A 56,952-nucleotide genomic window follows, 5' to 3' on the forward strand; every position below is an offset into this window, starting at 1 on the left:
TTTCCGACCTCGCTGAACAGAATAAAATTGCCGCCTATAACTATCCTCAGGGCGTATTAACCCAGACCCTGCGTGCCTCGGCAGCCCACCAGCCGGGTATTCTGAGTGAGATCGGTATCGGAACATTTGTCGATCCCCGCCAACAGGGCGGAAAGCTGAATGAAGTAACCACTGAAGATCTGATCAAGCTGGTGGAAATTGATAACAAAGAGTACCTCTATTACAAAGCCATTGCGCCAAACATCGCCTTTATTCGCGCCACCACCTGCGACAGCGAAGGTTACGCCACGTTTGAAGATGAAGTTATGTATCTCGACGCGTTGGTGATTGCTCAGGCCGTTCACAACAACGGCGGCATCGTCATGATGCAGGTGCAAAAAATGGTGAAGAAAGCCACACTGCACCCAAAAGCCGTGCGTATTCCGGGCTATCTGGTCGATATTGTGGTCATCGATCCCGATCAAACTCAATTGTACGGCGGCGCGCCGGTTAACCGCTTTATCTCGGGCGATTTTGTCCTTGATGACAGCCAGCAGACTGCCCTGCCGCTCAATCAGCGTAAACTGGTGGCCCGACGCGCTCTGTTCGAAATGCGTAAAGGCGCGGTCGGCAACGTTGGCGTGGGTATCGCCGATGGTATTGGTCTCGTTGCTCGCGAAGAAGGCTGCGCTGACGACTTTATTCTGACGGTCGAGACCGGCCCGATTGGCGGAATTACCTCCCAGGGCATCGCTTTTGGTGCCAACGTCAACACCCGCGCGATTCTGGATATGACCTCCCAGTTTGACTTCTACCACGGCGGCGGGCTGGATGTATGCTATTTAAGCTTCGCCGAAGTGGATCGCCACGGCAATGTCGGCGTACATAAATTCAATGGCAAAATTATGGGGACCGGCGGTTTTATCGATATTAGCGCCACCTCGAAGAAAATAATATTTTGCGGCACGTTAACTGCCGGAAGCCTGAAAACGGAAGTTGCCAATGGCAAATTAAATATCGTGCAGGAAGGCCGGGTGAAAAAATTCGTCAACGAATTACCAGAAGTCACTTTCAGCGGAAAAATTGCACTCGAGCGCGGACTGGATGTCCGTTACATCACCGAGCGCGCTGTATTTACGTTAAAAGAAGATGGCCTTCATTTAGTCGAAATTGCGCCAGGAGTCTCTTTGCAGGAAGACATTCTGGACAAAATGGATTTCCCTCCGGTTATTTCTCCGGAACTGAAACTGATGGACGAAAGATTATTTATCGATGCTTCGATGGGTTTTATATTGCCCGATGCCGCCAATTAAAAGGAGTACCCTGATGGATTTTTCATTAACTGAAGAACAAGAGCTGCTGCTTGCCAGCATTCGCGAACTGATTACCAGCAATTTCCCGGAGGAATATTTCCGTACCTGCGATCAGACGGCGACCTATCCGAAAGAGTTTATGCGCGCCCTTGCGGACAACGGTATTTCAATGCTGGGCGTTCCGGAAGAGTTCGGCGGTATCCCGGCAGATTACGTCACGCAGATGCTGGCACTGATGGAAGTTTCCAAATGTGGCGCACCCGCTTTTTTAATCACGAACGGTCAGTGCATTCACAGTATGCGTCGTTTTGGCTCCGCCGAGCAGTTACGTAAAACGGCAGAAAGCACCATGGAAACGGGCGATCCGGCTTATGCGCTGGCATTAACCGAACCGGGAGCAGGTTCAGACAATAACAGCGCCACCACCAGCTACACCCGCAAAAACGGCAAGGTATATCTCAACGGACAAAAAACCTTTATCACCGGCGCTAAAGAGTATCCTTATATGCTGGTACTGGCTCGCGATCCGGAGCCGAAAGATCCGAAGAAAGCCTTTACGCTGTGGTGGGTGGATTCGAAGAAACCCGGCATTAAGGTTAATCCTCTGCATAAAATCGGCTGGCACATGCTCAGCACCTGCGAAGTTTATCTTGATGATGTTGAAGTAGACGAAAGCGATATGGTCGGCGAAGAAGGCATGGGCTTCCTCAACGTCATGTACAACTTTGAGATGGAACGGTTGATCAACGCCGCGCGTAGTACCGGTTTCGCCGAGTGCGCCTTCGAAGATGCCGCCCGTTACGCTAACCAGCGCATCGCATTTGGTAAACCGATTGGCCATAACCAGATGATCCAGGAAAAACTGGCGCTGATGGCGATTAAAATTGAAAACATGCGCAATATGGTGTTGAAAGTGGCCTGGCAGGCCGATCAGGAACAGTCGCTGCGGACCAGCGCGGCGTTGGCAAAACTGTACTGCGCCCGCACGGCAATGGAAGTGATTGATGACGCCATTCAGATCATGGGCGGGCTGGGTTACACCGATGAAGCGCGAGTTTCCCGATTCTGGCGCGATGTTCGCTGCGAGCGCATTGGCGGCGGCACCGACGAAATTATGATTTACGTCGCCGGACGCCAAATCCTGAAAAATTATCAGAATAAGTAAGCGGTAATCCGTGCCGGATAGCGCATAAGCGTTTTCCGGCACGAGCCAGGATAATCAGACCTCTGGCATCAAGCATTCCTGCTCAACCAGATTATTTTTAAACTGCTTGCGATAATCACTGGGGGTACAACCTACATGCCGCTGAAAGAGTTTGGCAAAGTGATCGACATTTTCATACCCTACTCGCCAGGAGATTTCCGCTAACGAAGCTTCCGTATTCGTCAGGGCAAATTTCGCCTCGGTCATTCGTCGCTGAATCACATAATTGATCGGCGAAATTCGATACTCCTTAGTAAATTCATGGCAGATATAACTCACGCTGGCCCGGAATTTTTTGGATAACTGATCGAGAGTAATTTTTTCACGGAAGTTATTATTTAAATAAACCAGCACATCTTTAATTAAGACATCTTTTTTAATATAACCTTGCTCAGAACGATAGGCATTTTTAAAGTTTTCGTAAAATAAAACGGTTAGAGCATAAGCAAAAGCGTCGTAGGCTGAAGATGTCAGGTTATTTTTGCTCTGGGGGAGCATAACCCCCAACTCATTAAAGATACTCTTAATAACCTCCTTCCCCTGAGTAACGCTAATCACCGGACACGAGTGCATCTGCAATAGCTGATTATCCTGCCAGCCGTTGAAACGAAAACCGTAGAGCGCGCAGGTGTAAGTCGTTGCAGGTGCGCTACTATCCGAAGCAACCGCATGGAGTCGCCCTTGCTCTATCACCACGATATCCCCGGCATGCGCGACATACAGCGACGAATCGATAATTAATCTTGCGACCCCTTTTTTGACATAAATAAGCTCTGTTTCATTATCGTGAACGTGATGACCCGACTCCCAGTTAGGGTCATCACTGATGACGAATCGCGAGAATCTCGGGGTTTTCCCCTGTTCAAAAAGGGTCTCCACGGCATTATCAAAGCAGCGTTGATACATGACAACCTCCACCTAAAGGCAGCAATTTTGGGATTATTAATATCGGAAAATAAAAACGATAATGACGTTATACAACGTTATTCCTTCCCGGCGAAACAAAATTATTTGCGCCGTCTGCAAGATGACACCTTTTGCTTTGGTACATTGCTGCCATTGATTATTTGCGTTTTATAATAATCAAAAAGAATAAATGTTATTAAGTCTGCATTAATAATTTACATATAAGAAACAAATTCAGCGCAGATGCGATTAAAAACATGATGCATTTCGCAATTATTTTCACTGTCTTTGTGTTCCCGTTTTTTCCTCTGGTACGCACCGTCTGATTATTGCTGATAAACCAGGCATTCCCGGGACGTTTTTTTTGCAAGATTGTTGGCAATGAAAACAGATTTCCCCGTCGAAAACAGCCCTCCCTCTGTCGCACACTATTTTCAGTCAATTTTCCCTACTGTCGATAATGACGCACCACGTCATCATCCACACGAGAATCACTGGAGATGCCATGAAAATAATAACCTGCTTTAAGTTGGTGCCTGAAGAACAGGACATTGTTGTTACCCCACAGCGCTCGCTTAACTTTGACCGGGCCGATGCCAAAATCAGCCAGTTTGACTTAAATGCGATAGAGGCCGCAGCGCAGCTTAGCGCGGAGGGTGATGAAATCATCGCCTTAACGGTGGGCGGGTCGCTACTACAAAACTCCAAAGTGCGTAAAGACGTGCTGTCCCGCGGGCCGGACAGTTTGTATATGGTGCAGGATCCACAACTGGAGCATTCATTACCCCGGGATACCGCTCAGGCGCTGGCCTGTGCGGCCAACAATATGGATTTCGACCTGATGCTGTTCGGTGAAGGATCGGGGGATATCTACGCGCAGCAGGTCGGCTTACTGGTTGGGGAACTATTACAGCTCCCGGTGATTAATGCCGTCAGCAGCATCCAACGTAACGGCGATCGCCTTGTGGTTGAGCGCACGCTTGAAGATGAAGTCGAAGTAATTGATCTGCCGCTCCCCGCCGTACTGTGCGTGACGTCGGATATCAACACACCGCGTATTCCCTCGATGAAGGCGATTCTGGGCGCGGGTAAAAAACCGGTCACCCCGTGGCAAGCCAGCGATATTGGTTGGATACCTGCGTCACCGTTAGCGGAGCTGGTGAGCCTTACCGTGCCGCCGCAAACCGAACGTCAGCACATCATTCTGGAAAATGACTCAGCAGAAGCCATTGCCGAACTGGCTGAACACCTGAAAAAAGCCCTGAACTAAGCCCAACGGAGAGAAATCATCATGAGTAAATTAGCCAACGTCTGGGTGTTCAGCGATAACGTAGAACGCTATGCAGAATTAATGGCCGGCGCTCGCCTGTGGGGTGAGCAGGTACACCTTATCGTACAAGGCAGCGACCAGGCCAATCAGTTGCAAGCCCTGGGCGCCGATAAGATAGTCGTGCTCGACGCAACCTCCGGTTTACAGCGTGTTGAAAATTACGCTGAGACCATCGCCGCCCTGATGCAGGAACACGCCGGGCTGCTGCTGATGTCCGCGACTAAACGAGCCAAATCTCTTGGCGCACGCTTAAGCATTCAGCTCAACGCAGCGATGGTGAACGACGCCACATCGGTAACGCTGGATGCAGGCATTTTGTTCGCCGAACACCGCATGTATGGTGGTCTGGCATTTGGCAAAGAAAAAATCAAAAGTACGCTGGCGATTATCACGCTTGCCCCAGGCCAGCTTGAACCGGTCGCGGAAAACGCCTCGCACAACTGCCCGGTTGTCTCAGCAACGTACATCGCGCCGCACCATGAAGTGATGTGCCTGGAGCGTCGCGCCAAATCCGTGAGCAGCGTGGATCTCAGCAAAGCTAAGCGCGTGGTGGGTGTGGGTCGCGGCCTGGTGGCGCAAAACGATCTGGAAATGGTGCGCCAACTGGCATCGGTGCTGGGTGCTGAAGTGGGTTGTTCACGACCGATTGCCGAAGGCGAAAACTGGATGGAACGCGAACGCTACATTGGCGTTTCTGGCGTGTTATTGAAATCAGACCTGTATCTCACGCTGGGCATCTCAGGACAAATTCAGCATATGGTCGGCGGTAACGGCGCGAAAGTCATTGTCGCCATCAACAAAGATAAAAAAGCCCCTATTTTCAATTACGCCGATTACGGTCTGGTGGGCGACATCTACAAAGTGGTTCCGGCCCTTATCGACCATCTCAGCCGCTAATCCCGTTAACGCACATCTCCCGCTGCCCTCGCGGCGGGAAAGGAGCATAAAGCATGTCAGATGAAAAATTTGATGCCATTGTGGTCGGTGCTGGTGTAGCGGGTACAATAGCAGGCTACGTTATGGCCCGGGCCGGACTGGACGTACTGGTCATTGAGCGCGGCAACAGTGCGGGCAGTAAAAATATGACCGGTGGGAGACTCTACGCGCATAGCCTTGAGCGCATCATGCCCGGATTCGCGCAGGAAGCGCCTCTCGAACGTAAAGTCACCCGCGAAAAAATATCCTTCCTGACCGAAGAGAGCGCCGTTACCCTCGACTTCCATCGTGAAAAAGACAACGCGCCAGCGCAGGACTCTTATACCGTTTTGCGCAACCGGCTTGACCCATGGCTAATGGAAAAAGCGGAACAGGCTGGCGCGCAGTTCATCCCCGGCGTGCGCGTCGACGCGCTAATTCGCGAAGGCAATAAGGTCACCGGAGTGCAAGCCGGGGACGATATCCTCGAAGCCAATATTGTCATCCTAGCCGATGGCGTTAATTCTATGCTGGGACGGTCGCTGGGAATGGTTCCCCCCTCTTCTGCACAGCACTATGCCGTTGGCGTAAAAGAGCTGATCGGCTTACCGTCGGCGGTGATTGCGGATCGGTTCAATTTGTCAGGCAACGAAGGTGCAGCCTGGCTGTTCGCAGGCTCACCGTCTAATGGACTGATGGGAGGCGGATTTCTGTATACCAACCAGGATTCCATCTCTCTGGGCCTGGTGTGTGGTCTGGGGGATATTGCCCATGCCACGAAAAGCATTCCGCAAATGCTGGAAGACTTTAAGCGACACCCGACTATTCGTCCGCTAATTGCCGGCGGTGAACTGCTGGAGTATTCCGCACATATGGTACCGGAAGGCGGTCTGGCAATGGTTCCGAAACTGGTTGATGACGGGGTAATGATCGTCGGCGATGCCGCTGGTTTCTGTCTGAATCTGGGTTATACCGTGCGCGGCATGGATTTGGCGATAGCTTCCGCAGAAGCCGCCGCCCAAACAGCCATTGCAGCAAAAGAGCGCCAGGATTACTCGGCCAGTAGCCTGATGGATTACAAACGCGCCCTCGAACAGGGCTGTGTGATGCGTGATTTGCAGCATTTTCGCAAGATCCCGGCGCTGATGGAAAACCCGCGTCTGTTCACCCAGTATCCCCGCATGGTGGCCGATATCATGAACGATATGTTTACCGTCGACGGAAGCCCAAATCAGCCCGTTCGCAAGATGATCATGTCCCATGCCAGGCAGATTGGGCTGATGAACTTACTGAAAGACGGCATCAAGGGGGCCACCGCACTATGAATCAGGACACTAACGTTAACGTCGACGTCAAACTGGGCTTCAATAAATTTAATGTTGATGAAGGCCACCCGCACATCATTCTGGCTGAACATCCCGACCTTAATGAATTTCGCAAGTTGCTGAAAGCCTGCCCCGCCGGACTGTATAAACAGGATGAGAGTGGAAATATTCATTTTGATTCCGCAGGCTGCCTGGAGTGCGGCACCTGCCGGGTGCTGTGCGGTGACACGATCCTCACACAATGGGAATACCCGCTCGGAACATTTGGCGTTGATTTCCGCTACGGCTAACGGATTTTGCATGTTGTACGCCGGATTGGCCCCGCCTGGCCATCCGGTCAGATGTATGCCGAAATAATCCTGGGAATAACTTCATGAGTATCACACTTACGTTTAACGCCGAACGTCGCCAGGCCTGGCGACAACTGGGTTTATGGGGAGATGCTTCGCTTGGCGATTACTGGCACCAAACCGCCAGAGCCATGCCGGATAAAATCGCCGTGGTTGATAATCATGGCGCTTCATATACCTACGCTGCACTCGACGATGCTGCCAGCAGTCTGGCAACCTGGTTTGTAGCCTGCGGGATCCAACCCGGCGATCGCATTGCCTTTCAGTTGCCTGGCTGGTGCGAGTTCACCATTATCTACCTGGCCAGCCTGAAAACCGGGGCCGTTTCCGTACCACTGCTGCCTGCCTGGCGCGAAGCGGAACTGGTGTGGGTACTGAACAAATGCAAAGCGAAGATTTTTTTCGCACCGACGTTGTTCAAACAGACCCGACCGGTTGATCTGATCCTCCCCTTGCAAAACCAGTTGCCGCATCTGCAACAGATTGTCGCCGTAGATAAACTGGCACCGGCCACCGCCTCGCTGGCGTTCAGCCAACTGCTTCTGGCTCCGCCATTAACCCAGGTTATTAACGTTCACGCCGATGAACTGGCTGCCGTGCTGTTTACCTCCGGGACCGAGGGAATGCCGAAAGGCGTAATGTTAACCCACAACAATATCCTTGCCAGCGAACGCGCCTACTGTGCCCGACTCAATCTCACCTGGCAGGATGTGTTTTTGATGCCCGCCCCACTGGGACACGCTACCGGTTTTTTGCATGGCGTTACCGCGCCATTTTTAATCGGCGCACGCAGCGTATTGTTGGATATATTCACCCCAACCGCCTGTCTTGAACTGCTCGAGCAACAACGCTGTACCTGCATGCTCGGTGCAACCCCCTTCGTCTACGACATGTTGTGTAGCCTGGAAAAACGGCCCTGTGATCTCACATCACTACGTTTTTTCTTATGCGGTGGCACCACCATTCCGCAAAAGATTGCCCGTGACTGCCAACAGCGTGGCATTAAATTGTTAAGCATCTATGGTTCGACGGAGAGCTCGCCGCATGCGCTGGTCAATCTCGACGATTCACTTTCACGCATAATGAATACCGATGGATATGCCGCCGCAGGCGTGGAAATTAAAGTCGTCGATGAAGCGCGCAATACGTTGCCTGCAGGGGTCGAAGGTGAAGAGGCCTCGCGTGGTCCCAATGTTTTTATGGGCTACCTCGATGAGCCTGAACTAACCGCCCGCGCGCTGGATAAAGATGGCTGGTATTACAGTGGCGACTTATGCCGCATGGACGAAGCGGGATACATCAAAATTACCGGGCGTAAAAAAGATATTATTGTGCGCGGAGGGGAAAACATCAGCAGCCGCGAAGTGGAGGATATATTATTGCAGCATCCGCGCATTCATGATGCCTGCGTTGTCGCGATGCCAGACGATCGGCTAGGTGAACGGTCGTGCGCTTATGTGGTACTGAAACCGCCGCATCATTCGCTGTCGCTGGAATCAGTGGTGGCCTTTTTTAGTCGCAAACGGGTGGCAAAGTATAAATATCCGGAACACATCGTCATTGTCGAAACGTTACCGCGCACGGCGTCCGGCAAGGTACAAAAATACCAGTTGCGTCAGGATATCATTCAGCGTTTAAGCGTGGAGAGTGTGGAAAGCGTTGAAGGGTAAAGTACCGGATAGCGATGCTAAACCTCTAATCCGGCCTACGTTGCATACTAACCGTAGGCCGGATAAGGCATTTACACCACCATCCGGCATGATGTTACTTCTTCAGTTCAGCCAGGCTCAGCCAGGTCTGCACGACGGTGTCCGGGTTCAGCGACAGACTGTCGATCCCCTCTTCCATCAGCCAGGCGGCGAAGTCTTCGTGATCGGATGGACCCTGACCGCAAATACCCACGTATTTGCCCTGCTTCTTGGCTGCACGAATCGCCATCGACAGCAGCGCTTTCACCGCGTCGTTACGCTCGTCAAACAGTTCAGAAACCACACCAGAGTCACGGTCCAGTCCCAACGCCAGCTGCGTCATGTCGTTTGAACCGATGGAGAAGCCGTCAAAGTACTCAAGGAACTGCTCGGCCAGCAAGGCGTTGGATGGGATCTCGCACATCATGATGATCTTCAGTCCGTTCTCACCGCGTTTCAGCCCCTGACGCGCCAGCTCTTCCACTACCGCTTTCGCCTGGGCAACGGTACGGACAAACGGGACCATCACTTCTACGTTAGTCAGGCCCATATCGTTACGGACACGTTTCACTGCGTCACATTCCAGCGCGAAACAGTCGCGGAAGCTATCAGCAATGTAACGGCCCGCCCCGCGGAAGCCCAGCATCGGGTTCTCTTCATGCGGCTCATAACGCTCACCGCCGACGAGGTTGGCATATTCGTTGGACTTAAAGTCTGACATACGCACGATAACGCGTTTTGGATAGAACGCTGCACCCAGCGTGGCGATCCCTTCCGTCAGACGACCAACGTAGAATTCACGCGGGGAATCAAAACCTTTCATCATGCCGCGGATTTCGTTTTGCAGCTCAGGCGTCTGGTCATCGAACTCCAGCAACGCACGCGGGTGTACGCCAATCATGCGGTTGATGATAAATTCCAGACGCGCCAGGCCGACACCTTCGTTTGGCAGACAGGCGAAGTCGAAAGCCCGGTCCGGGTTACCCACGTTCATCATCACCTTCAACGGCAGATCCGGCATGGTCTCCACGCTGGAACTCTTCACGCTGAAGTCGAGCATCTCAGCATAAACATAACCGGTATCACCCTCGGCGCAGGAGACTGTGACTTTCTCACCATCCTTCATACGCTCGGTGGCATCACCACAGCCAACCACGGCCGGGATCCCCAGTTCACGGGCAATGATCGCCGCGTGACAGGTACGACCGCCACGGTTGGTGACAATCGCTGCCGCTTTCTTCATGATCGGTTCCCAGTCCGGGTCGGTCATGTCGGTAACCAGGACGTCGCCAGGTTCGATACGGTTCATTTCGCTGATGTCCTGAATAACTTTGACCGGACCCGCGCCAATGCGGTGACCGATAGCACGACCTTCAGCAATAATTTTACCCTGAGCATGCAGCGTATAACGCTCCATCACCTGGCCGCGCGAGCGCACGGTTTCCGGACGCGCCTGCACAATGAACAGCTTGCCGGTATGACCGTCTTTCGCCCATTCGATGTCCATCGGACGACCGTAGTGCTTCTCGATCTGTACCGCCTGCTTCGCCAGTTCCTGCACTTCTGCGTTGGTCAGGGAGAAAATGTCGCGCTGCTCCTGCGGTACATCTTCAATCGTCACCTGCTTGCCGTGTTCCTGGGTTGGCGCGTAGACCATACGGATTTTTTTCGAACCCATTGTGCGACGGACGATCGCCGGACGGTTTGCCGCCAGAGTCGGTTTGTGCACGTAGAATTCATCCGGGTTAACGGCACCCTGCACAACCATCTCGCCGAGGCCCCATGCGGAAGTGATGAACACCACCTGATCGAAACCGGATTCGGTATCGATGGAGAACATTACGCCGGAAGACGCGAGGTCTGAGCGCACCATCCGCTGAACGCCAGCAGAGAGCGCCACGCCACGATGGTCATAACCCTGGTGAACGCGATAAGAGATTGCACGGTCGTTAAACAGCGAGGCAAAGACGTGTTTGATAGCAACCAGTACGGCATCAAATCCCTGGACGTTGAGGAAGGTTTCCTGCTGACCGGCAAATGACGCATCTGGCATATCTTCTGCGGTGGCGGAAGAGCGCACGGCAAAAGAGGCATGGGCATCGTCTGCTGACAGCTGCGCGTAAGCATCGCGGACGGCATTTTCCAGCTCCGGCTGGAAAGGAGTGTCGATAATCCACTGGCGGATCTGTGCGCCGGCTTTCGCAAGCTCGGTGACATCGTCAATATCCGTTTTATCCAGCAGCTCATAAATGCGCTGGTTTACACCGCTCTGGTCCAGAAACTGGTTAAACGCATCGGCGGTCGTTGCAAAACCATTCGGTACGGAAACACCCATACCGGAAAGGTTAGTAATCATTTCACCCAGGGAGGCATTTTTGCCCCCAACTCTGTCTACATCATTCATGCCGAGTTGGTTATACCAAAGCACCAGCGGTGACGAGCCATTGTTGGACATCGAACAATCCTTATATATGAACGAGGTTAGGAAACTCAATTTTGCGTAATTATCTTTGCATATTTACTTCAGCGAAAAAAACGGTGAATCGTTCAAGCAACTTTATTTTTTATTTTTTCAGATTGTTTCCGCATTTGCGCAAACCCGCGAGCCACAGGGGATCACCACAAAAACTACCGGTATAAACATTTGTTCCGAAAAATGAAATGTACTTTTCAGTAAATATAAAAATACCGTTTCATTTTACAAAATAGATGCAGCAATATTCGCTTCTGGCGAATTTTAATTTATGCTTTCAGAGAATTATGTCAGCCCCAGGATGAGCAAAATGGATAATGCTGTTGATCGTCACGTATTTTATATTTCTGATGGTACGGCCATCACCGCCGAGGTATTGGGCCACGCGGTAATGTCGCAATTTCCGGTTACGATCAGCAGCATTACGCTGCCGTTTGTGGAAAATGAGAGTCGTGCGCGAGCGGTTAAAGACCAGATTGACGCGATCTATCAACAAACTGGCGTGCGCCCTCTGGTGTTTTACTCAATCGTTTTGCCGGAAATTCGCTCGATCATTTTGCAAAGCGAAGGATTTTGTCAGGATATCGTGCAGGCGTTGGTTGCCCCACTGCAACAAGAGATGAAGCTCGACCCTACGCCGATCGCCCATCGTACCCACGGCCTGAACCCCGGCAACCTTAACAAGTACGACGCGCGCATTGCCGCCATTGATTATACCCTCGCTCATGACGACGGTATTTCGTTGCGCAACCTCGATCAGGCGCAGGTGATCCTGCTTGGCGTTTCCCGTTGTGGTAAAACCCCGACCAGTTTGTATCTGGCCATGCAGTTTGGCATTCGCGCGGCCAACTACCCCTTTATTGCCGATGATATGGATAATCTGGTGCTGCCAGCGTCCCTGAAGCCGTTACAGCATAAATTGTTCGGCCTGACCATTGACCCTGAGCGCCTGGCGGCCATCCGCGAAGAGCGCCGGGAAAACAGCCGTTACGCCTCGATGCGCCAGTGCCGGATGGAGGTTGCTGAGGTGGAAGCGCTATACCGGAAAAACCAGATCCCATGGCTGAACAGTACCAATTATTCGGTAGAAGAGATTGCTACCAAGATCCTCGACATCATGGGGCTGAATCGCCGTATGTACTAGAATGCTAGTGCATTGGTTCGATTTTTTGTTATTATGCTCGCCACCAGGCAGGATGAGTATGATATTGTGATATACATCACTTCCCGGTAGTCCTGCCGTTGAAGCAACAAATTTCTGAGACAAGTAATGAACAGAACCGATGAACTCCGTACTGCGCGTATTGACAACCTGGTCACTCCAGCAGAGCTTGCGCAACGGCATCCTGTTTCGTCCTCCGTCGCCCGTCATGTTACGGACTCCCGACGCCGGATAGAAAAAATATTAAATGGTGAAGACGCTCGTTTACTGGTGATCGTAGGTCCCTGCTCGATTCACGATCTTGATGCCGCCATGGAATACGCAACGCGTTTACAGGCGCTGCGCGAAAAACATCAGGCGCGTCTGGAAATCGTGATGCGCACTTATTTTGAAAAACCGCGCACCGTAGTGGGCTGGAAAGGCTTAATTTCCGACCCGGATTTAAACGGCAGCTACCGCGTGAACCACGGCATTGAACTGGCGCGTAAACTGCTGTTGCAGGTCAATGAACTGGGCGTACCCACGGCAACAGAATTCCTCGACATGGTGACCGGTCAGTTTATTGCCGATTTAATCAGCTGGGGAGCCATTGGCGCACGCACCACCGAAAGCCAGATCCACCGTGAAATGGCCTCTGCGCTTTCCTGCCCGGTCGGCTTTAAAAACGGTACGGATGGCAATACGCGTATTGCCGTCGATGCGATTCGCGCCTCCCGTGCCAGCCACATGTTCCTCTCTCCGGATAAAACCGGCCAGATGACCATTTATCAGACCAGCGGTAATCCTTACGGGCATATCATCATGCGCGGCGGTAAAAAGCCGAATTATTATGCTGAAGATATTGCCGCCGCCTGCGATACCCTGCACGAATTTTCCCTGCCTGAACATCTGGTGGTCGATTTTAGCCATGGCAATTGCCAGAAGCAGCATCGTCGTCAGTTGGACGTTTGTGATGATGTGTGCCAGCAAATTCGCAATGGTTCGACGGCGATTGCCGGGATTATGGCGGAGAGTTTCCTGCGTGAAGGTACGCAAAAAATCGTTAGCGGCCAGCCGCTGGTTTACGGCCAGTCCATTACCGACCCGTGCCTGAACTGGGAAGATACTGAACTACTGGTTGAAAAACTCGCCTCTGCGGTTGATAGCCGTTTTTAATGCTGTTCGCCGGGTAACATCACGTTACCCGGTGCTAATCCTTTGTTTTCCCCCTCCTTATTGTACAAAATTTATTCTCGTCACAATTATTTCACAAAAAGGCTTGCCGCAATTTTGCAGTTTGATGATAATGATTATCATTGTTAAATTGATTGTTATTTTTAAAAACTATTCACGTATGGATAACACAACAACGCCCGCAAAAGAAAAAACACCGCCTGCCGTCGCGCCAAACGAGCGCCGAATTGACAGTAAAAGTCTGCTGGGCAAAGAGGGGCGCGTGATCATAGAACACGATGGTCAGCTCTATCTGCTGCGCCAGACACAAGCCGGAAAACTCATTCTGACCAAATAAACACCACTTTTCGCCAGCCACCCAGGTAGTACCCAGGCAGCCAGCGCTTTTCGATTTCCTAATGGAGAGTTGCTATGCCACACCTGCACACTGCATCCCTGCGCCCTTCGCTCTTGGCGCTGGCGATTATCAGTAACCTGCCCACCGTCGCGTATGCGGCGGTAGAAGATATGACCGTCACCGCTACCGGCAATGCCCGTAGTGCTTTTGAAGCGCCGATGATGGTCAGCGTGATTGATGCCACCGCGCCGGAAAACCAGACCGCCAGCTCAGCAGCCGACCTGTTGCGTACGGTTCCGGGCCTGACCCTTGACGGCACCGGTCGCACTAACGGCCAGGAAGTGAATCTGCGCGGCTACGATCGACGTGGCGTTCTGGTGCTGGTTGATGGCGTTCGTCAGGGAACCGACACCGGACACCTGAACAGTACCTTCCTCGATCCGGCGCTGATCAAACGCATCGAGGTCGTCCGTGGCCCTTCTGCACTGCTGTACGGTAGCGGCGCGTTAGGTGGTGTGATCGCCTATGACACTGCGGATGCCAAAGATCTGCTGGAAGCCGGACAAAACAGTGGTTATCGCGTGTTCGGTACCGCGGCAACCGGCGATCACAGCCTCGGTATGGGCGCCAGCGCGTTTGGTCGCACCGATACGCTGGACGGACTGCTTGCCTGGTCCAGTCGCGATCGCGGTGATTTGCGCCAGAGCAACGGTACTACGGCACCAAACGACGAAGCGATTAACAATATGCTGGCGAAAGGCGGCTGGAAAATTGACAGCGCCCAGACGCTGGCCGGCTCGCTGCGTTACTACAACAATGACGCCCGTGAACCTAAAAACCCGCAAACCAGCGCGGCGGATGCCACCAGCAACCCGATGACCGATCGCTCAACCATCCAGCGCGACGCGCAACTGACCTACTCGATTGCTCCAGCCGACAATGACTGGTTGAACGCGGATGCCCGCGTCTACTGGTCCGAAGCACGCATTAATGCGCAAAACACGGATAACACCGGCGAGTTTCGCAAACAAACCACCAAAGGCGGCAAAATCGACAACCGCAGCCGCCTGTTTACCGACTCTTTTGCATCTCACCTGCTGACCTACGGCGGGGAATACTATCGTCAGGAACAACAGCCAGGCGGCGCAACCACCGGTTTCCCGGAGGCAAAAATCGATTTCAGCTCCGGTTGGCTACAAGATGAAATCACCCTGCGCGACCTGCCGGTTACGCTGCTGGGCGGTACCCGTTATGACTCTTATCGCGGCAGCAGCGACGGCTATGAAGATGTCGATGCCGATAAATGGTCGTCCCGCGCCGGGCTCACCGTTGCGCCAACTGACTGGCTGATGCTGTTCGGTTCATACGCTCAGGCCTTCCGTGCGCCGACCATGGGCGAGATGTATAACGATGCGAAACACTTCTCGATTGGCCGTTTTTACACCAACTACTGGGTGCCAAACCCTAACCTACGCCCGGAAACCAACGAAACCCAGGAATACGGATTTGGCCTGCGCTTTGACGATCTGTTGATGGCGAGCGATGCGCTCGAATTTAAAGCCAGCTATTTCGACACCAAAGCGAAAGATTACATCTCCACCAGCGTCGACTTTGCCGCCGCGACAACCATGTCCTATAACGTACCCAACGCCAAAATCTGGGGCTGGGACGTGATGGCGAAATATTCCGCCGATCTGTTCAGCCTCGACATGGCCTATAACCGTACGCGCGGCAAAGATACAGACACCGGCGAATACATTTCCAGCATTAACCCGGATACCGTCACCAGCAAACTGAACGTACCGGTTGCGCACAGCGGTTTCTCCGTTGGCTGGATAGGTACATTTGCTGACCGTTCAACGCATATCAGCAGCAGCTACACGAAACAGCCCGGTTATGCGGTAAACGATTTCTACGTGAGCTATCAGGGCCAACAAGCGCTGAAAGGCATGACCACCACGCTGGTACTGGGCAACGCCTTCGACAAAGAGTACTGGTCGCCGCAGGGCATTCCGCAGGATGGTCGTAATGGCAAAATTTTCGTGAGTTATCAGTGGTAATCACTTTTCCCCGGTTCGCCGGGGCAGCAATCTGGAAGGAAGAGACAATGAATCATTACACACGCTGGCTGGAACTGAAGAAAGAAAATCCTGGCAAATACGCACGTGATATTGCGGGATTGATGAATATTAGCGAAGCCGAACTGACCTTCGCGCGCGTCGGTCATGACGCCTGGCGCTTACGGGGCGAAGTGCGTGAAATCCTCGGCGCACTGGAAGCTGTCGGCGAAACCAAATGTATATGCCGCAACGAATATGCGGTGCATGAGCAGGTTGGTGCGTTTACCAATCAGCACCTGAACGGTCATGCCGGACTGGTACTCAATCCGCGCGCTCTCGACCTGCGCCTGTTCCTCAATCAGTGGGCAAGCGTGTTCCATATCAGCGAAACAACCGCCCACGGCGAGCGTCAGAGCATTCAGTTCTTTGACCATCAGGGGGATGCGCTGCTGAAGGTCTATGCCACACAGAATACCGTCATTGAGGAATGGGCTGCGTTGCTGACCCGTTTCATCTTCGCTGAAAACCCGCCTCTGGCGCTGCAACCCGCCCCCCCTTCTGCTCCAGCCACCGTCACGGTCGATGCGCAGACCGTTGATCAAGAGTGGCGAGCCATGACCGATGTACACCAGTTCTTCGGTCTGCTGAAACGCCACGACCTCACCCGCCAACAGGCGTTTAACCTGGTGGGCGACGATCTGGCCTGTAAAGTCGCAAATAGCGCTCTGGCGCAGTTACTCGACACCGCGCGCCAGGATGGCAATGAAATTATGGTCTTTGTAGGTAATCGTGGCTGCGTACAGATTTTCACCGGTGTGATAGAAAAACTGGTGCCGATGAAAGGGTGGCTGAACATATTCAACCCGACATTTACCTTACACCTGCTGGAAGAGAGCGTGGCAGAAACATGGGTAACGCGCAAACCGACCGCCGATGGCCACGTCACCAGCCTGGAACTGTTTGCTGCCGACGGCACGCAAATCGCCCAGCTGTATGGTCAACGAACGGAAGGCGAACCGGAGCAGACGCAATGGCGCGCGCAAATTGACGCACTGACGCCGAAAGGGCTGGCCGCATGAAAAAACTGCTGGTCCTGATTGCGCTACTGCCCATCGTAGCGCTGGCTGCGTCCAGGGAACGGGTTGTTGCTCTCGGTGGCGATGTCACCGAGATTGTATACGCACTGGGAGCACAGTCTTCCCTTGTGGCGCGAGACAGCACCAGCCAGTGGCCTGAAGCAGCAAACGCCCTACCTGATGTCGGTTATTTGCGCCAACTCAACGCCGAAGGGATCCTTGCCACCCGCCCTACGCTGGTCCTTGCCAGCGCGCAGGCGCAGCCCTCTCTGGTGCTAAAACAGCTCGAACAGAGCAACGTCAGGGTTGTGACGATCCCGGCAAGCAACGCGCTTAATGTGATTGATGAAAAAATTCGCGTCATCGCCGAAGCCACCCATAGGGAGGCCGATGGCGAAACGCTGCGCACCCGCTTACGTCAGGAACTGGCGGCGTTGCCGTCATCTGAACTTAACAAACGCGTGCTGTTTATTCTCAATCATGGCGGGATGACCGCGATGGCGGCGGGCCAGCAAACCGCAGCCGATGCGGCTATTCGTGCCGCCGGTTTGCGCAACGCAATGCAGGGTGTTAACCGCTATCAGCCGCTGTCGCAGGAAGGTGTCATTGCCAGCCAGCCCGATCTGGTGGTGATTTCACAGGACGGCGTTGAGGCGATGGGGGGCGAAGATAACCTGTGGGCGCTGCCGGGCCTGGCGCAGACGCCTGCCGGACGAAATAAACAGGTATTGCAGGTTGACGATATGGCGCTGCTCGGCTTTAGCGTACGCACCCCGCAGGCCATTTTGCAGCTTCGCGCTAAAGCTGAGCAATTGCCCTGATGTCGCGACGTATCCGTTGTTCTTTGTGGACACTCGCACTCATGTTGGTCGTGATGACAATCATGGCTACCGGTTTTGGCGCGTTGCGCCTGCCGGTAAGTCTGCTGTGGCGTGATGGCGATGAGGCACTGCGTCAAATCTGGCTCACCATTCGCTTGCCCCGCGTCCTGCTGGCGCTGGTGATTGGCGGTTCTCTGGCGCTCGCGGGCTGCGTGATGCAGGGCCTGTTTCGCAACCCGCTTGCCGATCCGGGATTACTGGGGATAAGCAGCGGAGCCGCCTGCGCCGTCGCCCTGTGGGTAGTGCTGCCGGTCTCTTTGCCCGCGCTGTTGATGCTGTACGCCCCCATGCTGGCCGCTTTTCTCGGTGCGCTGGCGGCAACAGTGGTTATTTTTATCCTTAGCCAACAGCGCGACGCTTCACTCTCACGTCTGCTGTTGGTCGGTATTGCCATCAACGCGCTGTGCGGGGCGGCGGTTGGCGTTGTGTCGTGGGTCAGTAATGACGCGCAACTGCGCCAGCTGTCGCTATGGGGGATGGGCAGTCTGGGGGCCGCGCAATGGTCCACGCTGCTGGCTGTCACTTCATTGACTGTCCCGACGGTGCTGATCATCTGGCGTCTGGCACCGGCGCTGAACCTGCTGCAGTTAGGTGAGGAAGAGGCGCATTACCTCGGCGTAGATGTGCGTACCGTTCAGCGTGTTTTGCTACTTTGTAGCGCATTGCTGGTTGCCGCAGCCGTGGCGGTAAGCGGCGTAATAGGCTTCATCGGGCTGGTTATCCCGCATCTGATGCGCATGTGGCTCGGCTCAGACCATCGGGCCGTTATCCCAGGTTCCGTGCTGGCGGGCGCATTTTTATTGCTGATAGCCGACACGCTGGCCCGTACGGCGGTTGCGCCTGCGGAAATGCCGGTCGGTTTGCTAACCAGTCTTCTGGGCGCACCGTGGTTTTTATGGCTTATTTTTCGTCAGCGAGGACCGCATGGCTGAACATTTCATCGCTGAAGGGCTTCACTATCGCGTCGCGGGCAGAGCGGTGATTGACGACGTCACTCTTGCTCTCGAAAAAGGTGAACTGGTGGCGCTCATCGGCCCAAACGGTGCGGGGAAATCCACCCTGCTGCGCCTGCTGACCGGTTTTCTGAAACCGGCTATAGGGCGCTGCGTGCTGGCGGGTAAACCGCTGGATGAATGGCATACCCAAACACTGTCGCGGCATCGGGCGGTGATGCGCCAGCAAACGCAACTGGGATTTGACTGGTCGGTAGAGGCCGTCATCGCGATGGGGCGTGCGCCCTGGACCTCGCGGTCGGAACCTCGACTTATCGCTCAGGTGATGGAAATGACCGGATGTACACCGCTGGCGGGCCGGCAATACGCTGCGCTTTCCGGCGGCGAACAACAGCGAGTACAGTTAGCCCGTGCACTGGCGCAACTTTGGTGCGACGGCGCGCCTCGCGGCTGGTTATTCCTTGATGAGCCGACCTCTGCGCTGGATCTTTACCACCAGCAGCATCTGTTGCGCTTGCTGAAAACGCTTACCGATTCACAAGAGCTGCATGTGTGCATTGTGCTTCACGATCTGAATCTCGCCGCACTGTGGGCAGACAGAATAGTGTTGCTGCACAACGGCAGGCTGGTGTCACAGGGAACGCCTGAGGCCGTGTTACAGGCCGATGACCTGAAACGCTGGTATGGCGCGCAGGTACACGTTGGCCAGCATCCGGCCAACGGATCCCCGCAGGTGTTTCTGGCCCCTTAGCTTGAACAGCTCACTTCCAGCCGTTTGCCCCAGTCAGGTGGACGGCTGACATAGTCATCATCACGTTCGACAAATGGGGTACGCAACGCTTCGTGTAACCGATGCAGCTCGGCGTAATCCCCCTGCTCTGCCTGATTAATCGCCCGTTGCGCCAACCAGTTACGCAATACCATCGCCGGATTAGCCGCCTTCATCTGCGTTTGTCTGACTGCGTCGGCAATGTTGTCTTGCTGCAGGCGTGAGCGATACCGCGTGAACCAGTCGTCAAACGCTGCGCGGTCGATAAACTCATCGCGCAGCGGGGATTGCGCGCTGTGTTGTTCCGTCTGACTGAGCATGCGAAACGTTCGGGTATAGTCGCTTCTTTCCCGCGCCATCAGGTTAAACAGTTCACTAAGCAGTTCGTTATCGTTTTTTTGCTCGCTAAAGAAGCCAAGCTTTTGTCGCATCCGCTGACCGTAGCGTGTTAACAGCGCCAGTTGATAACTGTCCAGCGCATCATTAAGCGCCTCGACCGGGATAAATGGCGACAGAGTTTGCGCCAGACGTTGCAGGTTCCAAAGCGCCGCGGCCGGTTGATTATCGAAACTGTATCGCCCCTGGTTGTCTGAGTGGTTGCAGATAAAATCGGGCACGTAGTCATCAAGGAAACCGAATGGGCCGTAATCCATCGTCAGTCCCAGAATCGACATGTTGTCCGTGTTCATGACACCATGCGCAAATCCCACCGCCTGCCAGTCTGCGATTAACGTCGCAGTACGCGTAACAACATCGTTAAACCACAGCTGATACTTATCGGCTTCTTCCTGCCATTGCGGCCAATAATAGCGAATCGCAAAGTCAGCCAACTGGCGCACTTTTTCCGGCTCGCGGCGATAGTAAAAATGCTCAAAATGGCCAAAGCGCAGATGGCTTTGCGCCACGCGAATGAGCATCGCCCCTGATTCTACCGTTTCGCGATACACCGGCGTGTCGCTGGTAACAATCGACAATGCCCGCGTGGTCGGTATTCCCAGGTAATGCATCGCTTCGCTGGCCAGGCTTTCGCGAATTGTCGAGCGCAGTACGGCGCGACCATCCCCCATACGGGAATAAGGCGTAAGTCCGGCGCCTTTCAGGTGCCAGTCACACGTTGAGCCGTCAGCGAGCTGTTGTTCGCCCAACTGGATCCCGCGTCCATCGCCAAGCTGGCCCGCCCAGACGCCAAACTGATGTCCGCTATAAACTTGCGCTAAAGGCGACATCCCGGGAAGCAACGATTCACCGCCCCAAACACCGGCTCCGGTCGGAATATCAAATAGCGTCTCTGGAATAGCTAATTGCTCCGCCAGCGCATCGTTATGCCAAATCAGGCGCGCGTTTTTCAGGGGAGTGGGTGAAAGTGCTGTATAAGTTGCTGGTAATTCATCACGCCAGCGGGTGGTAAAAGACAGGGTCATAGGGCCTCCTGTCTCTAGTGTAGACTGTTAAAAGCCTGTTAAACACCAGCAAATATGAGGGTTATATCTTCGCGAGCGAAATTATCTGCGCGGGAGGCACAGCAGGCCACAGCGCGCCCTGCATGGCGCTGAATCCCAGAGGCAGTACGCGCGCTAACATCTCGGGTGTATCAATACCGCTAATGATAATTGACTCACTGCTGGGAAATAGCTGTGCCAGGATAGCCCGCATAAATGGCTCAAACGAAATATGTGTAATCCTTTGTTGAACAAAGTTTTTATCGAGCACGACGCGTTTGAACAGCCCATCAAAAATTGCCCGGTTTGATATGCCGCCAGCACCATAGTTTGTCAGTACTAATGGAAATCGCGCCGCCAGTGCTGCCAGCGTTGGATTCGCTTTTCCATTATTTAACTCTGGATAGTTTTCATTAATAGCCAGTTCCAGAAATGACAATCGTTCAACTTGTGAAGCAAATTTAGCATCTGATAATAAAGTATTAGCAATTGCCGGCGTTAAATTAATCCAGGCAGAAACCTTTCGTTGAATAAAAAAATGTTGGCACGTTTCGATTAATTCAAGCTTTTCGGTAAATAAGCGATATTGCTCTTCGTCCGACATCCGAGGTAAGACCAGCTCGGTGGGTATACGCACATCCCCCTGCGCACTGGCAAAACTGGTAATGATATCTACGTATTCAAGATCGCCTTTTTCGTTTCTCGCAGGGAGAAAAGAGAACTCTGAATGGTAAAGAGTATCCATTGAAACAATCATCGTGCCAGCCCCTCTGCATAGGTGTTATCCGGCATCCTGTAGCAAAGGATGGAGAAATACGTTATTGCTGATGCAAGTAGAGGCCCTTTCATTTTTCCCTTTATAGCCAGTAAATCGAATCCCTTTTTTTTAGCTTATCCTGATTATAAGCGAATATCCAGCTTTGCACTTTTTAATATCTCGGAATAAATCATATTTTTAGCAAGATACGCTCTTAATGTTCAGGGGTATTGTCCGGCTGGCGGCAGAAATAAGAAGTTACTAACAAATGGAAATGTCGAGGCTGCTCAGCCGTAGGCAGCCTCGTGACTGATGAGGATTAAATACGTCGCGCCTGCCAAAAGTTTTTGCGCCAGTAAACGTTGTCCAGTGACGAGCGCATCACACCACGGCTGGTTGAGGCATGAATAAATTGATTATTGGTGTCGTAAATTCCGACATGCAGACCGCTTTCCCCAGACCCGGTTTTAAAGAACACCAGATCGCCGGGCAGCAAATCATCTTTATCAATTTCGGTACCAATCTTTGATTGCGTGCGGGTATCACGCGGGAGTTGCAGATCGAATTTATCGCGCATTGTCATCAATACAAATCCAGAACAATCCACTCCGCTACGGCTCATGCCGCCATAACGATAGGGTGTGCCATGCCAGGTTTGTAGCTGGTCATTAAGCCCGGCGATAACGGCGATAGAATCCGACAAGCGGGCATTTGGCGCAGGAGCACGATGGCTGCTGCAGCCCGCCAAAAACAATGCTGTGATGAAAAGAAGCCAAAAGCGCATTCAGGACGAATCCTCTGAATTATATTTTTATGTCAATTTAGCGTGGAAATTATATGATTTTCAAGAACCCATTTAACTTAAGTGGTTGATATGAGCATTCTGTGGCCTTCAATATCCAAACGACGGAAGTTCACACCATAAGCCGCAGACAGATTGGCCGGCGTTAGTACCGTATCGCGAGCACCACTGGCAAGCAGCTTCCCGCGTTTGAGGAGCCAGGCCTTGTGCGCATGACGTAAGGTATGATTAAGGTCATGGCTGCTCATTACAATCGCGATGCCCTGCAAACACAACTGACCCAGCATCCGGTCCAGCGCATTTTGTTGCGCCACGTCCAGGCTGTTCATCGGCTCATCCAGCAGCAAAAGCTGGCCGAATGGATTCGCTTGTGGGCAAATCTGCAGGATAACCGCAGCCAGGCGCACGCGCTGCCACTCACCGCCGGAGAGCTGATTCACGCTGCGTCCCAGCTTATCCGCAAGCCCAAGCGCATCGGCGACTTCCTGTAACAGATCGGTGCGTGCTTTATCGGGTTGATGCAGCGTCAGAAAATGCCAGACCGGCATCGCAAACGGCGGGTTTTGCTGTTGCGCAAGATAAGCGCGATATTGCGCCAGCTTTGCTGCAGGCCATTCATCCAATGACACATCACCAAAGGTGATGCTGCCCTTGCCGGTCGTCAGACCCGCCATTCGCGCCAACAGTGTGCTCTTTCCTGCGCCGTTAGGTCCCACTAAATGCAGGATCTCCCCTGCTTTTATCTCACCAGAAAGCGGGCCGAGTCGGGTCGATTCTGCTACGTCCTGTAGCTGCATCAATCGAGACATTAGTTTGCCAGCGCCGTCTTGATGGATTGCACCAGAACAGGATCCTCAGGCGTCATATCGGGTGAAAATCGTTGCAGTACCTGACCATCCCGACCCACTAAAAACTTCTCGAAATTCCACAGAATATCGTCCGGGTAGAGCGGCGCCCGACCTTTACTCGCCATACGCTCATAGAATCCACTATCCGCAGGCGCAACGGCGGTTGGCGCGGCATCAATCAGTTTCTGATACAGCGGATGGCGTCCCTCGCCGTTGACCTCAATTTTGCTGAACATCGGGAAGGTAACGCCCCAGGTGGTACTGCAGTACGTTTTTATTTCCTCTTCACTGCCCGGCTCCTGGCCCAGAAACTGGTTGCAGGGGAACCCAAGAACGGTAAAGCCCTGCTGATGCCAGGCTTTCTGCAGATTCTCCAGTTGCTCATATTGCGGCGTTAGCCCACATTTTGAAGCAACGTTGACGATTAACAGCACATTTCCGGCATACGGCTGCAGTGAGGTAACCTCGCCGTCGATGGTCGTCACGTCTGTATCGAGGATAGTGTTTTGCATAGCATCTCCAGAACAACAGGTGGATTTTAGTTTTTAATCATAGACCGAATCAACGCGTTCTAGCGCGCGGCTTTTAACAATAGCCAGATAAATACCGGTGCGCCCATGGTGGCCGTCACCACGCCAATTGGCAGCTCAGCCGAGGCCAGCACCAGACGCGCGACAACATCAGCCAACAGTAATACGATAGCGCCAGCCAACGCGCAGCCCGGCAGTAACACGCGATGATCGGTTAAGCCGCACAGCCGCAGAATATGTGGGATCACAAGCCCAATAAAGCCAATCGCTCCCGCCAGAGCCACGCTTACGCCAACCATCCAGCCCGTGGCGACCACCAGCAGGTTGCGCCAGAACCATAACGGCAATCCCAACTGACGTGCAGAAGTCTCCCCCAGCGCCAGCATATTCATCGGCTGCGACTGACAGCAGATCCACACCAGCACCGGAATCAACGCCACCATGAGCCAGGCCTGATGCCAGTCAACGCCGCCAAAGCCCCCCATCATCCAGTACATTAGCTGTCGCAAATCAAAAGAAGTGGAGAAGTAGATGGCCCATGTCATCAGCGCGCTACAGATAATGCCCAGCGCCACCCCCGCCAACAGCAGACGGCTGGTAGACAAATGACGGCGGGCAAAACGGAGCAGAATAAGCGTGATAATCAGCGCCCCAGCGATGGCGCATAAGCCCAACGCCCAGCCGGGGAGCTGCCCCTGCCCCAGCAGCACCGCCGCGATGAGCCCGACGCCCGCGCCATTAGACACGCCCAGTAATCCAGGCTCTGCGAGCGGGTTTTCAAAGAGAGCTTGCATCACTGCGCCAGATAAGGCCAACGCAGCGCCTACCAGCAAAACGGCGAGGGTACGGGGAAATCGGATTTGCCAGACGAACAGATCACCGCGGGCGCTGAACCAGTCGCCGGGGGCGATCCACTGTTCTCCTGCGCATAAACTAATCACGAGCATGGCCAATAGCAACAGCGTTAAAGTGCCTAACCAGTATCGGTCTCGCCGACGTTGTAATTGTGCAAAAGGTTGCATGTTTATACTTTTTTTATGGGTTATCTCATTAATTTTACGATGAAAGCAAAAAACATGGAAGGAAGCTCTACCGCAAATGAGGCAATGGCCCAAAACAGCATGAACCTTAGTCTTTTGCATAATGCAATGCTGGCAGCAATACCAGGTAGTAGCTGTCATTATTAATATCGTTCCTGAGATTAAATAAATAACCACAACCGGACAGGATGTCCGGTTGCAGAAGTTTTGTGTGATTGTCTTCTCATCAATACATAAATATATTGTGTAGTCTTCGTATCATCATAACACCCTCAGGAATTATCTTATGGATATAATTCTTTCGCTTATTGCCGGTGCAATTATTGGTTTCATATTTACATTAATAAAACTTCCCATTCCAGCCCCTACTGTCTGGCCTGGTGTATTTGGTATCATCGGTGTACTTAGTGGTAATCAGATCTTTAATTATTTATTCAACAAATAAATTCATTCACCAAAGAAATTAACGTATAGACAAAATAAACTTATTACATGGACCTCTCATCACATTCATGAAAAGTGAGGATTAGATGCCCTGTCGTTACAAAAAACAGCGTCTTCGCTATATTTTAACACTACTCAAAAAACAAGGAAGTGTAAAAATATCATCTCTTGTTAAGGTACTTGATGTTACGGAAAGAACACTCCGCCGCGACATCAATGACCTTGTAAAAACAGGACATGTCCGCTCATGCTATGGAGGTGCTGTATATAATCACGACAATGCTTTCCCATTATATGAGAACAACTCTCTTTATTTGCACCAAAACATCATCATTAACCAATCAAAGATCGAACGAGAAATATCAATGAACGAAAACAATGGGAAAGTTTACATTCTGGGTTCATTTAATACCGACTTAGTCTATCGGCTTCACCGTTTTCCTATTTCAGGGGAAACCACGCGCGCGCTTTTTTCCTGTTGTTTACCCGGAGGGAAAGGCAGCAACCAGGCGATAGCATCCGCACAAGCCAATGCTCGCACTTATTTTACAGTCAAATTAGGTGAAGATGAGTTTTCAACTAAAGCCCAGCATTTTTTAAATGGCGTAGGATTAGAAAAGCTAACCATCTTTACCAAAAATGATGCACCAACCGGCAGTGCCGTAGTGATGATATCCGAAGAGGCTGGCGATAATGTAATCGTTATTAATCCAGGGGCTAATCAGGAAATAACAAGTGAAGAAATTATATCCTGTTATGACGAGATAGGCACCGCCAATGTTTTTTTGACGCAGATGGAAAACAATCCTGACGCTACAGCTCAAGCTATTAAGTTCGCACATGCCGCCGGGGTGATGACAATCCTGAATCCAGCGCCATGGCGCAAGGAGGTGACAGACCTTCTCCGCTGGACACACATCCTGACCCCAAACCTCACAGAAGCAGAGGCGATAATTGGCAAGGCTATTCGTACGCCAGACGATATTCGTCAGGCCGCCGAAACCATGCACCAAATGGGACCACAATATATTCTAATTACGTTAGGCAAAGATGGGTGCTGGTTATTTGATGGTTCTACACACCAACAGTTCCCGGCATATCCCGCCGTTAATATTGATACATCCGGCGCCGGTGATGCATTTAATGGTGCACTCGCGGCACGGCTTGCCTGTGGAGAAAATATTGCCAGCGCAATTCATTACGCCTGTGTATTTGCAGCACTGGCTGTAGAGCGTGAAGGTGCAGCCAATATGCCATCCCATGAACTCGTATTAAAACGATTAGCTTGTACTAAATACTGATATTTACCCACCACCAAAATAGGGATATAAAATGAAAAAAATCGCCTTCGGGGCTTTATTATCGTGCGTAGCTTTTTCCTCATTAGCTGAACAACAATACGGTTGGGGGAATATACATTTTGACTATCAATCCTGGGATGCTGGTGTTAAAGACCTCGAATATGAACAAGCCTTAATTGGTATTGAGGGAGGTATTGGTTTTGATTGGGGTGAAATGTACGGTTTTTATGATTTTGAAAATATTCTAGATGACGAGGGAAATCAGGGGCAGACTGCGAATGGTGAAATCCATACCTACCTCAGGAAAACAGGTGCCAGCCTATTTACAAAAGTCTATAATTCGCAAAGCCCTAATTTTAAAGAGACGAATCAATTTATTGGGCTTGGCTATACCGACCTGAAAGGCGATGGATGGTGGTTTAAACCCTGGATTGCTCGTCAGTACATTACCGCACACAGTAATTTTGGCCCAGCTTATGATATTAATGGACTCAATGGTTTCTCAATCGGATGGAACGCTGGCTATGCTTTCAATCTTCTCAACCATGACTTCTTACTGTCCAATTGGAATGAAATAGAACTTGACCGTAATGATGACTATACCGCTAACAATCATGGTAGCAATGGTTTAAACGGCGGTCTGAATATTACCTGGAAAATCATGCCTCATATATCCACCACATTAATGTATCGATACTTCTATAACAAACTTGGTGCGGATGGATATGGCGATATTCTCATTTATCGACTGGCCTACGACTTCTAACTTAAGGAACATTAACGATGTTAAGTATCCACTGGCCTGAATTAACTTCAGCGCAGCGTATTGCCTTAATTACGCCACCTAAGTATGGCAAAGTGCCTATCGTTATTGACAGCGATACCTACAATGAAATTGACGATCAGATGGCCATTGCCTGGGCATTCTTACACCCGGAGCGCCTCGATCTGCAAGCTGTTTACGCCGCTCCGTTTACCAACCACTATTTTGGTAAAGAGGGCTCGCACACATATGTTGACGATCCCGCAGTAGGCATGCAACTGAGCGTCGATGAGATCTATCGCGTATTTAACAAACTCCCCCGCCGCGAAAACATACCGCAAATATTCCAGGGTTCAACACGCTATCTGAAAGATAGCAACCAGCCGGAGATGTCAGCAGCAGTACAGGATTTGATTAACCGGGCAAGAACGGCTGAGCAAACATTACATGTACTCGCAATCGCCGCGCCGACCAATATCGCTAACGCACTGCTCCTCGCGCCGGACATCGTAACAAAGATTCATGTCATCTGGCTTGGGGGTAACAGTTATGCCTGGAAAGATAATCATGAATTCAACCTGATGCAGGACATTGCGGCGAGTCGGGTACTTTTTGATAGCGGCGTAGCGCTCACCCAAATCCCCTGCTTTGGCGTGGCTAACACTATGGCCTCATCGGTCCCAGAGATGCAGCACTATTTTGCAGAGACCAGCCGCATTGGTAGCTACTTTGCTGAAATTGCCCCGCGATGCCCCTGGATTGGTTTTGCATCCCGCAAAGTCATTTGGGATATCACTACGGTTGGCTATGTCCTGAATCCTGACTGGTTCACCTGTGAATACCTTACATCCCCTTTGATCAATGACAATCTGAGCTGGAGTTTTGATAACCGCCGTCACGTCATTCAGGTCGCAAAATTTATTGAGCGGGATGCGCTCTTTAAAGATCTTTTCCGAAGCATCATTGATGCCGATGAGGGATAAACCATGCAGATACTCATCGTCATACTTGGCATTGTTGTCCTGTTACTCGTTGCCTGGCTATGTTCAGAAAATCGCAAAGCTATCCGGTTTCGCACTGTTGGCGGCGCCTTTGCAATCCAGGCTCTTTTTGCTGCATTTATCCTGTATGTCCCCTTAGGGGAAAAAATCTTACTCGCCATATCAAACAGTCTGTCCGGCATGCTGAACTATTCGTCGGAAGGGATTAACTTTCTCTTCGGTAATCTCGGACAGTTCAAAATGGGGTTTGTATTTGCCGTGCATGTTCTGCCGATTATCATTTTTATGTCAGCATTGTTCTCCGTGCTGTACTACCTGGGCATCATGCAGTGGATTATCCGTCTCATCGGTACGGGTATCCATAAACTGCTGCGCACCAGCCCGGCAGAATCCATGGCTGCAACGGCCAATATTTTTGCGGGCAATACTGACGTCTTCGTCCTGATGAAGCCTTATGCACCACGCATGACGCGCTCAGAACTGTTTGCCCTCATGACAGGTGGTGTGGCCTCTATCGCAGGCTCAGTGCTGGTTGGCTATGCCAGTATGGGGATCGAAATTCGCTATCTGGTAGCCGCCTCTTTTATGTCAGCACCAGGCGGTCTGTTAATGGCGAAAATGCTGTTTCCAGAAACGGAACCCGAAAATACTGCCGACGTGTCAGGCGATATGCTTGGTCAAGAGGAAAAGCCTATCAACATCGTTGAAGCGGCGACAAATGGCGCGACTATCGGGCTGAAGCTAGCCGCTAACGTGGGGGCAATGCTTCTGGCACTGATTGCATTAATTGCTATGGTGAACGGCTTGTTGGGCTGGTTTTGTAGCTTTTTCGGCTATGGTAACGTCACGCTACAATTTATCTTTAGTTACCTCTTTGCTCCGGTTGCCTGGCTGTTGGGCATTCCCGCTAACGAAGTCTTGCAAATTGGCAGCCTGTTAGGTCAAAAATTGGTGTTGAATGAGTTCGTCGCGTATACCAGCTTTATTCCAATGAAAGACCAACTGTCGGAATATTCGCAGATAATAACGATCATGGCGCTGGCTGGGTTTGCCAATTTGTCCTCTCCTGCCGCATTGATTGGCGTACTGGGGGGGATTGTGCCGGGGAAAAAAAGTTTCATTGCTAAAATGGGGCTTAAAGTGATCCTGGCGGGCACGTTGTCTAACCTGCTGAGCGCAGCACTGACCGGGCTGTTTTTCCTTCTGGCCCACTAAGAAAAAAGGCCGCATTCGCGGCCTTTTTAGTTAGTTCAGATTACTCTTCTTTCGGCGTTGCGTTTTCAACCCGGCTTTTTAACTTCTGCCCGGGTCTGAAGGTCACCACGCGCCGTGCTGTAATGGGAATATCTTCGCCCGTTTTCGGATTACGGCCCGGACGTTGATTCTTATCACGCAGATCGAAGTTACCAAAACCAGAGAGTTTTACCTGCTCACCATTTTCCAGAGCACGACGGATCTCTTCGAAAAACAGCTCGACCAGTTCTTTGGCATCCCGCTTGCTAAGCCCAAGCTTATCAAACAGATATTCTGACATTTCAGCTTTTGTAAGCGCCATAGGTTCAATCCCTCAATGATGCCTGGAATCGCTCTTTTAATGCCTCTACACATTTGGCGACGGTAGCGGCAATCTCCTCTTCTTCAAGTGTACGGCTGGTATCCTGAAGGATCAGGCTGATAGCGAGGCTCTTATAACCCTCCGCAACACCCTTACCGCGGTACACGTCAAACAAGTTTACGCCAACTACCTGATTTACGCCAACTTTCTTACATTCGGATAAAATATCCGCAGCGGGAACGTTTTCTGCCACAACGACTGCGATGTCGCGACGGTTCGCCGGGAAGCGAGAAACTTCACGCGCCTGAGGCACCACGCGGTCTGCGAGCTTGTTCCACTCCAGTTCAAACACCAGAGTGCGACCGTTCAGATCCAGTTTACGTTCCAGTTCAGGATGAACAACCCCAATGAAACCAATGCGTTCACCTTTCAGATAAATCGCCGCAGACTGCCCCGGATGCAGTGCTGGATTCGCTTCAGCTTTGAATTGAATATCCGCCAGCTTGCCGGTCAGGTCGAGAACCGCTTCCAGATCGCCTTTCAGATCATAGAAATCAACGGTCTCTTTTGCCAGATTCCAGTGTTCATCATGACGGTTACCGCAGATCGCGCCCGCCAGCATCAGATCCTGACGGATCCCGAGGTTGGCCTGCGTGTCCGGTACGAAACGTAAACCCGTTTCGAAAATACGCACGCGGTTTTGCTGACGATTCTGGTTGTACACTACCGTAGACAGCAAGCCGGTCCACAGGGATAAACGCATTGCCGACATATCAATCGAGATTGGGCTTGGCAGCAACAGCGCTTCTTCAGCCGGGTGCAGCAGCGCCTGGACTTTCGGGTCGACAAAGCTGTAGGTAATAACCTCCTGGTAGCCTTTGTCATTCAGCATGGTTTTTACGCGTTTCAGCGACAAATCCGCTTCACGATGCGTACCCATGATAAGACCCGCCTGAATTGGCGTATTCGGGATATTGTCATAACCGTATACACGGGCGACTTCTTCGACCAGGTCTTCTTCGATCTCCATATCGAAACGCCAGCTCGGCGCTACCGCTTTCCACTCATCTTGCCCTTCCGTAACATCACAACCCAGACGACGCAGAATATCGCTCACCTGTTCATCCGCAATATGGTGTCCGATCAGACGATCCAGTTTGCTACGGCGAAGCGTAATGGTTGCGCGTTTTGGCAGCGAGGCTTCGTTCGTCACGTCAATGATTGGACCCGCTTCGCCGCCGCAGATATCGATCAGCAGGCGCGTAGCACGTTCCATGGCTTTATGTTGCAGCGCCGGATCGACACCACGCTCATAGCGGTGAGAGGCATCGGTGTGCAGACCGTGACGACGTGCGCGACCGGTAATAGACAGCGGGCTGAAGAACGCGCATTCCAGCAGGACGTTTTGCGTTTCATCATTCACACCGGAGTGCTCGCCACCAAAGATGCCGCCCATTGCCAGCGCTTTGTTATGGTCCGCAATCACCAGCGTATCCGCATTCAGCTTCGCTTCGCTGCCGTCCAGCAATACCAGGGTTTCACCTTCTTTTGCCATGCGGACAACAATCCCGCCTTCAATGCGGTCTTTGTCGAATGCGTGCATCGGCTGGCCCAATTCGAGCAGCACATAGTTAGTCACGTCAACCACGGCATCGATCGAGCGGATGCCGCAACGACGCAGTTTTTCTTTCATCCACAGCGGGGTTGGCGCTTTAACGTTAATGCCTTTCACCACGCGGCCCAGATAGCGTGGACAGGCTTCCACCGCGTCGACCTGAATCGGCAGGACGTCGTGAATGGTTGCGGCTACTGGCGCTATTTCCGGCTCAACCAGAGGGGCTTTGTTCAGTACAGCAACGTCACGTGCTACACCGATAATGCCTAAGCAGTCGGCGCGGTTCGGAGTGACGCTGATTTCGATAGTATTATCGTCAAGTTTCAGGTATTCACGGATATCGGTACCAATTGGTGCATCGACAGGCAGTTCGATAATACCGTTGTGATCGTCAGAAATGCCCAGCTCGGAAAACGAGCACAGCATGCCTTCAGACGGCTCACCGCGCAGTTTTGCGGCTTTGATTTTGAAATCGCCCGGCAGAACGGCACCAACAGTTGCTACAGCCACCTTCAGCCCTTGACGGCAGTTTGGCGCACCGCAGACGATATCCAGCAGGCGGTCGCCGCCGACATTCACCTTGGTGACGCGCAGTTTGTCAGCGTTCGGATGCTGAGCGCACTCAACCACTTCGCCCACCACAACGCCGTTGAACGCGCCAGAAACAGGATCCACACCGTCAACTTCCAGACCCGCCATCGTGATTTGGTTTGACAACGCATCGCTATCAATCGCCGGGTTTACCCATTCGCGTAACCACAGTTCACTGAATTTCATTGTTTTATCCTGCCTTTATTTAAACTGTTTGAGGAAACGCAGATCGTTTTCGAAGAAAGAACGCAGATCGGTTACGCCATAACGCAGCATGGTCAGACGCTCCATACCCATACCGAATGCAAAGCCAGAGTAGATTTCCGGATCGATACCGACGTTACGCAGCACATTCGGATGAACCATTCCGCAACCCAATACTTCCAGCCATTTGCCATTTTTACCCATCACATCGACTTCCGCAGAAGGTTCGGTGAACGGGAAGTAGGAAGGACGGAAACGAACCTGCAGGTCTTCTTCAAAGAAGTTGCGCAGGAAATCATGCAGCGTGCCTTTCAGGTTGGTGAAGTTGATGTTGGTATCAACAATCAGCCCTTCCATCTGATGGAACATTGGGGTGTGCGTCTGATCGTAGTCGTTACGATATACGCGGCCCGGAGCGATAATACGGATCGGCGGCTGTTTTTCTTTCATGGTGCGGATCTGCACGCCGGAAGTCTGCGTGCGCAGCAGACGCGTCGCATCAAACCAGAAAGTGTCGTGGTCAGCGCGCGCCGGGTGATGGCCAGGAATATTCAGCGCATCGAAGTTATGATAGTCATCTTCGATTTCCGGACCGGTCGCCACGGTAAAGCCCAGCTCACCAAAGAAACTTTCAATGCGATCGATAGTCCGCGTTACCGGATGCAAACCGCCGTTTTCGATACGACGCCCAGGCAAGGAGATATCGATCGTTTCTTCAGCCAGACGAGCATTCAGCGCGGCATTTTCTAATTCGGCTTTACGCGCGTTCAGCGCTTGCTGAACCTGCTCTTTGGCTTCGTTTATCACCGCACCTGCTGCCGGGCGCTCTTCTGCCGGCAGTTCACGCAGGGTAGTCATCTGAAGGGTCAGGTGCCCTTTCTTGCCCAAATATTCGACGCGGACATTGTCTAACGCGGCAACATCTGAAGCCTGGTTAATGGCGGCCGTTGCACTGGCAACCAGCTCTGCGAGATGTGACATGGTTTTCCTCGTTATGTTGCGATATTCACTAGTCGCTCGTATATACACAAAATCATTCTGGCTGAGTCAAGGCAGCAGTAGAGCGCTAATCCTCAGGAGCGTACACACGTACGAGACTGGGGGAAGCGACTGCAGCCAATGCAGAGGCAGCCTGAAGGATAACGTGTATAAAAAAAGCCTCCACCAGGGAGGCTTTTAGGCGCTGTTTTCCGTTTCTTCTTTCACGCGCAAGCCTCCTGAGTTCAGGTGCTAAAGTAAAAGAAGAAGCGGAAAATAGCAGCATTCATGCTTGCGTTACCTTGTGTGGTAAAAACCGAACAACCTTTATTGAAAAGGCTTACGGATAAATTGTCAACCAATTGATTGCACTACAAATAAAAGAGAGGGAGCCAGGCTCCCTCTTTTCACCGGCTTATGCCAGAGCTGCTTTCGCTTTTTCGACCAGAGCGGTGAACGCTACTTTGTCGAATACTGCGATGTCAGCCAGGATCTTACGGTCGATTTCAACAGAGGCTTTTTTCAGGCCGTTGATGAATTTGCTGTAAGAAATACCGTTCTGACGTGCTGCTGCGTTGATACGCGCAATCCACAGTTGACGGAACTGACGCTTTTTCTGACGACGGTCACGATAAGCGTACTGACCAGCTTTGATAACAGCCTGGAAGGCAACGCGGTATACGCGAGAACGCGCACCGTAGTAGCCTTTAGCTTGTTTCAAAATTTTCTTGTGACGTGCACGGGCAACTACACCACGTTTTACGCGAGCCATATGTGCTCTCCTGTATCTATATTCTTAGTAAAAAAATTAATTAAACGTTAACGGCTTATGCGTACGGCAGGCACGCGATAACCAGCCCCAGATCGCCTTTAGAAACGAGGCCTTTTGGACGCAGGTGACGTTTACGCTTAGTAGATTTTTTGGTCAGAATATGACGCAGGTTTGCGTGCTTACGCTTAAATCCACCACCACCGGTTTTTTTGAAGCGCTTAGCAGCACCGCGTACGGTCTTAATTTTTGGCATTTTAATAACTTCCACTTCGCATTGTTAATAAACGAAACGTAGGCGAACAACGGCTGTGGAACCCGCAGGCTCCACAGACATTGCTACTTGAAGGCCTTACTGTTTCTTCTTAGGAGCGAGCACCATGATCATCTGGCGGCCTTCGATCTTCGTAGGGAAGGATTCGACTACTGCCAGTTCACTCAGATCGTCACGGACGCGGTTGAGCACTTCCATACCGATCTGTTGGTGGGCCATCTCACGACCGCGAAAACGCAGCGTGATCTTAGCCTTATCGCCATCTTCCAGAAAGCGTACCAGGCTGCGGAGTTTTACCTGGTAATCGCCATCGTCGGTGCCAGGACGGAATTTAATTTCCTTAACCTGGATAACTTTTTGCTTTTTCTTCTGTTCCTTAGAAGACTTACTCTTTTCATAAAGGAACTTGCCGTAGTCCATAATACGACAAACTGGCGGTTCGGCGTTAGGGCTGATTTCAACTAAATCTACTCCAGCTTCTTCAGCTTTTTCGATCGCTTCTCTCAGACTCACAATACCCAAAGCTTCGCCTTCCAGACCTGTTAAGCGAACTTCCAGGGCGCGAATCTCGCCATTGATACGATTCGGACGTGCCGTTTGAACTCGTTTTCCGCCTTTAATACCTTATTCCTCCAGTTGTTGAAGACTGCGGCTGCGAATCTCTTGTTGCAGCTTCTCAATCACTTCATTTACGTCCAGGCTGCCCAAGTCTTTGCCACGACGGGTGCGCACGGCAACTTTGCCTGCTTCTACCTCTTTGTCGCCACAGACCAACATATAAGGGACACGACGTAAAGTGTGCTCGCGGATTTTAAAGCCAATCTTCTCATTTCTCAAGTCTGCTTTTACACGAATACCCGCATTTTGTAGTTTCTGCGTTAATTCGTTGACGTATTCAGACTGTGAATCGGTGATGTTCATGACGACAACCTGAACTGGCGCAAGCCAGGTCGGGAAGAAGCCAGCGAACTCTTCGGTCAGGATACCGATGAAACGTTCCATCGACCCAAGAATTGCGCGGTGAATCATAACCGGCACCTGACGCTCGTTGTTTTCGCCAACATAAGAGGCGCTTAAACGGGACGGCAGAGAGAAGTCCAGCTGTACAGTACCGCACTGCCATGCACGATCGAGGCAGTCATACAGGGTAAATTCAATTTTCGGACCGTAGAATGCGCCCTCACCCAGTTGGTACTCAAACGGGATGTTGTTTTCTTCCAGCGCAACGGCCAGGTCAGCTTCAGCACGGTCCCACATTTCATCGCTACCGATACGTTTTTCGGGGCGAGTGGACAGTTTGACGACGATTTTCTCGAAGCCAAAGGTGCTATACATATCGTAGACCATACGAATGCAAGCGTTAACTTCATCACGGATCTGCTCTTCTGTACAGAAGATATGTGCATCATCCTGAGTGAAGCCACGAACGCGCATCAGGCCATGCAGCGCGCCTGACGGCTCATTACGGTGGCAGCTACCAAACTCGGCCATACGCAACGGCAGATCACGATAGGATTTCAGACCCTGATTGAAGATCTGCACGTGGCCCGGGCAGTTCATGGGCTTAATGCAGTATTCACGGTTCTCAGAGGAGGTCGTGAACATCGCATCTTTGTAGTTATCCCAGTGACCTGTTTTTTCCCACAGCACGCGGTCCATCATGAACGGACCTTTAACTTCCTGATACTGGTATTCTTTCAGTTTTGAGCGAACAAAGACTTCCAGTTCACGGAAGATTGTCCAGCCATCATTGTGCCAGAACACCATACCCGGCGCTTCTTCCTGCATATGATACAGGTCAAGCTGCTTACCGATTTTACGGTGGTCGCGTTTGGCCGCTTCTTCCAGACGTTGCAGGTAGGCACTCAGGGCTTTTTTATCGGCCCACGCAGTACCATAAATACGCTGCAGCATCTTGTTATTGCTGTCGCCACGCCAGTATGCCCCAGCGGTCTTCATCAGTTTGAAGTGATGACAGAAACGCATGTTCGGCACGTGCGGGCCACGGCACATATCGACATATTCTTCATGATGGTACAAGCCAGGCTTGTCATCATGGGCAATGTTTTCATCAAGAATGGAGACTTTATAGGTCTCGCCACGCTTCACGAAGGTTTCACGCGCTTCGTACCAGCTGACTTTCTTCTTAATGACATCGTAGTTTTTCTCAGCGAGCTCGTGCATCCGCTTCTCGAGCGCGTCGACATCTTCCTGGGTTAGCGTACGGTCAAGATCGATATCGTAGTAAAAACCGTTATCAACAACCGGTCCGATCGCCATTTTGGTGTGCGGCCAGAGTTGTTTGATCGCGTGCCCTAACAGGTGCGCACAGGAGTGACGAATGATCTCCAGACCTTCTTCATCCTTCGCGGTGATGATAGAGAGCTTCGCATCATGCTCAATCAGATCGGAAGCATCTACCAGCTCACCGTCAACACGGCCAGCAATAGTGGCTTTCGCCAGACCTGGACCGATGTCCAGCGCAACATCCATGGGGCTTACAGCGTGGTCGTAATGGCGTTGGCTGCCATCAGGAAGAGTAATAACAGGCATGTTATATCCTTATTTGCAGTGGTGACCCACACGTAAGATCACATACAAAGATTCAATATTTAAAATCATCAAAAAGGTGTGGGCTGATTCCCGCTTCACTCTGCGAAATATGTCACTGGTCGCCTTAATGGCTACACTGGACCTACACCCGCTTTTTGATAACACCGTTTGACAGTGTACACGGCATTACGAGCCGATCAAAGCAACAATCAACGTGCACTCTATGATGTAAATCAATTCACTGACACCCTGACGTTTTTGTTACACTTGTATAAAGTTATCTAACCTGAGCAGGAAAAGGACAATGCCAACAAATCGCTTTGCGAAGAAACACTGGAAGATGGTTGTGATACTGCTCGTTATTTGTGCGGCAATGCTGATGCTACGTTGGGCTGCGATGATCTGGGGTTAAAATACTGGTACACGCAGTTCCGGTTCCGTTGTATTTATCAATTAAATCGAATTCGTCTGAAAATAGCGCGTTATTGATAAGTATTAAAAATAAAACACAGATTTAATATTAAATAAATTTAACGTTAATTGAGAAAAGCCGGGCCAATTATTTGACCCGGCTTGTCATTACATACGATAGCCGAGTGACACAGTAGTACGACGATCGGTATGCTCCGGCGCTGTTGCCGGTGGTTCAGAGTTCCAGGTAACGTTGTAAGCCACCTTTAACCCAAAGTGTTCGTTGATGGCAACGTTCAAGGCTGTTTCAGAATTGAGCGTTGTATCGTCAGCACCAAATACCGACACACCTTGCGTAAACTTAGTATTGTCCGTCATCTGCCACGCATAGGCCCCGGACGCATAGCCCAGCGGCTGTGTTTCGGTGGTGCCATCCGTGTGCTCGTCATAGCGCACACCAGGACCGAATTCAAAACGGAAGCTGTGCACCGGTCCGTTGAGGAACTGACGACCATAACCTGCGGTTAGCACGTCACGCTCGCGATAGCCGTTGTAACGGTCGGTCAGCCAGCTTGCCTGACCAAAGAGATAGTCATAGTCGGTCATGTTGTAACGACTACGGCCACCTACGGCATATTTCTCCGATGAACGCTCATCATTTGAGGAGGTATTGCTGGCATTTCCCCACAAAGACCACGCCGTAGTTTGACCGTACCAGGTCATGGTGGTGTCTGCAGTTAAAGAAGAACTTTTTGTGTTGCCTGACTGGGCGAGATATCCCGCGTTCAGATTACCTTCAAAGGTTTTTTTCGCGCTGGAAGGGTCATCCATGACAGTAAAAACGGAATCATCGGCGGCAGCCTGCATTGACGCAAGCAGGCCACCCGTCAGCAGTAACGCTGCGGGCACTGTCTTCAAAAGCTTCATTTATTAAGAGTCCGTACAACAAAAAAAGAGACCATAACGGTCTCGGAAACTTTCATATGGATCAATGACAAAAGACCCTTGAAAGGTAACAAATTATAAAAAGACTCGAATAACATAGCAATAAATTCTTATTTCATTTTTTGAATAAGAACGTTCCTAAACCGTTTTTTTATTTATATATCTTTAACGCGATTATTTTAAATAAAGATATGAAAAATCATGTTGTTAATTACTTCACTTTCGGGGGGTTAAGTGCCAGACTGAGGACAGCCTAACAGGAGGTAAAGATGGTACGTATCTATACGTTAACACTTGCGCCCTCTCTCGATAGCGCAACAATCACGCCGCAAATCTACCCGGAAGGTAAGCTTCGCTGTACCTCGCCGGTTTTTGAACCCGGCGGCGGCGGCATCAACGTCGCTCGCGCAATTGCCCATCTTGGCGGCACCGCTACGGCCATCTTCCCTGCGGGTGGCGCCACCGGAGAGCATCTTGTTGCTTTGCTCGCCGACGAAAGTGTTCCCGTATCCACCGTCGAAGCTAAAGACTGGACCCGACAAAATCTCCATGTCCACGTTGAGTCCAGCGGCGAACAGTATCGCTTCGTCATGCCAGGCGCTGCGCTCACCGATGATGAGTTCTACCAACTTCAGGATCAGGTGCTGGAAATTGAGTCTGGCGCACTGCTGGTTATTAGCGGCAGTTTGCCGCCTGGCGTACAGCTTGAGAAGCTGACCCGGCTCATTACCACAGCACAAAAACAAGGGATTCGCTGTATCGTCGATAGTTCTGGCGAAGCGCTGGCGGCAGCATTAACCATCGGCAATATCGAACTGGTCAAACCCAACCTCAAAGAACTGAGCGCGCTGGTGAATCGCGAACTCACGCAGCCCGATGATGTGCGCAACGCCGCGCAGGAAATCGTGCAAAGCGGAAAAGCGCATCGTGTAGTGGTCTCGCTTGGACCACAAGGAGCGCTGGGAGTTGATCGTGAAACCTGTGTCCAAGTGGTTCCGCCACCAGTGAAGAGTCAAAGTACCGTAGGCGCGGGCGACAGTATGGTCGGGGCCATGACGCTTAAACTGGCTGAGAGCGCACCTTTTGCAGATATTGTTCGTTACGGTGTCGCCGCAGGTAGCGCCGCCACCCTGAATCAGGGTACGCGTCTGTGCGGTTTAGACGATACGCAAAAAATATACGCGTATCTGGCTCAGTAATAACGGCTTCCACTTGTCTAGATACAAGGGGATTTCCCCGTAAAACTGTCGGCATAGGTGTTATACGTCTATGATAAAAAATCACGTGATTACAAAGCAGTGAATCATGTGCGACCAGGCGTCTTCACAACTATGCGAGGTGAAGAAGAACGACACACATTAAGTGCCTTTCCAGCGATGACGCGTCCGTGGTGTGCGTCAGTTCGTGTTTTTTAACCGCATTCTTGCGCTAACCTTATGATCTGGCAGACAACATGGGGAGAGACATCATGTGGCAGGCTATCAGTCGTCTTTTAAGCGAGCAATTAGGTGAAGGCGAAATCGAACTGCGTAACGAACTGCCCGGCGGAGAGATCCACGCCGCATGGCATTTACGCTATGCGGGGCGCGATTTTTTCGTTAAATGCGATGAAAGAGAGCTGTTAACCGGCTTTACGGCGGAAGCCGATCAGCTGGAGCTACTTTCTCGCAGTCAAACCGTATCTGTACCGAAAGTCTGGGCGGTAGGCGCAGACAGAGATTACAGCTTTCTGGTGATGGATTTCCTCCCTCCCCGTCCGCTTGATGCGCACAACGCGTTTATCCTCGGCCAGCAGTTGGCGCATTTGCATGAATGGAGCGATCAGCCGCAGTTTGGGCTCGACTTCGATAACGCGCTCTCTACCACGCCGCAGCCCAACACCTGGCAACGTCGCTGGTCAACCTTTTTTGCCGAGCAGCGTATTGGCTGGCAGCTGGAACTCGCCGCTGAAAAAGGCATTGCGTTTGGCAATATCGACGCCATCGTCGAGCATGTTCAGCAGCGTCTCTCTTCTCATCAGCCGCAGCCGTCTCTTCTGCATGGTGATTTGTGGTCCGGGAACTGCGCTCTCGGCCCGAACGGCCCGTACATCTTTGACCCTGCCTGCTACTGGGGGGACAGAGAGTGTGACCTGGCAATGCTGCCGTTACATACCGATCAGCCGCCGCAACTCTATGACGGTTATCAGTCTGTTTCTCCGCTACCATTGGATTTTCTCGACAGACAGCCTGTCTACCAGCTCTATACGCTGCTGAATAGGGCTATTCTGTTCGGGGGACAGCATCTGGTCGTGGCGCAGAAAGCGCTGGACAGGTTACTGGCGGCTTAGCAAAGTCGCACGTTGCTTATCTGGCCTGGCGTTTCGCAACGCGTCAGGCCTGATAGTGCAGCAGTTACAAAAAACCCAGTAATGAAAAGAAGAAGTAGCCAATCACGATAACGATCACCGGCAAAATATAGAGCGGGAAAATTTGTAAAAAGATCGTATGGTGCGGTACCACAATACGCGACTCAAGTTGCTCGCGTGATAACCCTTCACTGCCCTTTGCCTGTTCCAGAATCAACTGATCCTCAACGCCCTCGCGTAAATAACGCGCCTGACGGCTCATTCTGGCGCCTGAATCCTGCAACGCCAGACCGATAAAAATCAGAATGAAAATCAGCCAAAAAACGAGATTCAGTCCACTTTGAAAATCGGGCGTCGGCGAGTTATACCAAAACACGTTAAGAAAAGGTGTGTTCACACGCATCATGTCGATCATCACGTGTGCAAAATCGAGCATGACCGCGTTAATCCCTTCCTGCTTTTCGCTGTGCGCATACATAAACTTCAGTACTGAAACCAGGGTTGAAATCAGCGCGGGAATGAAAATCACCCATCCCACCAGCCTTTTCAAGATGGCAATGCGTCCAGCTTGTTGATACGTCATGAGTTCCCCTTGATTAAGACGTGTCATTTTGGCCTAAGTTTACCCGTTGATTATCGTTTTCGCCTGATCTTTAAAGGCGGTATACTGCTGAATTAGCCATAATGAACGCTCAGAGCCCGTCCTGGCTGGCTCTTAATCCCTTTTATCACCCGTAAAGGAGAGGTTGTGATGTCAACCCCGCGTCAAATTCTTGCTGCAATTTTCGATATGGATGGATTACTGGTCGATTCTGAACCGCTTTGGGATCAGGCCGAACTGGATGTGATAGCAAGTTTAGGCGTTGATATCTCCCGCCGCCATGAACTTCCCGATACACTTGGCTTACGCATCGACATGGTGGTTGATTTGTGGTTTGCACAGCAACCGTGGAACGGTCCCTCACGTCAGGAAGTAACCGAGCGCATCATTACCCGCGCAATTGCGTTAGTTGAAGAAACAAAACCACTGCTGCCGGGCGTGCGTGAGGCCGTGGCATTGTGCAAATCTCAGGGGTTGAAAGTAGGACTGGCATCCGCCTCGCCGCTGCATATGCTGGAAAAAGTTCTAACCATGTTTGATCTGCGCAGCAGCTTCGATGCACTGGCTTCTGCGGAAAAACTGCCCTACAGCAAACCGCATCCGCAGGTTTATCTCGATTGCGCGGCAAAACTGGGCATTGACCCTATAAACTGCGTAGCACTGGAAGACTCGGTGAACGGCATGATTGCTTCGAAAGCCGCCCGTATGCGTTCCATCGTAGTACCTGCGCATGAAAATCAGGACGATCCTCGCTTCGTTCTGGCCGACGTCAAACTGGCCTCGCTCACCGAACTCACTGCCGCTCACCTGCGCGGCTAATCCTGCGACGGGCAATGATCGCATTGCCCGCCTGCCGGACGCTGGGGCACGCCTGATGATCTGAAAGGCCCGGTCGTGTTCCTCGCAAGTGCTGCCTCGGACTATATACATGGCTATACGCAGGCCGTGGATGGCGGTTGGCTGGCGCGGTAAAGGCGCACTTGTGACAAAGGGTTACAACGTCACCTCTTCCGCCTACTGTATAAAACCCCTATACTGTATGAATCGACAGTTTATTGGGTTTTATCATGACGGCGGAAGGTCACCTTCTTTTTTCTATTGCCTGTGCGGTATTTGCCAAGAATGCCGAGCTAACGCCCGTTCTTGCGCAGGGTGACTGGTGGCATATTGTTCCTTCAGCCATTTTGACGTGCTTGCTGCCGGATATCGATCATCCAAAATCCCTGCTGGGACAGCGTCTGAAGTGGATATCAAAGCCCATTGCCCGGGCATTTGGTCATCGCGGATTTACGCATAGCCTGCTGGCGGTTTTTGCCCTGCTGGCCACGTTTTACCTGAAAGTCCCTGATACCTGGATAATTCCGGCTGATGCCTTACAAGGTATGGTTCTCGGTTATCTCAGCCACATTCTGGCCGACATGTTGACCCCGGCGGGCGTCCCCTTGCTTTGGCCCTGCCGCTGGCGTTTTCGTCTGCCTATCCTCGTGCCGCAAAAAGGCAACCAACTGGAGCGGTTTCTGTGCATGGCGCTGTTCGCGTGGGCAATCTGGATGCCGCAGACCGTACAAGAGAACAGTGCGGTGCGCTGGTCATCACAAATGATAAATACGCTGCAAATGCAGTTTAATCGTTTTATAACGCACCAGGTTGACTAATAAATCAGCCAAAAAGTTATTTTTGGCATAAACAATTCCATTTGAATATAAGAGGCAAGTCACAGTTCTGCTAATCTTGCGCCAACAGAACCACCGTCACACGGTGATACGCATAATAAGATCAGGAGAACGGGGATGAACTATCCATTAATCGCGAACATTATCGTGTTCGTAGTGCTGCTGTTCGTGCTGGCGCAAGCCCGTCACAAGCAGTGGAGTCTGGCAAAAAAAGTACTGGTCGGTCTGGTCATGGGTGTGGTGTTTGGCCTCGCCCTGCACACCATTTATGGTTCCGACAGCCAGGTTCTTAAAGATTCCGTACAGTGGTTCAACATTGTCGGCAACGGTTACGTCCAACTGCTGCAGATGATTGTCATGCCGCTGGTGTTTGCGTCTATTCTCAGCGCCGTTGCGCGTCTGCACAACGCCTCTCAGTTAGGTAAAATCAGCTTCCTGACCATCGGTACACTGCTGTTTACTACGCTGATTGCCGCGCTGGTAGGGGTTCTGGTGACCAACCTGTTCGGCCTGACCGCAGAAGGTCTGGTGCAAGGTGGGGCCGAAACCGCTCGTCTGAACGCGATTGAAACCAACTATGTTGGCAAAGTAGCTGACCTCAGCGTTCCACAGCTGGTGTTGTCGTTTATCCCGAAAAACCCGTTTGCCGACCTGACCGGAGCTAACCCGACGTCAATTATCAGCGTGGTTATCTTCGCTGCATTCCTCGGTGTTGCCGCACTGAAGCTGCTGAAAGATGATGCACCGAAAGGCGAGCGTGTGCTGGTTGCTATCGATACCCTGCAAAGCTGGGTGATGAAGCTGGTTCGTTTGGTGATGCAGTTGACACCGTACGGTGTTCTGGCGCTGATGACCAAAGTAGTTGCTGGCTCCAACCTGCAGGACATCATCAAGCTGGGTAGCTTCGTCGTAGCCTCTTATCTCGGTCTGGGCATTATGTTCGTGGTACACGGGATCCTGTTGGGTGTTAACGGCGTTAGCCCGCTGAAATACTTCCGCAAGGTGTGGCCGGTGCTGACTTTCGCCTTCACCAGCCGTTCCAGCGCAGCCTCAATTCCGCTGAACGTTGAAGCGCAAACCCGTCGTCTGGGCGTGCCTGAATCCATCGCCTCTTTTGCCGCCTCCTTTGGCGCCACCATTGGCCAGAACGGTTGTGCAGGGCTGTACCCGGCAATGCTGGCAGTAATGGTCGCCCCGACCGTCGGGATCAACCCGCTGGACCCGATGTGGATTGCGACGCTGGTCGGTATCGTCACCGTCAGTTCCGCAGGGGTTGCGGGTGTGGGTGGCGGTGCAACGTTTGCCGCGCTGATCGTCCTGCCAGCTATGGGTCTGCCAGTCACGCTGGTTGCGCTGCTGATTTCCGTTGAGCCGCTGATCGATATGGGTCGTACCGCGCTGAACGTGAGCGGTTCTATGACAGCCGGTACGCTGACCAGCCAATGGCTGAAACAGACCGATAAAACAATTCTGGACAGCGACGATAACGCCGAACTGGCGCATCGCTAAGTCTGTTAGACTGAAAAACAAAAAAAACCGCCGGAGTGTCATGCTCCGGCGGTTTTTTTATATCCATTAATCGCTCAGTTCATTTTCCTGGCGAACCTGATTAGCCCAGCGTTGCGCTGATTCCGGGACCGTAAATGCAGGTGAACGCTGAAACGCCTCCCCTATTAAGACAAAAGCGACATATTTTCCGCGCAGTATCCATACGTCACGAAACGCATCCATTTTAACTGCATGCTCTGGTGGGGCTGGCTCCACGCGAGGAACATAGCTAATTACCGGACGATTTTGTTGGCGAAGAGGTTTCATAATCAGTTGCTTCACTAAAGACTAATTCTAAAAATCAGAAAACGGCTATCTTAGCCGATTTTGCCTCCTGACGTCCTGTCTTGCGTGCGCTGTTTGCCTGGTTCATCGCGCTTTACGCCCTCGGTCAGTTCCTGCACCACTGAGCAAGTGGTCTATAGTTAAAGCTTTTGACGGCAACAACGACCTTTAAGCGATGAAAACAGGAGACGAGTTTAATGTCACAGAATGATAAGCACCCACTCCATCACTCAGCGCCGGTTCATGATGCCAGCGAATCCCAGCCAGGACTTGACTCACTGGCGCCAGCAGACGGTTCACATCGGCCAACACCTGAACCCACGCCACCAGGCATGCAGCCCACTACGTCTGGCAGCTTAAAAGCGCCTGACACCAGAAGTGACAAACTCAACGCGCTGGATAGTTTTCGTAAAGGCAGCGAAGATTTTGCTCTGACAACCAATCAGGGAGTGCGCATCGCGGACGATCAAAACTCTCTGCGCGCAGGAAACCGTGGGCCAACTCTGCTGGAAGACTTTATCCTGCGGGAAAAAATCACCCATTTTGATCACGAACGCATCCCGGAGCGGATCGTACATGCCCGAGGTTCTGCCGCTCATGGTTACTTTCAGCCCTATGCCAGCCTCAGCGCGACGACGAAAGCGGACTTTCTGAGTGATGAAAATAAAATCACCCCGGTTTTTGTCCGTTTCTCTACGGTTCAGGGCGGCGCAGGCTCAGCGGATACGGTCAGAGATATTCGAGGATTTGCGACCAAATTTTATACTGAGGAGGGCATTTTCGATCTGGTGGGAAACAACACACCAGTCTTCTTCATTCAGGATGCCCATAAATTCCCGGATTTCGTTCATGCGGTAAAACCGGAGCCGCATTGGGCTATCCCACAGGGTCAAAGCGCCCACGATACCTTTTGGGATTATGTCTCGTTACAGCCAGAAACGTTGCACAACGTTATATGGGCGATGTCTGACCGGGGTATTCCACGCAGCTATCGCACGATGGAAGGCTTTGGCATTCACACGTTCCGGTTGATAAATGCGCAAGGGAAAGCCACCTTTGTCCGTTTTCACTGGAAACCGCTGGCGGGCAAAGCTTCGCTGGTATGGGATGAAGCGCAAAAACTTACCGGTCGTGATCCCGATTTTCATCGCCGCGATCTATGGGAAGCTATCGAAGCAGGCGATTATCCGGAATACGAACTGGGGCTGCAGCTCATTCCTGAAGAAGACGAATTCAAGTTCGATTTTGACCTGCTCGACCCGACCAAGCTGATCCCGGAAGAGCTGGTTCCGGTGCAACGCGTCGGTAAAATGGTGCTGAACCGTAATCCGGATAATTTCTTCGCCGAAAATGAACAAGTCGCTTTTCATCCCGGACACATCGTCCCTGGTATCGATTTTACCAACGATCCCTTGCTGCAAGGCCGCTTGTTTTCGTATACCGATACCCAAATCAGCCGCCTGGGCGGGCCCAACTTCCATGAAATCCCGATTAATCGCCCGACCTGCCCGTACCATAATTTCCAGCGTGACGGCATGCATCGTATGGACATCGATACCAACCCGGCCAACTATGAACCTAATTCCATCAATGATAACTGGCCGCGTGAAACGCCGCCGGGGCCAAAACGCGGTGGATTTGAATCGTATCAGGAACGGATTGAAGGAAACAAAATCCGCGAACGTAGCCCCTCTTTTGGCGAATACTATGCGCACCCTCGCCTGTTCTGGCTAAGTCAGACGCCAATTGAACAGCAGCATATTATCGGCGGATTCAGCTTCGAACTCAGCAAAGTTACGCGCCCCTATATTCGGGAAAGAGTGGTTGAACAGTTAGCCCATATTGATACAGCCCTCGCCGAGGCGGTTGCCGATAATCTCGGTTTTGAGCTAACCGAGGAACAGGCCAAAATCGCCCCACCGGCTAACGTCAATGGTTTGAAAAGTGCGCCGTCACTCAGTTTATATGCGGGTGCGCAAGGTGAGATTAAGGGCCGCGTGGTCGCCATTCTACTTAATGACCAGGTGAAATCGGGCGACCTGCTTGCCATCATGCAAGCCTTACAGGCCAAAGGCGTTCACGCCAAACTGCTCTATTCCCGAATGGGTAATGTGGTTGCCGATGATGGTTCCGTCCTGACAATCGCCGGTACCTTTGCGGGTTCACCATCGCTGACCGTCGATGCGGTTATCGTTCCGTGTGGCAATATCGCAGATATCGCTATGAACGGTGATGCCCGATATTACTTACTCGAAGCGTATAAGCACTTAAAACCTATCGCACTGGCTGGCGATGCGCGTCAGTTTAAAGCAACGTTGAATATCAAAAATGAAGGAGAAGAAGGCGTGGTGGAGGCAGACAGTGCAGACGCACAGTTTATGGATACCCTGCTGACGCTAATGACTGCGCACCGCGTCTGGTCACGCGCCGGAAAAATCGACACGATACCAGCCTAAAAAAATGCGGCGCATTATGCGCCGCAAACTCAGGAGTTAGACGTTCAGAAAACTGCCAAGACGATAACCGCGCTCCGCAATAGCATATTTCAGTGACGGAGACGTCAGCACGTCGAGCTCAGTTAAGCGGGGGTAACAGTAGGCACTTTGACGAATAATGTCATCGATAAAGGCCGGATGACACATCACTTCCAGCGAGGACTCTCCCCGGTCTGCTGACGCGTCAAGCGTTTGCAAAAACAGGGCTTCAGAAATCGCTTCGCCATAAAACTCGCTGCTGAATCCCTGGGAAGTCCGTAACGTCTGCGGAAAGTCAGACGCCTGGAATACCGCCTGACGATCGATCCGTAACGCAATCCCCCGTTGGGCAGCAAACCCGGCCACGATAGGGAGAATCTGCGGGAACATATGCACATGGTGATGGCTATCCAGATGCGTTGGCTCTCGCCCGAACAGGTCAATAAAACGCTGATACTGCGCGGCCAGTTCCTGAGAAATTTCATCCAACGGCAAGGTGTCTTCTTCAGCCATCTGCCAGATCCATTTTCCCAGTAACCCGTCACGAGTAAGGCCTGGCATTGCCGTCAACGGCCTGCCCAGCGTCAGAACAAAATGCATCCCAACGGCAAGTTCAGGAATGTCGCGACTCAGCTGTACCGCATGGTCAATGGCTGCGCCATTAACCAGTGCGGTTGTCGAGGTGACCACGCCATTGCGACAGGCTTCAACAATGCCGTAGTTTTGTCCTTTACTCAGGCCAAAATCATCCGCATTTACAATCAGTACGCGTTCCATAGCCGACCTCAGTTAGTGTTGTTCGCTTTTGAGTTTCTCGATACACCCGGCGAAGTTTGGCAGCCATTTTTCATGCGCCAGAATTAGCTCACGCGCCAGAATCTCGGCATCGCTGTCAGAATGCACCAGCGGACTCAGGTTCAACGCCAGCAGCACATCATTCAGCTCACCGCTCAGTGCCGCATTGCTCGCCGCGACTTCAAAGCCTTTAATGGTATAGATAAGGCCGAGCACTTTCTCATCAAAATGGGTAATACGTGGGTGCGGCGTGGCGCCGTTGCGTCCCAGTGTACAGGTCATCTCAACCGCCCAGTCCGCCGGGATATTGTCAACATGCCCATGATGTGGAACGTTGACATAGTGCTCGGTCTGTTTGTCGTTGTAGATGGCGTTGATCACTTCACAGGCCGCATCGGAGTAATAGGCTCCACCACGCTGTTCCAGCTCTTTCGGTTTCACGTTCAAATCCGGGTTTTTGTAGAGATCAAACAGTTGTTTCTCCACTTTCTGTACCACCTGAGCGCGAGCGCCGCCCTTATAGTATTCACCCATTTCAATCGCCAGCATCTCTTTTGGCTTGAAGTAATAGAGCAAATATGAGCACGGCAGCAGCTTCAGCGAGCGAATCAACCCTTCACTGAACGGCAGATCGAAGATGTTCTTCACGGTGGAGGCTTTCAGTTGACCTGAAGCCACGCCATCCAACAGTTCATCAAAGCGTGATTTACCATTCACCAGTACGTCTTTAATAAAGACCATATGGTTCAGACCGAACAGATCGATGGATAAGTCATCGCTCTCTTTCAGCGCCAGCACATCGCTAATGAACATTTTCATGCCGACAGGAATATTACATACACCGATGAATTTCTTAAAATTCGTATGGCGATAGACCGCTTCCGTCACCATCCCGGCCGGGTTAGTAAAGTTAATCACCCACGCATTCGGGCACAGTTCTTCCACATCTTTGACAATATCAAAGATAACCGGAATAGTACGCAGACCTTTGAACAGCCCACCAGCGCCGTTGGTTTCCTGCCCCAGATACCCGTGGCTCAGCGGAATGCGTTCATCCTTTTCGCGGGCTTTCAGTTGCCCTACGCGCAACTGGGTGGTAACGAAATCAGCATCTTTCAGCGCTTCACGGCGGTCCAGCGTTTTAAACAACTTCATCGGCACGCCAGCTTTATCGATCATGCGCTGGCAAAGGTCAAAAATAATGTCCAGCTTCTCTTTTCCATCGTCGACATCAACCAGCCACAATTCAGAAACCGGTAATTCATGATAGCGCTTAATAAAGCCTTCAAGTAACTCAGGGGTGTAGCTGCTCCCGCCACCGATAGTGACGACTTTTAATTTCTGGCTCATACTTTCTCCCTTCAGTGTCAAAACACTGACGTGTATTATGCTCAACCCGTTTGTCAGGTATAGCGTGGCTGTCCCGACGCTATTTTGGGCAAGCTATAAAAAATGGGTTATTGGCAAATAATATCTACTGATTAAATTCAGTTAATTTCTTACGATAGCTATTAGGTGTAAATGACGTCAGCTTTTTAAACGTTTTAATAAACAGACTTGGACTACTGTAGCCAGATTCGTAAGCAATATCCGTTACAGAATAGTTAGTCATTTCCAGCTGTTTTTTAGCAAAGTTAATGCGGATTTCATTAATGATCTGCATCGGCGTTTTGCTGTAATAACGCTGGGTTGCGCGGGTCAGATACTCCTGGGATTTCGCGGACAGGTGTACCATGTTTTCCAGCGCATTCTCGCTAAACTGCCGTTTGTCATGCATGGTCTCCACGGTGGTTTTAAGCCACTGCGGAATATCATCCAGCACCTGCTCTTCGCGATGATGGCGCAACCGGTTAATAATATAGAAGGTGACCACTTCTACAAATTCATCCAGTCCGCTCTCGCGAAAGTTTAGTGATGCAATAACCGTTTCAATGTAAGTGAGAAACGAATTATTCGCCCGATAGACCTGCGATGCAACGAAACAAAATGGCAGCAGCGGGTGGTAGTGCTGTTCAAAAAAGCGTTTACTGATACCGACGTTCAGGATCCTTGTCGCCCCAAAATCATAAAAACTCTGGTGGTGCGATCCCAATGGAATAAAAACAAAGTCCCCGCGTTCGAGCAATACGCGTTTACCGTTGATTTCCTGATAATAGCGCCCGGTTAAAACCAGGGTAAATTCGTAGTAGTCATGCTGATGCAGCCCGCTGATGCTCTCAGTTTTGTTATAGATGAACACATGGAAATTTTTGCCATTAAACAGCTGCTGTTCATAGACGGTTTTGATTTCCGGTGCGTTAATCTGTAGCTGCATTATGCACTCCTCGCTATTTCAGCTTTTCGTGAAGCTCAATCAGTTCAGTCACCAGCTCACGCGCCAGCATTGATGTCATCAGATGGTCCTGAGCATGAACCAGCACCAGGCTAACTTTCATTTTACCTTCGCCCTGATCGCCTTCAATCAGTTTCGTTTGCACGAGGTGCGCTTCGTTCAGCGCCAGACGGGACTGGTCCATCATAGCCTTAGCTGACTCGAAATCGCCTTGCTTGGCCATTTTGAGCGCGCCGTACGCCAGGCTACGCGCCTGACCGGAGTTGATGATGAGACCCATCACCACTTCTTCGAGTTCTTCTGCTTCTGACTGCGTGTCGACGATGTTCTCGATATCCAACATACTTTTTTCCTCTGGTTCAGTCCGGCATGACCGTGAAGCCATGCCGGATTAAATTTAGAATTTCAATGCGTTAGCGATATCTTCTTCGCTTTCTTCTTGATCAATAACGTTCTGCGCTTTGTTGGCTACCACCACGAACGGCAGGTAAACCAGCGTGGCGATACCGAGGTTGAACAGCGCGACCAGCAGAGCAGCGACGCTACCGTTGGTGTTAAAGAACGCGCCCAAACCGGTTGGCATGGTCCACGGTGCGATGTTGGTAATCGGTGGAATAATGCCGGAGTAATAAGCTGCCAGCGTAATCGCCGCCAGAATCGGCTGCACCAGAATGAACGGGATAAACATCACCGGGTTCATGATGATCGGCAGACCGAACAGGATAGGTTCGTTAATCTGGAACAGGCCTGACGGCAGTGCCAGTTTAGCAACCTGACGATAATCCGGACGACGCGATGCCAGGAAGATAGCGATAATCAGACCCAGCGTAGCCCCGCTACCCCCGAGGAAAATATAGGAGTCGAGCATCGGTTTCGCCCAGACGTGGAAGGTCTTTCCAGCTTCCAGCGCGGCGTCTACGGAACCAAACTGTTGGTAAATGGAGATGTTTTCCAGCGCCCATGGCGTCATGATACCGCTGTCCAGCGCGGTCAGCGCCAGTGAACCGTGAATACCGAAGAACCACAGCAGCGGAACAAAAATCACGTAGGCCCAACCCACCACGCTGCCCAGCGATGCCAGCGGAGTTGAAATGGAATCCATGATGATCTGGTGGAAGTTCGTACCCCAGGTGTTCAATGCCCAGGCGATGATCCCCATAATGGAGAGGATAAGGAAGCCAGGAATCAGCGCAGAGAAAGAGCGCGACACGGATGTCGGTACGCTATCGGGTAATTTAATTACCCAATTGCGACGGACCACAAAGGTGAACATTTCCGCGACCGCGAGGCCGATAATAATACCGGAAATAATATTGGCACCGCCGAGCCAGTTCGCGCCAACGGCATAGGCTTCACCCACGCTATATGGCGTTACGGTCATAAATGCGGCGACGGATAACAGCCCGGCAGCCAGTGAGTCGACTTTGCGTTCTTCTGCCAGCGCCATACCGATAAAGAACGGCGCCATCAATGACATGATACCCAGCGTACCGTTATAGACGTTTCCACCAATGCCTTTCAAACTATTCAGCGTTTCAATAGTTGAAGCATCAAGTCGAATGCCCATTGAATAAAAAAACGACCCCTCCCCAAAGCTCAGGAAAACGTTATTGATTAATACAAACATGGCCCCTGCGAGGGTTAACGGCATTAAACGAATAAAACCGTTTTTGATTGCATTAACGTGTGGCTGCTTTCCAATTTTTACAGCAAAAGGAAGGAGTACCTTTTCAAGTGAAGCAATAGCGTTACTCATAGAAAAATACCCTTAAATACCGCAATTAATAATTACGGTGAATGTTAATGAAATAACTCTTTGACGGGAAAATTAAAATAAAATAATTAATTTGCTGCGGCTTTTTTAATTGCTGCAACCGCAGCCTTAAGCACGCCTAAACCATCGACTTTGCCATACAGCAGCGAGTCAATCACTTCCACAGGCTTGTTGGGTAACAAACGCTGAATTTCGGGCAACATATAAGCAATTTGTGGACCTAATAATACAACATCGGCCACTGGACCTTTTTCTCCGGCCAGCGTTTCAGGAAACGCTTCAATAATAACCGGTACTTCGTATTTTTCGGCCTGAGCACGCATCTTCGAAACCAACAATGAAGTCGACATGCCCGCAGAACAAAACAGATAAATGTGTTTCTTTTCCATTAAAACGATCCTCATGTGCGATTATCTGTCACCAGACACTCCGCAAGCCCTAACCTGCATCCATGCTCTGGGTAACTTGCGTCAGCTAAATTACTTTTTTAGGTGGCTGAAATGAGTATACGGGATTGCACCGGCGGATGGTATTTCCTTGACCAACTAAATTGTCTCTCCTTGACCTGGCGTTATGACCACCCTCACACTTCAGGCAAATAATTCGCGTCAATAATTAAGATCGTGTGACATAAAAAAACCGGCGCAGTGGCCGGTTTTCCCGAGTGCTCAGGCAATAAACAGTTGTTACTTCTTCGCTGCCTGCGGGTCGGTGTCGTACTCTGCGCAGGTCTGGTAGCCAGAGTTAATCACGTGTCCGGTGTCATCTAAAGCAACAAAATAGGTCTCAGCTTTACCATCTCGTTGACCCAGGATGTAGGTCTGACACGTCCCACGCGCATGGATCATACTGACTTCGGAAGACGGTTTACCGGCAATCTGCGCTACCTGCGCCCGGCTCATCCCTTTCTTCACATCTTTCACCACGGGCTGAACAAATTGGTCTTTCGTACGATCGTAGGCCGTACACCCTGCCAGCATAGTCAAAACAGCCGCTGCGCTCAGAATTCCTGTTAGATTCTTGTTCATATTCCGTCCTCTTGTATTTCAGCGTGTTATATAAGCCTGGAGCACAACAACGCATTTTTCAAGCAATCAGAGGATACTTAGGTGGTTTCGGAAAATTCTATTAAAACAAAATGATGCTATATCAGGCTCGCATCCCTTGTCGTTTGGGCCTCAACGCGTTAGCTTTAACACATCATTTTTTTGATCATTTTATTTTTCGGAGGGGGTTAAATGACTCTGCAGCAAGAGATAATCCAGGCGCTTGGCGCAAAACCGCACATCGATGCAGAAGAAGAAATTCGCCGCAGCGTGGATTTCCTGAAATCGTATCTGCAGACCTACCCCTTTCTGAAATCGCTGGTGTTGGGAATTAGCGGCGGACAGGACTCAACGCTCGCGGGAAAACTGTGCCAGATGGCGATCACCGAGCTGCGAAAAGAAACGGGTAATGACGCACTGCAGTTTATTGCCGTACGCCTACCGTATGGTGTTCAGGCCGATGAGCAGGACTGCCAGGATGCCATCGCCTTTATTCAACCGGACCGCGTACTGACCGTCAATATTAAGGGCGCGGTGCTGGCCAGCGAGCAGGCCCTGCGTGAAGCGGGTATTGAACTGAGCGATTTTGTGCGCGGCAATGAAAAAGCCCGTGAACGTATGAAGGCACAATACAGTATCGCCGGCATGACCAGCGGGGTTGTCGTGGGTACCGATCATGCTGCAGAAGCCATCACCGGATTTTTCACTAAGTACGGCGATGGCGGTACCGACATTAACCCACTATTTCGTCTGAACAAGCGCCAGGGCAAACAACTGCTCGCCGCGCTGGGGTGCCCGGAGCACTTATATAAGAAAGCACCAACTGCTGACCTCGAGGACGATCGCCCTTCTCTGCCGGATGAAGCCGCACTGGGCGTCACTTACGACAACATCGACGACTATCTGGAAGGAAAAACGCTGGATGCCGACGTCGCAAAAAAAATTGAAGGCTGGTACGTGAAAACTGAGCATAAACGTCGCACACCGATCACCGTGTTTGATGATTTCTGGAAAAAAGCGTAATCCTTTTCCCTTCAAAATGCCGGGTAGCGCCAGGATTGGCCCTATCTGGCATTAGCCTGCTGAATCTCATGCCGCTTTTTTAATCGCCCTCAAACTGCTACACTGGATGAATAACCAGCATCTGGAGTCAACAGTGGTACAGCGTCAATCAGCCCCTCGTCTGACATTTGAGGCAGCGGCAATCTATGAATATCCCGAGCACCTGCGCCCGTTTTTGAGTGCGCTTCCCACCGCGCCAGGCGTCTATCTGTTTCACAGTGATAGCGACACCATGCCGCTTTATATTGGTAAAAGTGTCAATATTCGCAGCCGTGTGCTGGCGCATCTGCGTACCGCAGACGAAGCGAGTATGCTGCGTCAGGCCAGGCGCATTAGCTGGATTTGTACGGCAGGAGAAATTGGCGCCCTGCTGCTGGAAGCGCGGCTTATCAAAGAACAGCAGCCCCTGTTTAACAAACGGCTGCGACGCAATCGCCAGCTGTGTGCCTTGCAGCTTACCGACCGAACGGTTCAGGTGGTTTACGCACGAGATATTGATTTCTCCCACGCCCCCAATCTGTTTGGCCTGTTTGCCAACCGCCGCGCAGCGCTACAGACGCTGCAAAGCCTCGCTGATGAACAACAGCTGTGCTACGGCCTGTTGGGGCTGGAACCCCTGAGCCACGGGCGCGCCTGTTTTCGCTCCGCGCTTAAACGCTGCGCCGGAGCCTGCTGTGGGAAAGAAAGCCCTGAAGCACATTATTTGCGTCTGGTAGAAGCCCTGGAAAGAGTGCGCGTAATCTGCTGGCCGTGGAGCAATGCCATTGCGCTGCAGGAAACCCGCGCTGAAATGACGCAGTACCATATCATCAATAACTGGCTGTGGCTGGGAGCCGTTTCAACGCTGGATGAGGCAGCTACACTGGCGCGAATGCCGGCCGGCTTTGATCAAGATGGCTACAAAATTCTCTGCCGGCCAATTCTGTCTGGTCAATATGACATTATTGAACTGAGTCAGGAGAATGCCCCGGCATCCAGTTAATCTCGCTGAACAGCAGTTTCCCCTCGCGCTCCAGCAGTCGTAACGTGTGTTTACCGTCGTGCCAGCTTGCACCCTGATCGACGGTCAACAGCTTATCACCCAGTTGCCAGGCTCCGCTGATAACAAACACCACGCCGCCGCGCGAACCAAAGGTCGTAAAGGTGCGATCGGCAACTCTGACTTTTGCCTGGCAGACATCCCGTCGGGTCATGATATTAAAATCCATCGACATCTGCCCTTCCGTCAGCTTCGCTTTTACCACCTTGTCACCGGCAAAGGTAAAAGGCTGATGCTGTTTCAGGGTATGCGTGAAGGTGTTCGGCTCTTCCAGCGTCACTTCTCCGCCTTCCAGCAGGGTAATCACGCGTTCTACGCCGGGAAAAAGAGAAAACTCTCCATTCGCTGCGATGGAGGCGATACTCGCCCGCCAGTGAAAATCTCGTGTTGCTGGCGGAAAACAGCAAATCTCACGCGTTTCTCCCGCACCATTTCGCCACAGATTGACCGGCATTTTGCGGATATCAAAGTATTCCATCATCCCTCCAGAAAGGCGCAGCACGGCAGCCCACCGTAAACAGGCAGCCATAAATCATCATTGTTATGTTCACCCTGCAGATTATTGTTATCGGCAGCAGAGTTGATTTGCCTTAGCGATGAACCCGGTGTTTTGCAAAAAAGAACAACGCGCCCTCCAGGTGGAATTTTCGCGGGCTTCAGGAGAATAACGTGTCACAAGCGCGGTGCAAGAGGCAGCAAAGAAAAAACCGCCGATCCTGCCCACCTCGTTAAACGTGTTGTGGACAAGAGCGGCGGTCTTGAGTTTGGTTTCACACTGTGCGGCAATCAGCACACACAGCGTGAATGATATAGTGTAGACGCTGAACGATTACTCAGCAGCTTGCGGCATTTTACCCTTCTGCGCGGCACGTTCTGTCAGACGCTTCTCAAAATTGGCATTAAACTGCTTTTTCTGTTCCGGAGTCAGAATGTTGTAAATCTTGTTCTGAGTTTCCATGTGCGCCAGCATGTTGGCTTTGCGCTGTTCTTCCATCTTCGCAATCTGCGCTTCCGCTTTCGCTTTATCGAAGCTATCGCTGGCAATGATGTCGTGCATTGCGCGGCGCTCTTCCAGCGGCGGACGTTTCATCTGATCACGCTGACCTTTCATGATCTCGCGAATCTGCTGTTTCTGCGCATCGGTCAGGTTCAGGTCTTTAAACATCATGTCGTGATGCGGGGCAAACTTACCGTTGTGGTGCATCATTGGTTTGGCATCAGCTGGCGCAGCTGTTGTCGTGTCAGCGGCGTGGGCCAGGTTA

Annotated in this window: 57 protein-coding genes, 1 pseudogene and 1 other annotated feature (2 of these 59 only partly in view); of the genes and pseudogenes, 30 read left to right on the top strand and 28 right to left on the bottom strand. The window is 51.5% G+C overall.

Annotation, left to right across the window (positions count from 1 at the left end; all coding sequences use genetic code 11):
* Both HV314_RS14265 and HV314_RS14270 read left to right on the top strand, forming a co-directional pair.
* A protein-coding gene (locus HV314_RS14265) for an acyl CoA:acetate/3-ketoacid CoA transferase (RefSeq protein WP_046274671.1) crosses the window boundary here: on the top strand, positions 1–1,292 show its 3' portion. The gene continues 304 nt to the left of window position 1, outside the view; only the last 1,292 of its 1,596 coding nucleotides appear in the window; its start codon lies off the left edge, out of view; it ends in the stop codon at positions 1,290–1,292.
* Positions 1,293–1,305: 13 nt separating this feature from the next.
* On the top strand, positions 1,306–2,457 hold the full coding sequence (locus HV314_RS14270) for an acyl-CoA dehydrogenase (RefSeq protein WP_181545901.1): 1,152 nt from the start codon (positions 1,306–1,308) through the stop codon (positions 2,455–2,457).
* Positions 2,458–2,511: 54 nt separating this feature from the next.
* Here HV314_RS14270 and HV314_RS14275 read toward each other — a convergent pair whose 3' ends face one another.
* Positions 2,512–3,402, bottom strand: a complete 891-nt coding sequence (locus tag HV314_RS14275) for an AraC family transcriptional regulator (RefSeq protein WP_016152891.1) — start codon at positions 3,400–3,402, stop codon at positions 2,512–2,514.
* A 505-nt stretch (positions 3,403–3,907) separates the two neighbouring features.
* Between HV314_RS14275 and HV314_RS14280 the strand changes: the two genes are divergently transcribed.
* The 5 genes from HV314_RS14280 (at position 3,908) to fadK (ending at position 8,992) form a co-directional block, all read left to right on the top strand.
* Entirely contained in the window at positions 3,908–4,672 is a 765-nt protein-coding gene (locus HV314_RS14280) for an electron transfer flavoprotein (RefSeq protein WP_094761873.1), read from the top strand.
* Positions 4,673–4,693: 21 nt separating this feature from the next.
* On the top strand, positions 4,694–5,629 hold the full coding sequence (locus HV314_RS14285) for an electron transfer flavoprotein subunit alpha (RefSeq protein ID WP_016152889.1): 936 nt from the start codon (positions 4,694–4,696) through the stop codon (positions 5,627–5,629).
* 53 nt (positions 5,630–5,682) lie between these two features.
* Positions 5,683–6,972, top strand: a complete 1,290-nt coding sequence (locus HV314_RS14290; protein ID WP_181545903.1) for an FAD-dependent oxidoreductase — start codon at positions 5,683–5,685, stop codon at positions 6,970–6,972.
* Entirely contained in the window at positions 6,969–7,262 is a 294-nt protein-coding gene (locus tag HV314_RS14295) for a ferredoxin family protein (RefSeq protein WP_181545905.1), read from the top strand. Before HV314_RS14290 ends, HV314_RS14295 begins: the two co-directional genes overlap by 4 nt.
* An 83-nt stretch (positions 7,263–7,345) precedes the next feature.
* Positions 7,346–8,992, top strand: a complete 1,647-nt coding sequence (gene fadK, locus HV314_RS14300; protein WP_181545907.1) for a medium-chain fatty-acid--CoA ligase — start codon at positions 7,346–7,348, stop codon at positions 8,990–8,992.
* A gap of 94 nt (positions 8,993–9,086) precedes the next feature.
* Here the strand turns inward: fadK and ppsA are convergent, their stop codons facing one another.
* Positions 9,087–11,465 (bottom strand): phosphoenolpyruvate synthase, encoded by a 2,379-nt coding sequence (gene ppsA, locus HV314_RS14305; protein WP_016152885.1) that lies wholly within the window; start codon positions 11,463–11,465, stop codon positions 9,087–9,089.
* 328 nt (positions 11,466–11,793) lie between these two features.
* Here ppsA and ppsR point away from each other — a divergent pair, with 328 nt between their 5' ends.
* The 8 genes from ppsR to HV314_RS14345 all read left to right on the top strand — a co-directional run bounded on the left by ppsR (position 11,794) and on the right by HV314_RS14345 (position 19,876).
* Positions 11,794–12,627, top strand: a complete 834-nt coding sequence (gene ppsR, locus HV314_RS14310) for a posphoenolpyruvate synthetase regulatory kinase/phosphorylase PpsR (RefSeq protein WP_016152884.1) — start codon at positions 11,794–11,796, stop codon at positions 12,625–12,627.
* 126 nt (positions 12,628–12,753) lie between these two features.
* Entirely contained in the window at positions 12,754–13,800 is a 1,047-nt protein-coding gene (aroH, locus tag HV314_RS14315) for a 3-deoxy-7-phosphoheptulonate synthase AroH (RefSeq protein ID WP_016152883.1), read from the top strand.
* Positions 13,801–13,924: 124 nt separating this feature from the next.
* On the top strand, positions 13,925–14,155 hold the full coding sequence (hemP, locus tag HV314_RS14320; protein ID WP_016156349.1) for a hemin uptake protein HemP: 231 nt from the start codon (positions 13,925–13,927) through the stop codon (positions 14,153–14,155).
* Positions 14,156–14,229: 74 nt separating this feature from the next.
* Positions 14,230–16,215, top strand: a complete 1,986-nt coding sequence (locus HV314_RS14325; protein ID WP_181545909.1) for a TonB-dependent hemoglobin/transferrin/lactoferrin family receptor — start codon at positions 14,230–14,232, stop codon at positions 16,213–16,215.
* Between the two features lie 47 nt (positions 16,216–16,262).
* Positions 16,263–17,294 (top strand): hematinate-forming heme oxygenase ChuS, encoded by a 1,032-nt coding sequence (gene chuS, locus HV314_RS14330; protein ID WP_181545911.1) that lies wholly within the window; start codon positions 16,263–16,265, stop codon positions 17,292–17,294.
* Positions 17,291–18,112, top strand: a complete 822-nt coding sequence (locus tag HV314_RS14335) for a heme/hemin ABC transporter substrate-binding protein (protein WP_181545913.1) — start codon at positions 17,291–17,293, stop codon at positions 18,110–18,112. The genes chuS and HV314_RS14335 overlap by 4 nt, the downstream gene beginning before the upstream one ends.
* The gene (locus HV314_RS14340; RefSeq protein ID WP_181545915.1) at positions 18,112–19,104 is read left to right on the top strand and encodes a FecCD family ABC transporter permease; all 993 of its coding nucleotides are present in this window, start codon (positions 18,112–18,114) and stop codon (positions 19,102–19,104) included. The genes HV314_RS14335 and HV314_RS14340 overlap by 1 nt, the downstream gene beginning before the upstream one ends.
* Positions 19,097–19,876, top strand: a complete 780-nt coding sequence (locus tag HV314_RS14345; RefSeq protein ID WP_181545917.1) for a heme ABC transporter ATP-binding protein — start codon at positions 19,097–19,099, stop codon at positions 19,874–19,876. The genes HV314_RS14340 and HV314_RS14345 overlap by 8 nt, the downstream gene beginning before the upstream one ends.
* Here HV314_RS14345 and selO read toward each other — a convergent pair.
* The 6 genes from selO to btuC form a co-directional block, all read right to left on the bottom strand.
* A complete protein-coding gene (selO, locus tag HV314_RS14350; protein WP_181545919.1) occupies positions 19,873–21,315 on the bottom strand; it encodes a protein adenylyltransferase SelO in 1,443 nt (480 codons plus the stop codon). The two genes, HV314_RS14345 and selO, sit on opposite strands and share 4 nt — an antisense overlap.
* A gap of 61 nt (positions 21,316–21,376) precedes the next feature.
* Positions 21,377–22,090 (bottom strand): EAL domain-containing protein, encoded by a 714-nt coding sequence (locus tag HV314_RS14355; RefSeq protein WP_181545921.1) that lies wholly within the window; start codon positions 22,088–22,090, stop codon positions 21,377–21,379.
* Between the two features lie 319 nt (positions 22,091–22,409).
* On the bottom strand, positions 22,410–22,874 hold the full coding sequence (locus tag HV314_RS14360; RefSeq protein WP_003832591.1) for an NlpC/P60 family protein: 465 nt from the start codon (positions 22,872–22,874) through the stop codon (positions 22,410–22,412).
* Between the two features lie 77 nt (positions 22,875–22,951).
* Positions 22,952–23,701, bottom strand: coding sequence for a vitamin B12 ABC transporter ATP-binding protein BtuD (btuD, locus tag HV314_RS14365; protein WP_109017543.1), 750 nt, complete (start codon positions 23,699–23,701; stop codon positions 22,952–22,954).
* Positions 23,701–24,252 carry a glutathione peroxidase gene (locus tag HV314_RS14370; RefSeq protein WP_016156341.1) on the bottom strand — a complete coding sequence of 184 codons (552 nt, stop codon included), beginning with the start codon at positions 24,250–24,252 and terminating at the stop codon, positions 23,701–23,703. Before HV314_RS14370 ends, btuD begins: the two co-directional genes overlap by 1 nt.
* 59 nt (positions 24,253–24,311) lie before the next feature.
* On the bottom strand, positions 24,312–25,292 hold the full coding sequence (gene btuC, locus HV314_RS14375; RefSeq protein WP_137380461.1) for a vitamin B12 ABC transporter permease BtuC: 981 nt from the start codon (positions 25,290–25,292) through the stop codon (positions 24,312–24,314).
* Between the two features lie 304 nt (positions 25,293–25,596).
* Here btuC and HV314_RS14380 point away from each other — a divergent pair, with 304 nt between their 5' ends.
* The 5 genes from HV314_RS14380 (at position 25,597) to HV314_RS14400 (ending at position 30,034) form a co-directional block, all read left to right on the top strand.
* A complete protein-coding gene (locus tag HV314_RS14380; protein WP_049268801.1) occupies positions 25,597–25,755 on the top strand; it encodes a DUF1427 family protein in 159 nt (52 codons plus the stop codon).
* 85 nt (positions 25,756–25,840) lie between these two features.
* On the top strand, positions 25,841–27,055 hold the full coding sequence (locus HV314_RS14385; RefSeq protein WP_065554671.1) for a PfkB family carbohydrate kinase: 1,215 nt from the start codon (positions 25,841–25,843) through the stop codon (positions 27,053–27,055).
* A 31-nt stretch (positions 27,056–27,086) separates the two neighbouring features.
* Positions 27,087–27,821 (top strand): outer membrane protein OmpK, encoded by a 735-nt coding sequence (locus HV314_RS14390; RefSeq protein WP_181545923.1) that lies wholly within the window; start codon positions 27,087–27,089, stop codon positions 27,819–27,821.
* Positions 27,822–27,838: 17 nt separating this feature from the next.
* The gene (locus tag HV314_RS14395) at positions 27,839–28,801 is read left to right on the top strand and encodes a nucleoside hydrolase (RefSeq protein WP_169330177.1); all 963 of its coding nucleotides are present in this window, start codon (positions 27,839–27,841) and stop codon (positions 28,799–28,801) included.
* A gap of 3 nt (positions 28,802–28,804) precedes the next feature.
* Positions 28,805–30,034 carry a NupC/NupG family nucleoside CNT transporter gene (locus HV314_RS14400; RefSeq protein ID WP_181545925.1) on the top strand — a complete coding sequence of 410 codons (1,230 nt, stop codon included), beginning with the start codon at positions 28,805–28,807 and terminating at the stop codon, positions 30,032–30,034.
* A gap of 40 nt (positions 30,035–30,074) precedes the next feature.
* On the opposite strand, the gene ihfA is transcribed toward HV314_RS14400, so the two are convergent.
* From ihfA to thrS, 8 genes are all read right to left on the bottom strand, one after another.
* A complete protein-coding gene (ihfA, locus tag HV314_RS14405) occupies positions 30,075–30,374 on the bottom strand; it encodes an integration host factor subunit alpha (RefSeq protein ID WP_003030571.1) in 300 nt (99 codons plus the stop codon).
* 4 nt (positions 30,375–30,378) lie between these two features.
* Positions 30,379–32,766: a phenylalanine--tRNA ligase subunit beta gene (gene pheT, locus HV314_RS14410; protein ID WP_181545927.1), complete on the bottom strand. Its 2,388-nt coding sequence runs from the start codon at positions 32,764–32,766 to the stop codon at positions 30,379–30,381.
* 15 nt (positions 32,767–32,781) lie between these two features.
* Positions 32,782–33,765 (bottom strand): phenylalanine--tRNA ligase subunit alpha, encoded by a 984-nt coding sequence (gene pheS / locus HV314_RS14415; RefSeq protein WP_016152865.1) that lies wholly within the window; start codon positions 33,763–33,765, stop codon positions 32,782–32,784.
* A gap of 167 nt (positions 33,766–33,932) precedes the next feature.
* Positions 33,933–34,057: a sequence feature (Phe leader region), on the bottom strand.
* Positions 34,008–34,052 carry a pheST operon leader peptide PheM gene (gene pheM, locus HV314_RS27185; RefSeq protein WP_001386830.1) on the bottom strand — a complete coding sequence of 15 codons (45 nt, stop codon included), beginning with the start codon at positions 34,050–34,052 and terminating at the stop codon, positions 34,008–34,010. It overlaps the preceding feature by 45 nt.
* Positions 34,058–34,177: 120 nt before the next feature.
* Positions 34,178–34,534, bottom strand: a complete 357-nt coding sequence (rplT, locus tag HV314_RS14425; protein WP_003030578.1) for a 50S ribosomal protein L20 — start codon at positions 34,532–34,534, stop codon at positions 34,178–34,180.
* Positions 34,535–34,589: 55 nt separating this feature from the next.
* The gene (gene rpmI / locus HV314_RS14430) at positions 34,590–34,787 is read right to left on the bottom strand and encodes a 50S ribosomal protein L35 (RefSeq protein WP_003030583.1); all 198 of its coding nucleotides are present in this window, start codon (positions 34,785–34,787) and stop codon (positions 34,590–34,592) included.
* A gap of 96 nt (positions 34,788–34,883) precedes the next feature.
* A complete protein-coding gene (gene infC / locus HV314_RS14435) occupies positions 34,884–35,426 on the bottom strand; it encodes a translation initiation factor IF-3 (RefSeq protein ID WP_048997935.1) in 543 nt (180 codons plus the stop codon).
* Positions 35,427–35,429: 3 nt separating this feature from the next.
* Positions 35,430–37,358: a threonine--tRNA ligase gene (gene thrS / locus HV314_RS14440; protein ID WP_016152864.1), complete on the bottom strand. Its 1,929-nt coding sequence runs from the start codon at positions 37,356–37,358 to the stop codon at positions 35,430–35,432.
* Positions 37,359–37,662: 304 nt separating this feature from the next.
* Here thrS and yniD point away from each other — a divergent pair, with 304 nt between their 5' ends.
* Positions 37,663–37,770: a small membrane protein YniD gene (gene yniD, locus HV314_RS14445; RefSeq protein WP_003030590.1), complete on the top strand. Its 108-nt coding sequence runs from the start codon at positions 37,663–37,665 to the stop codon at positions 37,768–37,770.
* 167 nt (positions 37,771–37,937) lie between these two features.
* Here yniD and HV314_RS14450 read toward each other — a convergent pair whose 3' ends face one another.
* Positions 37,938–38,696: a DUF481 domain-containing protein gene (locus HV314_RS14450; RefSeq protein ID WP_181545929.1), complete on the bottom strand. Its 759-nt coding sequence runs from the start codon at positions 38,694–38,696 to the stop codon at positions 37,938–37,940.
* A 287-nt stretch (positions 38,697–38,983) separates the two neighbouring features.
* On the opposite strand from HV314_RS14450, the gene pfkB reads away from it, so the two are divergent.
* Together pfkB and HV314_RS14460 are read left to right on the top strand one after the other, a co-directional pair.
* Positions 38,984–39,913: a 6-phosphofructokinase II gene (gene pfkB, locus HV314_RS14455; RefSeq protein WP_181545931.1), complete on the top strand. Its 930-nt coding sequence runs from the start codon at positions 38,984–38,986 to the stop codon at positions 39,911–39,913.
* A 269-nt stretch (positions 39,914–40,182) separates the two neighbouring features.
* Positions 40,183–41,043, top strand: a complete 861-nt coding sequence (locus HV314_RS14460; RefSeq protein WP_016152861.1) for a fructosamine kinase family protein — start codon at positions 40,183–40,185, stop codon at positions 41,041–41,043.
* A gap of 64 nt (positions 41,044–41,107) precedes the next feature.
* On the opposite strand, the gene HV314_RS14465 is transcribed toward HV314_RS14460, so the two are convergent.
* Positions 41,108–41,644 (bottom strand): YniB family protein, encoded by a 537-nt coding sequence (locus HV314_RS14465; protein WP_019076635.1) that lies wholly within the window; start codon positions 41,642–41,644, stop codon positions 41,108–41,110.
* A gap of 168 nt (positions 41,645–41,812) precedes the next feature.
* On the opposite strand from HV314_RS14465, the gene hxpB reads away from it, so the two are divergent.
* From hxpB to tcyP, 4 genes and pseudogenes are all read left to right on the top strand, one after another.
* Entirely contained in the window at positions 41,813–42,481 is a 669-nt protein-coding gene (gene hxpB, locus HV314_RS14470; RefSeq protein ID WP_016156335.1) for a hexitol phosphatase HxpB, read from the top strand.
* A 30-nt stretch (positions 42,482–42,511) separates the two neighbouring features.
* Positions 42,512–42,634: pseudogene (locus HV314_RS14475) on the top strand (SDR family oxidoreductase); the annotation flags it as partial.
* An 83-nt stretch (positions 42,635–42,717) separates the two neighbouring features.
* On the top strand, positions 42,718–43,317 hold the full coding sequence (locus tag HV314_RS14480; protein ID WP_087050648.1) for a metal-dependent hydrolase: 600 nt from the start codon (positions 42,718–42,720) through the stop codon (positions 43,315–43,317).
* A gap of 135 nt (positions 43,318–43,452) precedes the next feature.
* Positions 43,453–44,844: a cystine/sulfocysteine:cation symporter gene (gene tcyP / locus HV314_RS14485; RefSeq protein ID WP_019078417.1), complete on the top strand. Its 1,392-nt coding sequence runs from the start codon at positions 43,453–43,455 to the stop codon at positions 44,842–44,844.
* A 66-nt stretch (positions 44,845–44,910) separates the two neighbouring features.
* Here tcyP and cedA read toward each other — a convergent pair whose 3' ends face one another.
* Positions 44,911–45,153 carry a cell division activator CedA gene (gene cedA / locus HV314_RS14490; protein WP_029139771.1) on the bottom strand — a complete coding sequence of 81 codons (243 nt, stop codon included), beginning with the start codon at positions 45,151–45,153 and terminating at the stop codon, positions 44,911–44,913.
* Between the two features lie 212 nt (positions 45,154–45,365).
* Here cedA and katE point away from each other — a divergent pair, with 212 nt between their 5' ends.
* Positions 45,366–47,624, top strand: a complete 2,259-nt coding sequence (katE, locus tag HV314_RS14495; RefSeq protein ID WP_181545933.1) for a catalase HPII — start codon at positions 45,366–45,368, stop codon at positions 47,622–47,624.
* Positions 47,625–47,660: 36 nt separating this feature from the next.
* Here the strand turns inward: katE and chbG are convergent, their stop codons facing one another.
* The 7 genes from chbG to osmE all read right to left on the bottom strand — a co-directional run bounded on the left by chbG (position 47,661) and on the right by osmE (position 53,571).
* On the bottom strand, positions 47,661–48,419 hold the full coding sequence (gene chbG / locus HV314_RS14500) for a chitin disaccharide deacetylase (protein WP_181545935.1): 759 nt from the start codon (positions 48,417–48,419) through the stop codon (positions 47,661–47,663).
* Positions 48,420–48,431: 12 nt separating this feature from the next.
* The gene (locus tag HV314_RS14505; protein WP_016152854.1) at positions 48,432–49,787 is read right to left on the bottom strand and encodes a 6-phospho-beta-glucosidase; all 1,356 of its coding nucleotides are present in this window, start codon (positions 49,785–49,787) and stop codon (positions 48,432–48,434) included.
* 124 nt (positions 49,788–49,911) lie between these two features.
* Positions 49,912–50,754: a transcriptional regulator ChbR gene (gene chbR / locus HV314_RS14510; protein WP_085951046.1), complete on the bottom strand. Its 843-nt coding sequence runs from the start codon at positions 50,752–50,754 to the stop codon at positions 49,912–49,914.
* Between the two features lie 10 nt (positions 50,755–50,764).
* Positions 50,765–51,112: a PTS N,N'-diacetylchitobiose transporter subunit IIA gene (gene chbA, locus HV314_RS14515; RefSeq protein WP_003030618.1), complete on the bottom strand. Its 348-nt coding sequence runs from the start codon at positions 51,110–51,112 to the stop codon at positions 50,765–50,767.
* Between the two features lie 54 nt (positions 51,113–51,166).
* On the bottom strand, positions 51,167–52,525 hold the full coding sequence (chbC, locus tag HV314_RS14520; RefSeq protein ID WP_003030619.1) for a PTS N,N'-diacetylchitobiose transporter subunit IIC: 1,359 nt from the start codon (positions 52,523–52,525) through the stop codon (positions 51,167–51,169).
* An 86-nt stretch (positions 52,526–52,611) separates the two neighbouring features.
* The gene (gene chbB, locus HV314_RS14525; protein WP_003832547.1) at positions 52,612–52,932 is read right to left on the bottom strand and encodes a PTS N,N'-diacetylchitobiose transporter subunit IIB; all 321 of its coding nucleotides are present in this window, start codon (positions 52,930–52,932) and stop codon (positions 52,612–52,614) included.
* A gap of 297 nt (positions 52,933–53,229) precedes the next feature.
* Positions 53,230–53,571: an osmotically-inducible lipoprotein OsmE gene (gene osmE / locus HV314_RS14530; RefSeq protein ID WP_003030621.1), complete on the bottom strand. Its 342-nt coding sequence runs from the start codon at positions 53,569–53,571 to the stop codon at positions 53,230–53,232.
* A gap of 210 nt (positions 53,572–53,781) precedes the next feature.
* Here osmE and nadE point away from each other — a divergent pair, with 210 nt between their 5' ends.
* Positions 53,782–54,612 carry an ammonia-dependent NAD(+) synthetase gene (nadE, locus tag HV314_RS14535; protein ID WP_047498859.1) on the top strand — a complete coding sequence of 277 codons (831 nt, stop codon included), beginning with the start codon at positions 53,782–53,784 and terminating at the stop codon, positions 54,610–54,612.
* 106 nt (positions 54,613–54,718) lie between these two features.
* Positions 54,719–55,633: an excinuclease Cho gene (gene cho / locus HV314_RS14540; RefSeq protein ID WP_094168881.1), complete on the top strand. Its 915-nt coding sequence runs from the start codon at positions 54,719–54,721 to the stop codon at positions 55,631–55,633.
* Here the strand turns inward: cho and ves are convergent.
* Both ves and spy read right to left on the bottom strand, forming a co-directional pair.
* The gene (ves, locus tag HV314_RS14545) at positions 55,593–56,168 is read right to left on the bottom strand and encodes an environmental stress-induced protein Ves (protein ID WP_016152850.1); all 576 of its coding nucleotides are present in this window, start codon (positions 56,166–56,168) and stop codon (positions 55,593–55,595) included. The genes cho and ves overlap by 41 nt on opposite strands.
* Before the next feature lie 351 nt (positions 56,169–56,519).
* A protein-coding gene (gene spy / locus HV314_RS14550; RefSeq protein WP_003030629.1) for an ATP-independent periplasmic protein-refolding chaperone Spy crosses the window boundary here: on the bottom strand, positions 56,520–56,952 show its 3' portion. 53 nt of this gene lie beyond the right edge of the window; only the last 433 of its 486 coding nucleotides appear in the window; the start codon falls outside the window, past its right edge; its stop codon occupies positions 56,520–56,522.

This window comes from Citrobacter sp. RHBSTW-00887, assembly GCF_013728095.1.
GTDB lineage: Bacteria > Pseudomonadota > Gammaproteobacteria > Enterobacterales > Enterobacteriaceae > Citrobacter > Citrobacter braakii.

Bases quoted from the DNA above. Each gene is read 5' to 3' on its own strand.
- HV314_RS14325 (WP_181545909.1), top strand. From the start codon at position 14,230: ATGCCACACCTGCACACTGCATCCCTGCGCCCTTCGCTCTTGGCGCTG.
- HV314_RS14340 (WP_181545915.1), top strand. From the start codon at position 18,112: ATGTCGCGACGTATCCGTTGTTCTTTGTGGACACTCGCACTCATGTTG.
- HV314_RS14275 (WP_016152891.1), bottom strand. From the start codon at position 3,402: ATGTATCAACGCTGCTTTGATAATGCCGTGGAGACCCTTTTTGAACAG.
- ppsR (WP_016152884.1), top strand. From the start codon at position 11,794: ATGGATAATGCTGTTGATCGTCACGTATTTTATATTTCTGATGGTACG.
- rpmI (WP_003030583.1), bottom strand. From the start codon at position 34,787: ATGCCAAAAATTAAGACCGTACGCGGTGCTGCTAAGCGCTTCAAAAAA.
- chuS (WP_181545911.1), top strand. From the start codon at position 16,263: ATGAATCATTACACACGCTGGCTGGAACTGAAGAAAGAAAATCCTGGC.
- HV314_RS14345 (WP_181545917.1), top strand. From the start codon at position 19,097: ATGGCTGAACATTTCATCGCTGAAGGGCTTCACTATCGCGTCGCGGGC.
- rplT (WP_003030578.1), bottom strand. From the start codon at position 34,534: ATGGCTCGCGTAAAACGTGGTGTAGTTGCCCGTGCACGTCACAAGAAA.
- yniD (WP_003030590.1), top strand. From the start codon at position 37,663: ATGCCAACAAATCGCTTTGCGAAGAAACACTGGAAGATGGTTGTGATA.
- hemP (WP_016156349.1), top strand. From the start codon at position 13,925: ATGATAATGATTATCATTGTTAAATTGATTGTTATTTTTAAAAACTAT.
- HV314_RS14505 (WP_016152854.1), bottom strand. From the start codon at position 49,787: ATGAGCCAGAAATTAAAAGTCGTCACTATCGGTGGCGGGAGCAGCTAC.
- HV314_RS14390 (WP_181545923.1), top strand. From the start codon at position 27,087: ATGAAAAAAATCGCCTTCGGGGCTTTATTATCGTGCGTAGCTTTTTCC.
- chbG (WP_181545935.1), bottom strand. From the start codon at position 48,419: ATGGAACGCGTACTGATTGTAAATGCGGATGATTTTGGCCTGAGTAAA.
- HV314_RS14380 (WP_049268801.1), top strand. From the start codon at position 25,597: ATGGATATAATTCTTTCGCTTATTGCCGGTGCAATTATTGGTTTCATA.
- HV314_RS14285 (WP_016152889.1), top strand. From the start codon at position 4,694: ATGAGTAAATTAGCCAACGTCTGGGTGTTCAGCGATAACGTAGAACGC.
- ihfA (WP_003030571.1), bottom strand. From the start codon at position 30,374: ATGGCGCTTACAAAAGCTGAAATGTCAGAATATCTGTTTGATAAGCTT.
- HV314_RS14270 (WP_181545901.1), top strand. From the start codon at position 1,306: ATGGATTTTTCATTAACTGAAGAACAAGAGCTGCTGCTTGCCAGCATT.
- HV314_RS14460 (WP_016152861.1), top strand. From the start codon at position 40,183: ATGTGGCAGGCTATCAGTCGTCTTTTAAGCGAGCAATTAGGTGAAGGC.
- thrS (WP_016152864.1), bottom strand. From the start codon at position 37,358: ATGCCTGTTATTACTCTTCCTGATGGCAGCCAACGCCATTACGACCAC.
- HV314_RS14280 (WP_094761873.1), top strand. From the start codon at position 3,908: ATGAAAATAATAACCTGCTTTAAGTTGGTGCCTGAAGAACAGGACATT.
- HV314_RS14360 (WP_003832591.1), bottom strand. From the start codon at position 22,874: ATGCGCTTTTGGCTTCTTTTCATCACAGCATTGTTTTTGGCGGGCTGC.
- HV314_RS14400 (WP_181545925.1), top strand. From the start codon at position 28,805: ATGCAGATACTCATCGTCATACTTGGCATTGTTGTCCTGTTACTCGTT.
- HV314_RS14290 (WP_181545903.1), top strand. From the start codon at position 5,683: ATGTCAGATGAAAAATTTGATGCCATTGTGGTCGGTGCTGGTGTAGCG.
- osmE (WP_003030621.1), bottom strand. From the start codon at position 53,571: ATGAACAAGAATCTAACAGGAATTCTGAGCGCAGCGGCTGTTTTGACT.
- btuD (WP_109017543.1), bottom strand. From the start codon at position 23,701: ATGTCTCGATTGATGCAGCTACAGGACGTAGCAGAATCGACCCGACTC.
- HV314_RS14370 (WP_016156341.1), bottom strand. From the start codon at position 24,252: ATGCAAAACACTATCCTCGATACAGACGTGACGACCATCGACGGCGAG.
- katE (WP_181545933.1), top strand. From the start codon at position 45,366: ATGTCACAGAATGATAAGCACCCACTCCATCACTCAGCGCCGGTTCAT.
- HV314_RS14385 (WP_065554671.1), top strand. From the start codon at position 25,841: ATGCCCTGTCGTTACAAAAAACAGCGTCTTCGCTATATTTTAACACTA.
- chbB (WP_003832547.1), bottom strand. From the start codon at position 52,932: ATGGAAAAGAAACACATTTATCTGTTTTGTTCTGCGGGCATGTCGACT.
- pfkB (WP_181545931.1), top strand. From the start codon at position 38,984: ATGGTACGTATCTATACGTTAACACTTGCGCCCTCTCTCGATAGCGCA.
- tcyP (WP_019078417.1), top strand. From the start codon at position 43,453: ATGAACTATCCATTAATCGCGAACATTATCGTGTTCGTAGTGCTGCTG.
- ppsA (WP_016152885.1), bottom strand. From the start codon at position 11,465: ATGTCCAACAATGGCTCGTCACCGCTGGTGCTTTGGTATAACCAACTC.
- chbC (WP_003030619.1), bottom strand. From the start codon at position 52,525: ATGAGTAACGCTATTGCTTCACTTGAAAAGGTACTCCTTCCTTTTGCT.
- HV314_RS14395 (WP_169330177.1), top strand. From the start codon at position 27,839: ATGTTAAGTATCCACTGGCCTGAATTAACTTCAGCGCAGCGTATTGCC.
- HV314_RS14355 (WP_181545921.1), bottom strand. From the start codon at position 22,090: ATGATTGTTTCAATGGATACTCTTTACCATTCAGAGTTCTCTTTTCTC.
- HV314_RS14465 (WP_019076635.1), bottom strand. From the start codon at position 41,644: ATGACGTATCAACAAGCTGGACGCATTGCCATCTTGAAAAGGCTGGTG.
- selO (WP_181545919.1), bottom strand. From the start codon at position 21,315: ATGACCCTGTCTTTTACCACCCGCTGGCGTGATGAATTACCAGCAACT.
- chbA (WP_003030618.1), bottom strand. From the start codon at position 51,112: ATGTTGGATATCGAGAACATCGTCGACACGCAGTCAGAAGCAGAAGAA.
- HV314_RS14335 (WP_181545913.1), top strand. From the start codon at position 17,291: ATGAAAAAACTGCTGGTCCTGATTGCGCTACTGCCCATCGTAGCGCTG.
- ves (WP_016152850.1), bottom strand. From the start codon at position 56,168: ATGGAATACTTTGATATCCGCAAAATGCCGGTCAATCTGTGGCGAAAT.
- hxpB (WP_016156335.1), top strand. From the start codon at position 41,813: ATGTCAACCCCGCGTCAAATTCTTGCTGCAATTTTCGATATGGATGGA.
- fadK (WP_181545907.1), top strand. From the start codon at position 7,346: ATGAGTATCACACTTACGTTTAACGCCGAACGTCGCCAGGCCTGGCGA.
- HV314_RS14450 (WP_181545929.1), bottom strand. From the start codon at position 38,696: ATGAAGCTTTTGAAGACAGTGCCCGCAGCGTTACTGCTGACGGGTGGC.
- pheT (WP_181545927.1), bottom strand. From the start codon at position 32,766: ATGAAATTCAGTGAACTGTGGTTACGCGAATGGGTAAACCCGGCGATT.
- HV314_RS14295 (WP_181545905.1), top strand. From the start codon at position 6,969: ATGAATCAGGACACTAACGTTAACGTCGACGTCAAACTGGGCTTCAAT.
- nadE (WP_047498859.1), top strand. From the start codon at position 53,782: ATGACTCTGCAGCAAGAGATAATCCAGGCGCTTGGCGCAAAACCGCAC.
- btuC (WP_137380461.1), bottom strand. From the start codon at position 25,292: ATGCAACCTTTTGCACAATTACAACGTCGGCGAGACCGATACTGGTTA.
- pheS (WP_016152865.1), bottom strand. From the start codon at position 33,765: ATGTCACATCTCGCAGAGCTGGTTGCCAGTGCAACGGCCGCCATTAAC.
- cho (WP_094168881.1), top strand. From the start codon at position 54,719: ATGAATAACCAGCATCTGGAGTCAACAGTGGTACAGCGTCAATCAGCC.
- aroH (WP_016152883.1), top strand. From the start codon at position 12,754: ATGAACAGAACCGATGAACTCCGTACTGCGCGTATTGACAACCTGGTC.